The organism is Akkermansia muciniphila (assembly GCF_018709685.1).
GTDB lineage: Bacteria > Verrucomicrobiota > Verrucomicrobiia > Verrucomicrobiales > Akkermansiaceae > Akkermansia > Akkermansia muciniphila_E.
On record NZ_JABDHQ010000002.1, the window covers coordinates 230687 to 288357 of the forward strand.

Below are 57671 nucleotides of genomic sequence, written 5' to 3' on the forward strand. Positions count from 1 at the left end.
GCGAAGCCTGCGGCATCTTTGACATCTCCCACATGGGACAGTTCACCGTGGCCGGTCCCGCCGCGGCGGCATGGCTGAACTCCATGCTGACCAATGACATCAACAAGCTGGACATCGGCCAGGGGCAATACTCCATCATGCTCAATGAGCAGGCGGGCGTCATTGATGACCTCATCCTGTACCGGATGGAGCCGGAAACCTTCTTCGTGGTGGTGAACGCCTCCAAGATTGATGAAGACTTTGCGTGGCTCTCCGCCCACAAGCCCGCGGAGGTGATCCTGGAAAACCATTCCGACGAGTACGTGGGCCTGGCCGTCCAGGGTCCCAAATGCGGAGAAGTCTTCTCCCGCGTCATTCCCGGCGTGGAACTTCCCCCCCGCAACGGCATCTCCCGCATCACGGTGGACGGAACGGACCTTATCGTCTGCCGCACCGGCTATACCGGGGAAGACGGCTTTGAATTCTTCTGCCCGGCCGGAGAAGGCGTCCAATGGTTTGAAGCCTTTCTTGACGCAGGAGCCAAGCCCTGCGGCCTGGGTGCGCGCGACAGCCTGCGCCTGGAAATGTGCTACCCCCTGAACGGTTCCGACCTCGCCCCGGACAAGACGCCCCTGGAAGCCGGGCTCGGCTTCTTCTGCGCGCTGGATACGGACTTCATCGGCGCCGGCATTCTTCGTGAACAAAAAGCCAATGGCCTCAGCAAGCGCCTGGTGGCCATTGAATACACCGGCAAGGGAGCCCCCCCCCGCGCCCACTACGCTGTTCACGTTCCCGGAGGAGAAGCCATCGGAGAACTTACCAGCGGCGTGCTCTCTCCTTCACTGATGAAGGGCATTGCCCTGGCCTACCTGCCTGTCGCCCATGCCAAGGTCGGCACGGAGCTGGAAATTGACGTAAGGGGAAGAAAATTCCCCGCCGTGGTAGTAAAAAAACCCTTTTATAAGAAAGGCTGACACTACTGCGCAGAAATAAACTGACAAACACCGTATTTTACTACACTCTCATCTCAAACAATTACATCTTATGCACGACGTACCAGAAAACCTGCTGTATTCCAAAGACCATGAATGGGTTGAAATTGACGGAGACATCGGCACCATCGGTATTTCAGACCATGCTCAGGCCGAACTCTCCGATGTAGTCTTTGTAGACCTTCCCGAAGTAGGCGCCACCGTTGCCGCCGGCGACCCCGTCGCCGTTGTGGAATCCGTCAAGGCCGCCAGCGACGTATACACTCCCGTCTCCGGTGAGATTCTGGAAGTGAATGAAGAGCTCTCCAATGATCCTTCCCTCATCAACTCCGATCCCTACGGCGCAGGCTGGCTGTACAAAATCCGCCTGGACGTTCCCACGGAAACGGAAGACATGATGAACGCCACGGACTACGAGGAATACTGCTCCTGACCCATTCCTCCCTCCCCCGCCCCGGTGATTCCATCCCGGGGCATTTTTGATTTAACCCGGCCCTCCGCGGCCGGGTGCATACCTGCCAGACACCACATGAAAACCAACTCAGACTTTGCCAGCCGGCACATCGGTCCCCAGGGGGAAGAACGCCGCGAGATGCTCAACGCCCTCGGGTACCAGACGCTTGACGAACTCATTGCGGACATCGTTCCCGCAGACATCCGGATGCAGGCGCCCCTGGACCTGCCCGCAGCCAAATCGGAAACGGACGCCCTGGCGGAACTCCGTTCCATCCTCCGGAAAAACAAACTGCTGAAAACCTTCATCGGCCAGGGGTACTACGGCACCATCACGCCGTCCGTCATCCTGCGCAATGTTCTGGAAAATCCCGGCTGGTACACGGCCTACACCCCCTATCAGCCGGAAATTGCCCAGGGGCGCCTGGAAATGCTCATGAACTTCCAGACCATGGTTTCCTCCCTGACGGGGCTTCCGGTGGCAAACGCCTCCCTGCTGGATGAAGGCACCGCGGCGGCGGAAGCCGTCACCATGTGCCGGAATGCCCGGCCCAAGGCAAACACCTTCTTTGTGGCGGACACCTGCCATCCCCAAACCATCAGCGTCATCCGCACCCGCGCCGCCTTCCAGGGCGTCAACATCCTGGTGGGGGACTGGACCACCTTTGACCCCGCATCCGTCGGCGCGGACCTGGCCGGGGTGCTTGTCCAATATCCGGACACGCTCGGCCGCATCTGCGACTACACGGACTTTTTTTCCCGCGTGCACGCCGCAGGCGCGCTCTGCGTCGTAGCGGCGGATCTCATGGCCCTCACCGTCATCCGGGAACCCGGCGCCTTCGGCGCTGACATCTGCATCGGCAACACGCAGCGATTCGGCGTTCCGATGGGCTTCGGAGGCCCCCACGCCGCCTACATGTCCTGCACGGATGCCCTGAAGCGCCGCATGCCCGGCCGCCTCATCGGCATGTCCATAGACACCCAGGGACGCCCGGCCTACCGCCTGGCCCTGCAAACGCGGGAACAGCATATCCGCCGTGACAAGGCCACCTCCAACATCTGCACCGCCCAGGTGCTTCTGGCCGTGCTGGCTGCCTTCTACGCCGTATACCACGGGCAGGAAGGCCTCAAGCGCATCGGCACGGAAATCCACCGGAAAACGGAAAGCCTGTACAAAGCCCTGACAGACGCCGGAATCACCATTGAAAGCAGGGACTTCTTTGACACCCTGCTGCTGACGGTCCCCGGACAGGCGGACGCCATGGTCCGGAAGGCCCTGGAAGCGGGCTACAACATCCGCAAGGTGGACGCCGACCACGTGACCATCTCCCTAGATGAAACCGCCACCTGCGCAGACGTGGCGGCACTGGCCTCCGCCCTCACCGGAGCGGAAACCTCCGTCGCCTGCTGCTGCGAAGCCCCCGCATGGGCTCCCGTCCATACGCGTCAAACCCCCTTCTGCACGGAAACGGCTTTCAACTCCTACCACTCCGAGACGGAAATGATGCGCTACATCCACCGTCTGGAATCCCGTGACCTGGCCCTGAATGAGGCCATGATCCCGTTGGGCTCCTGCACGATGAAGCTGAACGCCGCCTCCGAGATGATCCCCATCACGTGGCCGGAAACCAGCTCCCTGCACCCCTTTGTTCCGGCAGACCAGTCGGAAGGCATCCGGGAAATGCTCACCGTCCTGGCTGACCGCCTGGCGAAAATCACATGCTTCGCCGCCGTTTCCCTCCAGCCCAATGCGGGCGCGGCAGGGGAATACGCGGGCCTGCTGGCCATCCGCCGTTACCAGAAACACGCCGGAGAAGGCCACCGGGACGTGTGCCTCATCCCCACCTCCGCCCACGGAACGAACCCCGCTTCCTCCGCCATGGCCGGACTCAAGGTGGTACCCGTCAAATGCGACGAAGGCGGCAATATTGACATGGAAGACCTGAAAACCCAGGCGGAAGCCCACCGGGACAACCTCTCCTGCATCATGGTCACTTACCCCTCCACACACGGGGTGTATGAACAGACCATCAGGGAACTCTGTGACATCATCCATGCCAACGGCGGCCAGGTATACATGGACGGCGCCAACATGAACGCCCAGGTGGGGCTGACCTGTCCCGGCCGCATCGGCGCCGACGTCTGCCACCTGAACCTGCACAAGACCTTTGCCATGCCTCACGGCGGCGGCGGTCCCGGCATCGGCCCCATCGGCGTAGCGGAACACCTCGTGCCCTTCCTGCCGGGCCACCTCACGCTGGGGCATGAAGAAGGAGCCGTAGCCTCCGCGCCATGGGGCAGCGCCTCCATCGCCGCCATCTGCTGGATGTACCTGTCCATGATGGGCCCGGAAGGCCTCAAGGAAGCGACGGAAATGGCCATCCTGAACGCCAACTACATCGCCAGAAAGCTCGGCCACCTCTTCCCGGTCCTCTACTCCGGCAACAAGGGACTCGTGGCGCATGAATGCATTCTGGACCCGCGCCAGCTCACCCATGACGCCGGCCTTACCGTGGATGACATCGCCAAGCGTCTCATGGACTACGGCTTCCACGGCCCCACCATGTCCTTCCCCGTCCCGGGAACCCTGATGGTGGAACCCACGGAATCCGAACCCAAGGAGGAGCTGGACCGCTTCATTGAAGCCATGGAGCGCATCCATGCGGAAATCATGGCCGTCATCAACGGCACGGCGGACAAGGAAGACAACGTCCTGAAAAATTCGCCCCATACCGCGGAAATGGTCTCTGCCGACGAATGGCGGCACCCCTACTCTCGCAGTGAAGCGGCCTACCCTGTATCCGGCCTGTGCATCCACAAATTCTGGCCGTACGTCGGTCGCGTGGACAATGTGTACGGAGACCGCAACCTGGTCTGCACCTGTGACACGGTGGAGGAATTTGCCAAAGCCGTGGAAGCTTAACCTTCCGCAACCTTAACCCGGAAAGGGCTGTTCCATATGAATGGAGCAGCCCTTTTCATTCCCGGAAGCCGGAACGTATGCGTCACAGGCGTACGATCAGTCATCCGTGAATTGCCGGATGACAGCAAGGAAACGCCGGTTAATCAACTCATGCAGTTTTCCCTTCTCACCTAATCCCACTATGGGTGGTCCCTCCGTCCTGACCGCCCCAATCTGGTTGCAAGTGGAAAACTCAGTCTGGGAAAATCCGGTGGTGATCCCTTGAGCAAGAATCCACACCAGTAAAAGTCTGTTTATCCTGATCATGGCGGTAACGGAGTGCAAATACTGTGAATCCCCGGCGGCAGCCCTGCGGATCCTTCAATTCCAGGGAGGATCACCATATTGATTCTCTCCCAGCTGGCTCTCCCCGTAGCGTAAATACCACAGCAGCCACCACCCCAGGACGGGTACTGCCAGCCACACCAGGCACAGGCCGCTCCTCCCCACATCATGCAGGCGCCGTACCATGGTGGCCGCCATGGGAAGAGACAGTACGATAAGAACCACGTAAAACACGGGAGACAACAGATCCACCCATGGAGAGAGGGAAGAGAAAAAGCCGCTTTTCACGAGAGAGGGAAACCCGGCGGCTGCCAGCCATGCGATACCCACGCTGGCATAAACCTCGTGCATCTCCCCCTTTCCGGCACGGCCTTTAAAACTGCACCACGCCTTGATGATGCGCATCCAGTACTTCTTCCTGGTCCAGACAGGCACGGCGCTCGTGAACTCCTCTCCGGGCCCCGGCATCTCAAACGCCTCTCCATCGTCATCCATGACGGTCATGGAGGGAATGAAGGAAGCCAGCGGCTGCCAGCCCCCGCCGGGAAGCTTCCTCACCAGGGTGCGGTTGGACAGGCGTCCATGGTTGCGGGCCTGAATCAGAAGCACCAGGGGAACGGGGCCCTTGGAGGAACCGTCAATCGCCTGGTACTCGTAAAGATCACTCATCGGAGGCTCTTACTTGGCCGCTCCGTCATGGCTGAACGCGGACGCGGGAATCTCCTGCTTGGGCAGGCCGGGGCCTTCCCACTTCAAGACCAGCCTGGAGGCGGGACCGGCATTACCCACGTAGCTGATGCGGATGGGATGCAGCCCGGCCTTCAAATAAACGGGATTCTTCCGGTCGCCCAAATCGGAAGAAATTTCGGTGCCCGGCTCGTAAGTCTTGTCCGCGTCAATCAGTTCCATTCCGTGCAGGCGGACAAACGCCTTGCTCCCCTTGTTCGCGTCCGTGGACAGGTAAAAAGTATACTCTCCGTCAGCCGGAATTTTTACATACCCGGTCAGTTCCACCCCACGCTTCCGGGGACCATTCATCTTGACGGACGGTGACGGAACCACGCCGTGCGCGGCAGGCTGCTTCTTCAGCTGGCGGAAATCCGGAACCCACGGGAACTCACCTTCATAAACGGACCACTTCAAGCCGGGGGAGGCAGCCCCCGTCACCTCCACTGCCGGGACCAGTTCCGTATCAAACACCGTCTTGGCAGGAAGGAAGGCACGGCGGTTGGACAGGGCGGCGGCCTTCATGCGGGCCTGGAGCTCCGGCTTGGAGGAAGCAAGGTCCTTGCTCTCCTGCGGGTCATTCAGGGTATCAAAAATCATGAAATCCTTGTCCGCATCCTTCACGCCCATGCGCAAGCCTTTCAGACCGTCCACAAAGACAATCTGCTGCTGGCCCCGCTCCGCGCCCTTGTGTTCTCCCAGGAAATCCTTGTAGCCAGGCGTCTTGCCGGCAACATTGTATTCTGAGTAAATAACTCCCGGCTTCTGCTGGTCCGCATGGCCTGTCAGCGTCGGCAGCAGGGAAACGCCGTCGCTGCGGGCGGGAACCGGCACTCCGGCGGCATCCGCCAGCGTAGCCAGCCAGTCATGGAACTGGCCGGGGTGCAGGCTGATCTGCCCCTTGGGAATGCGGGCGGGCCAGCGTACCAGCGTGGGAACGCGCATGCCGCCTTCCCAGCAGTCGCGCTTGATGCCGTCCATCATGCCGTAACTCTTGAAAAACTGCGGATTCTGCGCTCCATGCCTGTGCTTGGGATCGGCGCCTCCTTCATTGTGGGGGCCATTGTCGGATGTAAAGACAATCATCGTATCATTGTCGATCTTTAAATCCTTCAGCAAATGAATCAAATCCGCCACAGCGTCATCCACGCGGCGGATCATCGTGGAATGCCGCTTGGCCACGTCATTGGGGAAACGGGCATTGTCCGGATGAATGTAGGTATCTTTGTCTTTTTCAGCCTTGGCGTCAAAAGCAGTATTTACGGACTCCGTTCCGTTCTTCTTCACCCATTGCAGGCCTCCCTTCAAACCGCCTCCGGCAGGATAGGGCGTTCCCGGAACCACCAGGTTGCCATGAGGGGCCGGAAAAGCCAGGTACAGGAAAAACGGCTTGCCGGTCTTGCGGGCGGACTTGCGCTGGTCCACAATCCACTGCTTGGCGCGGGCGGCAAACAAATCCGTGGAATAGGCCGTCTGCGGAACCTGGTCCTTGATATTCTTCCATTCGGGATTGGGGGCGTAACCGTTGTATTCGAAAATATTGCGGGATTCGGAAGGGTAATGGAAATGCCCGGCCAGATGGTCCAGGATTCCGTAAAAGTAATTGAAGCCGCGCTGGTGGGGGCCGCCCGTCACCGGGCCATGGCTTTCCCCGCCGCCGCCCACGCCCCACTTGCCGATGGCGGCGGTATCATAACCGGCATCCCGCATTATGGTGCCCAGCGTATGGGAATCTTCAATGGGATAGTCAAAGCGGTTGTTCCTCACCACGCGGGAATGCCCCTGGTGCACCCCCAGCAGCAGGGAGGCGCGCGCCGGAGCGCAGACCGGAGCGGCGGAATAATGCCGGCGCAGCTGAATCCCCTCCCGGGCCATGGCGGACAGGGCCGGAGTCTTGAACTCATTCTTCCTGTCCACCGTCCGTCCGTTCAGCTTCTGCTGGCTCCAGTTGGCATCCAGGTCCCCCCAGCCCATGTCGTCCACCAGAATGAAAATAACATTGGGCTTTGAATTCTTGACGGCACTGGCAGCGGGCTTCGCAGCCTGCCCGGAAGCGCTCATGCACGGAACCAGGACAGTCAGAAGAACGGATAGGAAAGATACCAATTTCATGATTCAGGTGAAAATAAACTTTAAAGAGAACGTTAAAACAGAGCGTGATCTTACATGAATTTTCCCATCTCTCAAGAGAATTAAACGGAACGGAAATTGACGACTGATTCGTCAGACCTATAGTGAAGAAACTATAGAACTGCCCCATATTCTATTGATTGCATGTGCCCTGCTCCTCCCGTCAGGCACGCTTTACGGGCTGGACGTCCAGATGACAGACCTGAAAAAAGCCGCCGCATAAGCTGAAAAGAGAACAAAAATCTGTTCATCATTTACAAGGAGAGCGCATGGAATCCTGACGCATACGGCGTGCCGGAACGCCTGCTCGCCTCTGATTTATTTAAAAAGGCGGCACAATCCTGCTTTATCCTGGCGGGGGCAGGAATACTCGGCAGACTGTCTCCCGCCGACGTATTTTCCCCCTTTAATATCACAGCCCACGGAACCGCCAAACCGGAAGAACTCCCTGTCAAGTAGTCCGGCGAACTGCCGGAAAAAGCTACTTTATGCGTGCTGGCAACGCCCTCCGGCGTCATTTACCAAGCCTTCGGAACCACACACGCCACAAAAATGCCACGCTGCTCCCTTACGCACTCCAGCCCAGACAACCGGGATACATTGCGGAAACAGTACAAAAATGGCGGCGAGGAAGCGGGAGCCGCCTACCGGAAAGGCATCATCCTGAATCTGAAGCCCATTTCCATGGAGCTAAAACTTCAATAAAGCAGTTGCTCCCATGGCAAGAGCCGTTTCCGGGGCAACGCAAACAACGTGTCCCGAACCGCAGAAACGTCAGAACCGCTTCTTCCTGTCGTCCCTGCGGGGACGGTCGCCCCAGCGCTCACCGCGGTCACTGCGGAATCCCCCGCGGCTGCCTCTGAATCCTCCGCGATCGCCGCGGTCCCGGTCTCCACGGTAACCGCCGCGGAATCCTCCGCTGCGACGGGGCGGACGCGGTCCGTCGGAATATTCCGGCGTGCCCTTGTCCTCGCGCACATTGACCTCATACCCGCAGACAGTGGCGTTAGCCAGGGCTTCCAGAAGCTGGGGGGCCACGGAAGCGTCCACTTCAATGAGAGAATGCTTGGGGAAAATCCTGATGTCCCCTACGGCGCCCTTCTCCATTTCCACCGTATTGTAGAATAGTCCGGCGATGTCCTTGGGCCTCAGGCCGATCATCCGGCCACCGTTCATGAACAGCGTGACCGTATCACCGTTATGCTGCCAGGAATCCCCCTTCTGCGGGCTTTCCGTTTCTTCTCCGGGCTGGGCCACATGGCGGGATTTGCGGGCCGGCTTGTCTTCCGGAATGGGCTGCACTTCCCGGTGGGTGCGCTCCCGGAGCAAATCAAACAGGGCGGCAGCCAGAGATTCCGGGGCAGCCTCCACGTCCTTCAGTTCTTCCGGCAGCACGGCATCCGGCTTGAGGCGTTCCAGAATGTCATCCACCAGGGATTCCGTCCGGAGCTGATCCACCTGCACGGCGGTCAGCACGGGTTCCGGAGTCAGCTTGACGCCGATGAAGCGTTCAATGCGGCTCATCAGGGAAAAATCACGGCGGCCTACAAAGGTGATGGCCTTCCCCTTGCGCCCGGCGCGCGCCGTGCGTCCGATGCGGTGCACGTAATCCTCCGGATCACGGGGCAGTTCAAAGTTAACCACGGCATCCACATCATCCACGTCCAGGCCGCGGGCGGCAATATCCGTGGCTACCAGCAGGCGCAGGCTTCCCTTGCGGAAGGAATCCATCACGCGTTCCCGCATGATTTGCGGCATATCCCCGTGAAGGCGGTCCACGGGATAGCCCCGGGCCGTCAGGCCGTCCACAACGTCATCCACCACTTTCTTGGTGTTGGCGAATACCAGGCCCATCTTGATTTTTCCGGTGTCCAGCAGCCGGCTGAGCACCTCAATCCGGGAAGAGAACAACACCTCGTAATAAGACTGTTCAATGGTGGGCACCGTCAGCGTAGGCCGCTCAATGGTGATCTGGACGGGATCCTTCATGAACCGGCTCACCAGGCGGTTGATTTCCGGGGACATGGTGGCGGAGAAAAACAGGGTCTGCTTCGTTTCAGGCATGGACTCCGCAATGCGCTCAATATCCTCCAGGAACCCCATATCCAGCATCTCGTCCGCTTCATCCAGAATCAGCATGCGGAGATTGTCCAGCTTCAGTGCTCCGGATTCCATCAGGTCCATGACGCGTCCGGGCGTCCCCACCACGAACTGCACGCCGCGGCGCAGGGCGTCAAGCTGGGGGCGGAAGGAGGAGCCTCCGTAAATGGGTACCGCGGAAACGCCGTCCATGAACAGGGCCAGCTTGTCCACCTCCCGGCAAATCTGGACGGCCAGTTCCCGCGTGGGGCACAGGGCCAGCACCTGGACGCTGCGTTCATCCGGATCAATGCATTCCAGGGCCGGGATGGCAAAGGCAAGGGTCTTGCCGGAACCCGTATGGGACAGACCAACGATATCCGACCCTCCGATGGCGGCGGGAATCGCCTGTTCCTGAATGGCGGAAGGAGTATCGAAGCCGAGCACTTCAACGGCTTCCAGAATCTCCGGCGAAATGCCAAGGGTCGAAAAAGAAGATGTTTGAGTCATGGGGGAAAAATGATCTGTCAAAGTCACGGGAGAAGCTGAACATTATTCACACCTGTGTCCAGCCAAAAGAACGGAAGATACCGTGGGATGCCACGATTTCCACAGGGCTTGCCGGCGGAGAAAAAAACGCCTCTCTCCTGCTTCTGGTCTTTACATTCACACACGGGGTTGCAACTTGCGGTGGCATATCCGCGTATGATACAAGTACCTGCCTCCAAATTCATGGACAAGAAGCCAAACACCTCACGTTCCTCATTCCTGGGAATTTTCATCAACATCCTCCTGCCGGTATTGATTCTGGACTATTGCAGCGCGGGTCCGGCCAATCCCCTGGAACGCCCGGAAGGGGAAAGCTTCTGGCACCTCGGGCCCGTATGGGCGCTCGTCATCGCTCTTTCCCTGCCTCTTGTCTACGGAGTCCGCACCCTGATCGTCACCCGGAAATTCGACCTGATGTCCGGCGTGGGCATGGCCGGCGTGCTGCTTACCGGCGTCATCAGCATCTTCGTCATCGGACCGGAAGGCCGCATCCACAGCGCCACGCCCTGGCTGTTCGCCGGAAAGGAAGCCCTCATCCCCCTCATCCTGGCCGCCGCGGTCATCGTCTCCCGTTCCACGGGCTCCCCCCTGCTCAACATGTTCATTTACACGCCGGAGCTGTTTGACGTATCCAGAATAGAGCAGAAGGTGGCTGCCAATGACGCGGAGCAGGCCTACCAGCAGCTGCTGGCCAGCTCGTCCTGGGTGCTGGCGGGCACGCTCGTGGCCTCTTCCATCGGCAACTTTTTCCTGAGCCTCTCCTTCATGTCTTCCGTCATGCGCCAGCCGGAGGCGGAACAGCAGGTGGCTTACAACGTAGCCATCGGCAGCATCACCTGGTGGGGCTTCCTGATCATCGGTGTCCCCATCCTGGCAGCCCTGGTCTTCATCATGCTGCGCCTGATCAAACGCCTCGGCCAGCTCACCGGACTCACCCGGGATGAACTCCTTCTCAGATAATCCGCTCAAACCATGCAACTCCATACTCCATTCATCCTGATTGCCGCAGTCGCCCTGAACGCAGCCTGGGCGGCGGCTCCCCAATTCGACCGAATTTACGGTTCCCACATGGTCCTTCCCCACGGGAAAAACGTGCCCGTCTCCGGAACGGCGGACCCCAACAAGGAGGTATCCGTCACCTTCGGAAGCTCTACCCTGAACACCAGGGCAGACGCCAGGGGCAAGTGGCGCGTCATGCTCCCCCCCATGCAGCCCAACGGCACGGGACAGACGCTGACGGCTACCCAGAATGGAGATTCCTCCAAGCTGGAAGATGTTCTGGTGGGTGAGGTGTGGCTGGCCTCCGGACAATCCAACATGCTGTTCCGCCTGAACCAGACCAATACCGCGAGGGAGGACATAGCGGCCTCCGGGGATGAACAGCTGCGCCTGCTCAACAACGTTCCCCAGGCCCACACCAACAACGCCCCCTATTCGGACAAGGACTTCACCTCCGTCACTACGGATAATTTCTACAAGGGGCAGTGGCAGGTCAGCACCCCTTCCACCTCCGGCCCTATGACGGCGGTAGGCTACTACTTCGGCAAGAAGCTCCGGGAAGGCCTGGACATGCCCGTGGGCATCATCCACTCCTCGCTCGGCGGTTCGGAAATAGCGGCGTGGATACCCCAGCAGGTCATCAACACCAACAAGAGCTTCAGCTCCCTGCGCGGCAACCGCTGGCTGGATTCCCCCCTCATTTCCGACTGGGTGAGGGGCCGCGCCAAAAAGAATATCTCCCCTCGGCTGAACCAGGGTTCCCCCGACCACCCCTACAAACCGGCGTTCCTGTATGAATCCGGCATCGCGTGGATGACGGACCTCCCCATCACGGGCGTCCTCTGGTACCAGGGGGAATCCGACGCGGAGATTATTAACAATGAACAGAACGGAATGCAGCTGAAAACCATGATCGCCTCCTGGAGGAAAGTCTTCCGGAATCCGGACATGCCGTTCGTAATGATTCAGCTCCCCCGCATCAACGATCCTTCCAAAATCCGGGAAGGCTGGCCCGAATTCCGTGAAATGCAGGACATGACGGCAAAAACCGTCCCCCATGCCTACAGCGTCAATACGATTGACCTGGGCTCCACGAACTCCAACGTGCACCCGCCGTTCAAGCGTCCCGTGGGGGAACGGGCGGGCAATACCGCCCTGAACAAGGTCTATGGCAAGAAGGTTCCCTGTGAAGGCCCCGCCTTCAAGGCCTTCAAGCCCTCCGGCTCCGGCCTCCTGGTCCAGATGGAGCATGCCGCCGGACTGGCCACGACGGACGGCAAGGAACCGGCCCAGTTTGAAATTGCCGGAGCGGACGGGGTTTACCATCCCGCCACAGCGGAAATCGTGAACAAAAAAGGGAGCACCGCCGTCATCCGCCTCTCCTCCCCGGAGGTCAAATCCCCCAAGAACGCGCGGTACTGCTGGAACCGCTTCGTGATCCCCAACCTGGTCAACGGAGACCAGCTCCCGGCCCGGCCCTTCCGGACGGATGCGCCCGCTCCTAAAAAATAACTCTCACCACTCCACCATTCCATGAACCTTCGTCTTCTCTTCGCTTCCCTGGCCGCAACCCTATCCCTGGGCATGGCGGCCCAGGCCGCCCCCGCTAAAATAGCCTGCGTGGGGGACAGCATCACCTTCGGCTCCGGGCTCAAACCCGGGGATGCCCGCTATCCCCAGGTGCTTGCCACGCTGATGGGTCCGGACTTTGACGTCAGGGGCTTCGGCAATCCCGGAAAAACGGCCGGAGACTATCCGGGCCAGGTAGGCCGCTGGTACGGCAGCACCAAGGAATTCAAGCAATCCCTGGACTTCAAGGCAGACGTTTACATCTGCAACCTGGGCATCAATGATACGGGCCGCTGGTGGGACCCCAAGCTGTTCTTAAAGGGTTATGACGACCTGTTCACCGCCTGGAAATCCGCCAGCCCCAAGGCCCGGTTCTTCGCCTGGGGCCTGCTGGGCCCCGACTACCGCGGCCCGCTGAACAAAAAGGCATTCCCCGGCAACTGCTACCCGGACGTGCGCAAGTACTCGGGCTCCGACAACGGCTCCGCGGCCAACCGCCCGGAAGCGGAAAAGCTGATCGCCACCGTGGCGCGCAAGCACAAGGCAGGCCTTTTTGACGCGCTTCATCCCCTCTCCGATCATCCGGAATGGTATGTGGACGGCCTGCATCCCACGGAACCGGGAGCCCGCCGTATTGCGGAAATTACCTTCGCCAAGCTGGCAAAAAGCATGAAGCTCAAGCAGCCTGCTCCCAAGCTGGAACCGGGCACCGGAAACGTGATTATCAACAACACGGGAGAATCCGGCATCCTGCTGGACGGCTGGAAGCTGACGGACGGGTCCAGCACGCTCGTCTTTGAAAACGCCACCGTCATTCATCCCGGGGACCGGCTTATCATCACCATCGGCGCGGAAACCCAAAAGGACCCGACCAAGCCCCTGGAGATCAAATCCGCCAAATCCCCCGCCGCCTTCCGCCTGATTCCCCCAAGGAACCGTTAGCGCGGTTTTTGGATTTTCCAATTGAAGATATTAGCTTTCAACATCTTCCATTGGAAATTTCCTCTCCTTTTCCCACCCTGGACGGCGGCGGCAGACAGCCGGCTACGGGACTCCGGAAAGCCTGCCGCTTCCCTTCAGACGGCGTATTCGCCGGACCGTCCAGCCCCCTTCATCCCGGATATTCCAGTTCATCCCATTTTATTTGAGCAATTCCGACGCATGAACGGTCTACAGTGCATGGAACAGAATAAATGCAAATCACCCGCATGCTGCCTGCTTGGCTCTTTCGCCACCAATACCAGCATGGACTTCGGCGTCCTGCTGCTGCGCCTGGGCGTAGGCGCAATGATGCTTGTGCACGGCATTCCCAAGCTGAGCATGCTCATCAGCGGAAACTGGGCAGCTTTCCAGGACCCCCTCGGAATAGGTAACTTCCTGTCCCTGCTCCTGTGCGTGGGCGCGGAATTCGGATGCTCCATCCTGATCTTCCTGGGCCTCTTCACCCGCCTGGCCGCCCTCATCCTGATCATTAACATGTGCGTGGCGCTCTTCCTCGTCCTGGGCCTCTCCGGCTGGGGCGCCCAGGAACTCGCGTCCATCTACCTGCTGATTTACCTGACCCTCTTCTATACGGGCCCGGGCAAATTCTCCCTGGATGCCTGGTGGCTCTGGCGCGACTGCAAAATAGAAGTGGAATAAAAAGGCCTCCTCCCGCCCGGCCTATGGCAAAAATACTTCTTTTTTCACTCGCCGCGGCAGGAGCCTTCCTCTAGGATGCTGGCACACCCAGTCCATCCGTTCAATGTCCGGCAAATTAACCTACAAGCAATCGGGGGTCGATACCAAAGAAGCAGCCGCTTTCGTATCCGACATCAGCTCTCACGTTAAAAGAACGCAAAAGCAGCGCTCCCTGCACCAGGCCTTCGGTCTTTTTGCCGCCGCCTATGATCTCAGCTCCTACAAGGAACCGGTTATCGTCACCGGATGCGACGGCGTAGGCACCAAGACGGAAATCCTGTTTGAACTGGACATGGTGGAAACCGCCGGCAAGGACCTGGTGGCCATGAACGTCAACGACATCCTTACCACGGGCGGGGATCCCCTCCTCTTCCTGGACTACCTGGGCATCTCCAATCTGGAACAGGAACGCACCCGCATCACCCGCCTGGTGGCCGGCATGTGCGACTATCTGGAATCCTGCAACTGCATTCTGGCAGGCGGGGAAACGGCTGAAATGCCCGGCGTGGTTCCGGAATCCATCGTGGAGCTTTCCGGTTTCTGCATCGGCTGCTGTGAAAAAAGCAAGCTGATTGATCCCAAGACCGTCCGGCCCGGGGACGTATTCATCGGCTACAAATCCGACAGCTTCCATGCCAACGGCTGGAGCCTCATCCGCCGCATTCTGGAGGAAAACCCGGACGTGGTGGATGAAGAAGAACTCCGTTCCCTGTTGCAGCCCACCCGCCTGTACCATGACGTGGTGGCGGACATGCGCAGCTCCAACGTCATCCCCAAGGCCTACGCCCACATCACCGGGGGCGGCCTTCCGGAAAACCTGGAACGTTTCCTGGGCGACTACGGCGCGGACCTCACCATCCCCTTCTGGGATAACCCCGCAGCCCAGAAAATCCTGAAGCACGCGGACCCCCAGGACCGCTTCAACACTTTCAACATGGGCATCGGCTGGGTAGCCATCGTGAAGCCGGAGGACGTGGAAGCCGCGTTGAAGGCAGGCCCCGGCGGCACGGTCATCGGCACGCTGAGAGAAGGCCGCGGCATTCATGTCAAGGTACAGGGCGAATAGAGACGAAGCCATTTCCTTGCAGCGGATACACCACACTTCACAGGACAATCTTTTCATCACAATCCCATGAGCGATTTTCTTAAACACGAGTGCGGCGTAGCCGCCATTCGTCTGCTTAAGCCTCTCTCTTATTTTCAGGATAAATACGGCTCCACCCTCTGGGCGTTCAACAAGCTGCTCATCCTGATGGAAAAGCAGTACAACCGCGGGCAGGACGGCGCGGGCATCGGCTGCGTTAAACTGAACATGCCCCTGGGGCAGCCCTACCTGTTCCGCACCAGGGACGCCAGCAAGGACGCCCTGACTACCATCTTCAACGGGCAAATCAAGAAGCTCAACAAAAAAGTCCGCCGTGGCCAGGTCAACCTGAAAGACGCGGAAGACATCAAGAACAACTTTGACTACGGCGGGGAAATCCTGATGGGCCACCTCCGCTACGGCACCTCCGGCCTCTTTGACGAAGGCTCCTGCCATCCCTACCTGCGCCGCACCAACTGGCCGACGCGCACCCTCATGGTGCTGGGGAACTTCAACATGACCAACACGCCGGAGCTGAACCAGCGCATGATTGAGCGCGGGCAGCACCCCGTCTTCGGCACGGACACGCAGACCGTCCTTGAAGAAATAGGCTACCATCTGGATGAAGCCCACACGGACCTTTACCGCGCCCTGCGTGACGGCGGCATGCCCGGACCGGAAATCCCCCACGCCATCTCCTCCCGGCTCAATGTCCAGGAAATCATTCATAACTCCGCCAAACAGTGGGATGGCGGCTACGCCATCATGGGCGCCATCGGCAACGGAGACTACTTCTGCCTGCGGGACCCCCACGGCATCCGCCCCTGCCACTACCTCATCACGGATGAATACATTGCCGTGGCCTCCGAACGCGTTCCGCTGATGACCGTCTTTGAAGCGGAAAGCGAACAGGTGCAGGAACTGCCTCCGGCCCACATGCTCTCCATCAAGGCGGACGGCACGCATAACATCACGGAATTCACCACTCCGCTGAAGCCCACGCCGTGCTCCTTTGAAAAAATCTACTTCTCCCGCGGGAACGATCCCATCGTGTACCGGGAGCGCAAGGCCCTGGGCGCAGCGCTGACCCCGCAAATCGTGGATTCCCTGGAAGACCGCTTTGACAAATCCGCCATCACCTACATCCCCAACACGGCGGAAACCGCCTACTACGGCCTGCTGGAAGGCCTGCGCGTCTATCGCCGCAAGCGCGTGCACGCCCAGCTTCTGGACGCCCTGAGAAACGGGACCCTTGATGAAAAGATGCTGGACAGCGCCATCCTGAAACGGTGGCCGCGCGGTGAAAAAATCGCCCACAAGGACATCAAGATGCGCACCTTCATCACGCAGGAGAAGAGCCGCGCCCAACTGGTCTCCCACGTGTACGACCTCACCTACGGAGCCGTGGGTCCGGAAGACGTGCTCGTCGCCATAGATGACTCCATCGTCCGCGGCACCACGCTGAGAAGGTCCATCCTCCGCATCCTGGGACGCACCAACCCCCGGAAAATCGTCGTCGCCTCCACCGCTCCACAAATCCGGTACCCGGACTGCTACGGCATTGACATGTCCGAGCTGGGGAACTTCATTGCCTTCCAGGCGGCGGTTTCCCTGCTCAAGCAGCACGGACAGGCCCGGCTGCTGGAAGATGTGTACAAAGCATGCAAGGAAGAACTGACCAAGCCCAGGGAAGAACGCCGCAACTGCGTCAAGGCCATTTACGAGGGCCTCACGGAGGCGGAAATCTCCCGTGAAATCACGCGCCTGGTCACTCCGCACGACGCTCCGTGCCCCGTGGAAGTCATTTTCCAGACCATTGAAAACCTGCACGCCTCCATAGAAGGCCCGTGCGGTGACTGGTATTTCACCGGGGACTACCCGACTCCGGGCGGATATACCACAGTTAATGTGGCATACATGCGCTGGTTTGAGGGTAAAGGGGGCCGTGCATACGATTTGCCCTTGTAGCGGGTACCTATTTTTGGGTATTCTGCTGCTAATATGTCGGGACCCATTGCATATACGACCCTGGAGGACACTGAACTGGTCGCCAGGGCGCGGGAAGGAGATTCGCGTGCTTTTGACGAACTAGTCATTCGTCACAGCCGCAAACTCCACGCCACCTTATACCAGATGACGGACAACTATGACGATGCTTACGACATCGCTCAGGAAGCGTTTTCCAAAGCCTACCGGGCCTTGCGCTATTTCAACGGGCAAAGCGCCTTTTACACCTGGCTGCATTCCATCGCCGTCAACCATGCCAGGAACTTCCTGAAAAAGAGAAACCGCAGGATGACCTACAGCCTGGACGACGACGAGTACGGCGACCATACGGAAAAGGACATGAACATGGCTGATGAAACGGATGGGGCGGACCCGGAACGCCGCACCCATTTGAACGAACTTCAGCTCAAGATCAATGAAGCTCTGAAGAAACTTTCCACCAAGCACAGGGAAGTCGTTGTCCTTCATGATGTGAAGGGCCTCAACCATACGGAAATATCCGCCCTGCTGGGTATCTCCGAAGGAACGCTCAGATCACGTCTGCATTATGCCCACAAAGAACTGCAGGGACTGCTGGCAGAATATCTGAGTTAACGGTGAAAAAATATTGAACACCGGTTCCCCGGTCCCTGTCAAAATGCATAGTCCTAGGTTTAGGACTAAAGCCCCAAACCTTTATTACACTTAAAATCAACGACGATGGATAAAAAATCCACAGAACATAATGAGGAAACTCTGGTCGCCATGCTGGCATCTTTTCGCAAGGAAGCCTGTTACCATGACAACTTTGAGGAAGATTTCCTCCGTAATTTTCATTTAAGAAAGGAGACCGATCCGGCTACCCATTCTGCTTGGAAATTGCTACTCGAACGCCTGGACAACTATCTGCAGAACTTTCGTGGTTGGCAGTGGGTCTACGCTTCCATGTCCATCGTGACATTGGCGGCGGTGGGCGTTATCATCGCATCCGGGAATATGGACGAACCTGCTGATTCTTATGCTTCCTCCATCAAGGAGAAGGAAGAGATTCTCTTGAAGGAAAAAGCCGTTCCCGTAAGTAACGAAATTATTGAACAACCTTCAACCGAAGCCGTCTCCGCCGGACAACCTGAGTTCACCACCGGAGCGTCTTCACATGAAACATCGGCCAACGACAATCAGCTGAAACCTGATTCCAATACCGATAAAAAACCGGTATCCCGCGTTCTCATTGAGATGTAACAATCCATGATGAACCTGGCTCCGATATTGGCGGGCATAGCCGTTGCAGGCTTGATTTATCAAGCGGCGGCCGTGCCTGCCCCTTTTAAGGTAGAAGCCATTCCGCAGCAGGCGGAAGGAGTGCCGTACACTGCCATGGCGGCGCAGGTCGGAAAAGACCTGATCGCCTCCCTGATTCCGTACAGGGTTTTTAAAAACGGAGGGGTGACCTACTATCTTGGCGACAAGGACACCCCGCCCCTGCAGGTATGGGCCCAGGAAAAACTCACGGGCCTGACCATCTTCAAGGTGGACGCCGCCCGGATCAGCGGAGATCCCGCCATCCTGGTGCCCGCCGGCACTCTCAGGCGCGGCGCGCGGCTGGCCTTTACCAGCAACCGTAATGAACCCACGCTGGGAATTTATGTGGGCATGGAGCACTCCATAGGAGATACCAGCTTCCCGCTGCGCCTTGTCCGCGCCCAATTCCCCAAGCTGGCGGCTCCGCCCATCGGCCAGCCCTGCTATGACGCTGAAAACCGCCTGGTCGGCATCGTGCTGGGAGTTTCCCGCAGGGGAACGTGCCACCTGCTGCCCGCCCAGGCCATCTCCTTCCTGGCGGACCATCCGAAAGCCAAAAGGGTGCGGCTGGGATGCCTTCTGGACATCAATGCCTCCACCCCCGTCATTGAAGGCCTCATTAGCGGAGGCCCTCTGGCACGGGGAGGCATCCAGACCGGAGACATCCTCATCAGCATCAACGGCTCCCCCATCCGCAACTACGGCGACATGCTGGACGCCACCTATTACCTTACGGGAGACAAGCCCCTGACTGTTGAAGTCATCCGCGGCACCCAGGTGGTAAAAAGCAAGGGCATCATCCCCACACAGGATGCCCGGTGATGCGGAAACCCGCCTCCCGGAGAAATGCCGCGGAACCCGCTCGGCCCGGTTCAAAATCGGTCCGTGGCTTGTTTCAGGCTTGAACTCGGACGCCGGCGCACTTAAAAAAGGGCGTGCTTCAAATCGTCTTCAATAAAATCAGCGCTGCGGAAGTATCCAGCATCCCCACTCTGGAACAACTGGACCTGCTCGGAGACTTCCAGGTTTCTGAATCCACCCTGCAAACCCTGGATGACGCCCGCTTCGGCAAGATGGAAAAGGACGGCAAAATTCTTTACCGTTACGTAGCCAGGGACTACCGTATTTATTTTGAAGTCATTGAGGGCAAGGTAGTCGTCCACCGTGTCCTGCACGCCAACAGCCTGAATGATTTCCTGTTCCGCACCAACATTTCCCCTTCTGCGGGGGAAGACGAAATCCTGAGCCAGTCCAAACACTTCTGGAAACTCATTGACGAAGGCAAAAACGCCTCCAAATCCTGACCATTCCGACCCCATGGCCTGCATCATCCTGGGCATCACCGGCTCCATTGCCGCGTACAAGGCGGCGGACATCGCTTCCGCCCTGGTTAAAGCCGGGCATGAGGTACACTGCGTCTGTACGGCCAAGGCCCTGGAATTCGTCACGGCCCTCACGCTGCACACCATCTCCCGCAACCCTGTTTTCTCCTCCTTTGAGGATGAAAAGGGAGACTGGATTCCTCCCCACATCCGGCTCGCCCAGCGGGCGGACCTCCTGGTGGTGGCTCCCGCCACGGCAAACACCATGGCCAACTTCGCCCGCGGCTTCGCGCCGGACATGCTCAGTTCCCTTTACCTGGCCTGCCAGGCTCCCGTGCTCATCTGCCCGGCCATGAACGTCCACATGTGGGAACACACGGCCACGCAGCAGAATGCGGCCATCCTGAAGCAGCGGAAAGGCCACCATATCCTGGGCCCCTGTGAGTCCGGCATTCTGGCCTGCGGCGCGGAAGGAGCGGGAAAACTGATGTCGGTGGACCGGATTGTTCAAGAAACGCTCTCCCTCCTGCCGTAACGGCTGCGCAAAAATTACCTCCATGCCTGTTTATTGGTTTGCCCCGGGAGAAGTAAATCTTCTATCATGGACATTATGAAAATGCTCCTCTACTTCCTTGGGACTCTCATGCTCTGTTCCTGCGGGCCGGACAGATACCCCGTCAGCTTCCACATGGAGACGGGATCAACGGACAGCAAAAAATTCGCCTTCATGCATGACGGGCATTACTACAGCAAGGCCCCTTTCATCTCCCAGAAAGACATTGAATCCTATTATTCCTTCCCAGCGCAGGACAATACCTACGGCATTGTGGTCAACGTCAAGAAGGGCCTTGAAAGCCGGGTGGAGGGAATGACGGCCCAGAACCTGGGCAGGCAAATTCTTCCCGTAGTCAACGGGCACACCATGCAGCCCCTGCGCCTTTACAACAAGCCCGTTACCTCCGGCAAGCTGGCCGTCATGGGCGGCTTCTCCCCGGCGGACCTGGCCGCCATGGCGGAATTCATCCCCCCGGCAGACCCCAAGAGGGAGGAACCCATCAACAAGCTGGCCCCCGTCACCAAGCCCCTTCTTCCCGCCAAGGACCCCACGCAGGAAAAGAAGGAAGTCAAGGAGCCTGAAGAACATAAGGACCGCACCGTGGTCAGCACCCGCCGGGGACGGATCTGATCCAGCACTCCCTGTATGAGCATGCACGGCAAGTTCTTCCCTTTCCTGATCGGCATTCTCCTGCTCTCCTGGAGCATGCCATTCCTGATGGCGGATACCGTCGTGCGCTTCCCCACGGAAAACACGGCCCTGCTGGACAACCGCCCGCAGGACTTTTACATGTACGTGGACCGGAACTTTGAAGGGGTAAAATCACAGCCCTGGCAGGCGGGAGCCTACGGCTTCACCCGGACCCTCGTCAGAACCCAGGCCGGGCCCGTGGCGGTCAAATTCCATGAAGGCATTGACATCAAGCCTCTCAAACGGGATGCCTCCGGCACACCGCTGGACGATGTGCACCCCGTGGCCGGGGGAACCGTGGTCCACGCCTCCTCCAACCCCACGCACAGCAATTACGGCCGCTACGTGGTCATTGAACACCGTCCGGCGGACGGCCCGTTTTACAGCCTGTACGCCCATCTGGCGTCCGTCTCCTGCAAGGAAGGGGACCAGGTAGGAACGGGAAACGTCATCGGCAGGCTGGGATACTCCGGGGTGGGCCTGAACAAAACACGTGCCCATGTGCATCTGGAACTCTGCCTCAAGCTCCAGGACGATTTTGAAACCTGGTATTCCAGCCTGAAACTGGGCACTCCCAACCGCCACGGCGCCTACAATGGCCTCAACCTGGCCGGGTTTGATCCGGCCCCCGTTCTCATCCAGTGCAAGGACGGTGCGGAATTCTCCCTCTCCCGCCACATCTCCAGCCTGCCCGTCCAGTACATCGTGCGCGTACCATCCACGGGAAGCCCGCCCAACCTTGTCACACGCTACCCCTTCATGTTGAAACCGGGCCCGGCCAACCCCCAATCCTGGGAAATCAGCTTTACGGGAACGGGAGTTCCCGTTTCCGTGACGCCTTCCAGCCAGCCATGCACGGAACCCACCGTCATCCGGGCCGTCCCGCACCCGTTCTCCCAACTGTACAGGACATGCAACCGCGTTTCCGGTTCCAGCAAGGAGCCGAAGCTGACCGCCTCCGGCAAACGCTACATCCGGCTCATCTTCATGGGGCCCGAACCGTAATCCTAACATGATGCCAACCTTTTCCAGCGCCTCCCGTTTTCTTCACGCCGTCCTCGCCTCCTGCACGGTCTTCCTGCTGTCCCCGGGCGCCGGAGCTGCGGCAACTCCCCCCCCTGCGCCTGCCCTTTCACCGGAACGCCAGGCCCTCCTGAAAAATAAAAAATACCAGCAGGGGCTGAAGGCCCTGGAAGACCGCCTCCCCCTGGAGGCCAGCAAGCATTTTCAGGAATGCCTGAATTCCAAAAGCCTCCCGGAAGCCCAGAAAGCCATCATCCGCCCCTTCCTGGCGGAAGCGCTCATCCGCGCCAATAAAACGGAAGAAGGGCTGAAAGCCTGGGAGGAACTGCCGGATTCTCCCATGAAAGCCTACTGGATGGCAACGGGCCTCTTCAACAAGGGCTCCTTCACGAAGGCCCTGGAAAAGCTCTCCGCCATTCCGGAAGACGATCCTCTTTTCATCTACAGTTTCCAGTTGAAAGCCCAGCTGGCGCGCCAGCTTCAGGACCGGCAGCTCCTGGTGGAAGCCCTCTCCCGGCTGGGACAGGCGGATTCGGCCGCCATTTCCCGGACAGCGCAGGTTCTGCTGGCGGATACTCTGGTGAACACGGAACGCTACCCGGAAGCCTCCGCCATTCTGGAAAAGCTAAAGGCGGGAATGGAAGGCAGCGCGGCTAAAGACCTGCCCATGCGTTCGTACGCAGAGCTGGTGGAAGGCAAGCTGGCGGACAAACAGGGAAATCCGGAACAAGCCATGAAGATCTTTGCCTCCGTGATGGATAACAAGGCGTATCCGGAAAAAATCCGGGACCTTGGGCGCCTGGCCCTTGCCAGGGCGGAAATCACCCGGGAGAAAAACAACCCGGAGCAGGCGGAAGAGGAAACGCGCGCCCAGCCCCAGGCAGAGGAAGCGCCGCACACGGCCGGAACGGCGGAGGAGCGCCTGCTGGCGTTCATTGGCGGCAAATCGGAATCCTCCCTGCTGATGGACGCCTTCAATATACTGCTGGAGGAGGGCACCTTCCGCACCAATCCCCAGGCGCTGGAAAAACTCACCGGCTGGGTAAATGCGCGGGACGCCGCGCGCCAGCCGGCCGCCATGTACGCCATGGGCAGCCTGCTTCTGGCAAAGGATGACCTGTCCGGAGCCGTGAAGATTGCGGAGGATGGCCTTTCCAAATACCCACAGAGCCTTCCCGTCCAGACTCTTTGCCTGAATACCATCACGGCCCTGCTGGGCAATAACCGCGTGGAGGATGCGGAACGCCTCATTTCCAAATATCCGGGCACCGCCCCGGACCTTGTCTTCCAGCAGGGCACCCTGGCCTTCCGCAAGGGGGACTACCAGCTCGCGCAGAGCCTGTTCCATGAAGCGGCCCGCCGCGCCCCGGAAAAGACGGCGGAGAACGCCCTGTTTAATGAAAACCTGGCGGCGCTGAATGCCAATGACGCCGCGGGGGCCGCCGCGCTGGCCAAGGAAGCCGCCGGCTCCGCACGGCTCCGGGAGCACATCCTCTTTGAACAGGCCCATTACGCCGCCAAAAGAATGGCTCCCCAGGCGCCCGAACTGCTGGCCCGCTTCGTGGCCCTGGCGGAAGATCCGGCCCTGAAAACCCAGGCCCGGCTGGACCAGGCGGAGGTGGCCCTGAACCTCAATCCTCCGGACCTGGAAACCGTGCAGGCCCTTCTTCCCTTACTGGAAAAGGAACAGCTCACGCCGGACCAGACCATGCAGCTTGCACGGCTGAAAATCCTGGAAGCGGAAAACCGGCAGGAATGGGCCAGCGCCATCCAGGCCTGCCGCCAGGCCATTTCCCTGGATGCGGAAGGCAAACAGGCAGACCTGCTTTATCTCAAGCTGGGGGAACTCCTGTATAAAAACGGGGACTTCCATGAAGCCCAGCTTGTCCTCCAGCCCTTCCCCTCCAAGTACCCGGACAGCCCTCTGCAAGCCGCCGCCCTTTTCCTGGCCGGGAAAGCCGCCCAGCAGAGCAATACCGGGAACACGCTTCAAGCGGCCCTGAATATTTTCAAAACCCTGGGGGAAGGGGACACCCCGTTCGCCCAGCCGGCCAGAATAGAAGAAGCCTCCGTCCTGCTGCGCATGGGAAAGGCGGACCAGAGCATCGCCACCCTGGAAAACCTGCTTTCCACTCCGCTCCCGCGGTACATGCGCCTGCTGGCCCTCTCCATCCAGGCGGACGCATGGGTGACGAAGGAGGACACCAACTCGGACACCCTCCGCAAGGCCATCAACCTGTGCACGGAAATCCTGGACACCCCCAATCTGGGCCTGGCCTGGAAATTCAAGGCCCTTACCCAGCGCGCCCAGTTCCATGAACGGATGAACGAGCAGAAAAAGGCGCTGGATGACTACGCCTCCATCCTGGCCCACACGCCCAGCGGCAGCTCCGCCAACAAACGCCGGGACTGGCACTGGTTCTACAATGCCGGCTTCGCCTCCATCCGCCTGATGGGCCAGCTCCAGGACTGGGACGGCGCGCTGGCGCTGGCTAAAAAACTGGCGCAGACGTCCGGCCCCCGGGCCAGGGAGGCGGCGGCTTATGCGCGCCGCATCCAGTTGGAACACTTCATCTGGCAGGATGATCCGGAAAAAGACGCCCCGGAAGCCGTCAAGCCGGAAACGCCGGAGCAAACAGGCAGGTAAGCCGCTTTCCCTCCCGCCATGGACACTCCCCCCACAGACAAAACCTGGAGAATCAACGCCGCCGCCATCATCATGGACACGGACGGCTACGTACTGCTGGGCAAGGACAGCGGCCGCAACCCATACTGGCATTTCCCGCAGGGGGGCGTCATTAAAAATGAAAGTATTGAACACGCCCTGGCCAGGGAGGTATGGGAGGAAGTGGGCCTGCGCCCCTCTGACTACACCATCGTGAGCAGCCTCTCCGGACTGCGTTACAAATACCCGTCCAGCAACCGGAAAGTCACGCGCTGGGTCGGCCAGGAACAAACCTACTTCCTCGTGCGCTGCAAGACCCGCCGCCCCAAGACGGACCTGCACCGCAGCCCTGAATTTTCCAAAACGAAATGGATTCCGCTCCAGAATATCAAGCTGGAGATGTTCCCCAAATTCAAAAGGAAAGTCATCAAGGGCGCCCTTGAACAATTCTTCGGCCTGGATCCGTCAGCCAAACCCTCCGCCGTGAAAACATCTTCCCCAGCCTCTACCGCCTCTCCAACATTAACTTCGCATACAATGAACCGTTACCTGGTGCCTCCGGGCAAAAAACTGCGTTTAAAGGATTACTCCCCGGATGACAAATCTCTCTTCTCCGGAACCAAGGAGGAATCCCTGATCGAATTCGACAAGCTGAGGGAGGAATTGCAGGAATTGCAGAAAAAACTCTTTGCCCAGCACAAGCACAGGGTCCTGCTTATCCTCCAGGCCATGGACGCGGGCGGCAAGGACGGCTGCGTCAAGCACGTCTTTTCCCGTGTGGACCCGCAGGGGCTGCACGTAGTCCCGTTCAAAAAACCCACCATGGAAGAACTGGACCATGACTTCCTGTGGCGCGTGCACAAGGAGGTGCCGTCCAAGGGGCAGATCGCCGTCTTCAACCGCTCCCATTACGAAGACATCATCGCCGTGCGCGTGAAAAAGATCTTTCCGGACCCCGTCTGGAAGCGCCGCTACAAGCACGTTCTGGATTTTGAATCCATGCTCGCGGAAGAAGGCACCGTCATCATTAAACTGTTCCTGAATATCTCCAAGGCGGAACAGAAAAGAAGACTGGAATCCAGGCTCCAGGACCCGGATAAACTTTGGAAGTTCTGCATGGACGACCTGGATGACCGGAACCGCTGGGAAGAATTCCAGACGGCCTACCAGGATCTCATTGAAAAAACGTCCACTCCGGACGCTCCCTGGTACATCATCCCGGCAGACCGGAAATGGTACCGGAACCTCGTCGTCGCCCGCCTGATGGTGGAAAAACTCCGCCATCTCCAGCTCACGTTCCCTACTCCCAACTTCGATCCGGCCTCCATCACCATTCCCGATTGATAAACTCTGTCATACCGATAACTAGTTTGTGCATCATAAAATTATTTTTGTACATTTCTCGGTATTCAATTGTCCCATCATTACAAAATCGGCATTATTCACAATAACAATCAAAACTTAGAATTTCTAACGCTTGACTGATATAGTGAAAAATTGTTAGAAAACGACTTAACACATAGAATGTGTAAATATTCTACATAGAAAAACAGAACGCAATGTATTTAGCATCCCAACGTAAAGAGTTCATTCTGAAAACCCTGGCCGAGCATGGAGCCGCAAGAACTATCGCCTTGGCCAAACAGATGAAGGTCACGGACGAAACCGTCCGCAATGATTTAATCAACCTTGAAAAACGCGGCTTTCTCAAGCGTGTCCACGGCGGCGCCCTGGCGCTTACCCATAAGTCCCTCCATGAAGACATAGTCACTCAGGACGATGTTTCCATAAGAATTGCAAAAAAAGCGGTACAGAACATCCCCGCTTCCGTGGTCATGTTCATTGACAGCAGCACCATGGGCTACCAGATCTGCAACCATATCAATTCCCGGGATACGCATGTGGTTTCCAACAACCCCACGCTGCTGACCCGGCTTGAAGGCATTCCGAACCTGAGCTTCTACTGCACAGGCGGACGGTTTGACCGCGAAGCCCTGGTCTATGTGGGACAGGAAGCCGCCAAGGCCGCCGGTTCCCTGAGCATTGACATGGTCGTGCTGACGCCGGACTGCTACTCCCCCAAGCATGGAGCCGGATACAAGAACATGCTGCAATCCGAATTCATCAAGAGCGTCATCCCTCCGGATGCCAAGGTGATCATCGCTACGCCTTCCACCAGCGTGGCGAACAACCCGGCATTCTATACCGTTGCGCCCTCCCAGATTTCCATGCTCATCACTGATGAAGCCCTTTCTCCTGAAATGGCTGACCAGATTGAGAAGAGCGGCGTCAAGGTGGAACTTGCCTGACGCTTATCTGCTTCACCGGGGCGGAGGTTCACTGGAACCTCCGCCTTTTTTGTTTCTATTGATTACTTTCTCTTTTCCATTCCATCCGGTACTCCCGGCTTCCTGTCAGCTCATCATCCCTGGAGCCGATCTCCACAAAGCCGCTGCGTTCATAGAACGCGCGGGCACGGGGATTTTCCTCATATACTCCCACCGTCAGCATTCCCTTGCTGTGCTCTTTCACCCAGTCCAGCAGCGCCGTGCCTATTCCCTCACACTGGCGCTCCGGAGCCACAAACAGGGCGGCCAGCTCCCCTTCCCCCACCAGGCAGGCAAATCCGGCCACGCCTCCTCCGTCCCGGCATACCCACGTGCGCGCCCTGGGCAGGTACACCTGTTTCATCTCCTCCACCAGGCCGCACCAGAACCCCACCCCTGCAAAAGCATGGGCTTGCTCGGACGCTTTCATCCAAATATTCAGGACCTCCGTTTCATCCTTGCTCTGGTAATGTTCTATCTTCATACATTTTAAACAGGTGCGCTGCACATTCCTTCGCAGTTTGTACAGGCTAACAAAAGAACCCTACAGATTCAAGAAGGAAAATACTGTCTCCGGACAGAAAAAGAGCCCATGCGGAGCCCCCCGTTCCAGCCGAACGCCCCTTCCGGAGACAGGTACGCATTACGGCTTGTAAACAAGCACCGGGCCCGTCCGGGAAGACTGCACGCCGCGCACCTTCCGGACGGCGGAGGCCACCAGAGCCGCCGCCTGCGCCACTTCCTCCTCCGTGGTCATGAAGGACAGGGAAAAACGCAGGGAGGAGCGTACCGCCGCGTCAGAAAGCCCCATGGCCGTCAGGACGTGGGACGGCATGGGCTGGAGGGTGTGACAGGCGGACCCCGCGGAACAGAGCAGCCCGGCAGGCTCCAGCAAGAGCATCAGCGCTTCCGCCGTACAGCCGTCAAATGCCAGATTGGAGGTATTCGGGATGCGCTCCATCCCGCCGGAGTGCACGGTCACGCCGGGAATCTCCGCCTTCAGGCGGGATTCAAAGGAATCCCGCATCCGGGCCAGACGCCCGGCGTCCGCCTCCAAATGCCGCAACGCCACGCGCGCCGCCGCGCCAAAGCCGATGATCCCCGGAACATTCTCCGTCCCCGACCTTACGCCGTGCTCCTGTCCCCCGCCAAACAGGGAGGGAGCCAGCGGAGAGCCGGAACGCCTGTACAGGCAGCCCGCCCCCTTGGGGCCATGAAACTTGTGAGCGGAGACGGAGGCGTAATCCACCTCCATCCCGTGCAGGTTCACGGGAATTTTCCCCACGCACTGCACCATGTCCAGATGCACGGGAACAGCATGCCGCCGTGCTGCGGAGCACAGGGCCGCCGCATCCTGCAATGCGCCCGTTTCGTTATTGGCCCAGGCAAAGGAGACCCCGGCCGCACCATCCGCGCAAACGGCCTCCCACTCCTCCGGAACGGCGCGGCCTTCCCGGTCTACGGGGCAAACACGGCCATGGCCCAGCGCCAGAGCCGTTTTCAGGGAAGCGTCATGGTCCGTAGAAAGCACGCCTATGCCCCGGCCCCGCTCCCCGGCCATCTGGCGGAAGGCCGCATTGGTGGCCTCCGTGCCGCCGGAGGTGAACACGATTTCCGAGGGAAACGCCCCCAGGAGGGCGGCCACGTCCGCACGGGCCTCTTCCACCGCCTCACGCACCAGCCTGGCGCAGCCGTAACCGGCGGAAGGGTTAAAAAACCGTTCCTTTAAAAACGGCTCCATGGCCGCGTAAACCTCCGGGTCCAGCGGAGTGGTGGCGTTGTTGTCCCAGTAAATCACGCCTTCATAACTCCCCCAATCGCGGGAAGGAGTCAAGCCGGAACATTATGCCCGGCTGCACAACATCACTCTTCACTTTTACCCGTGATTTCGCATAATGCCGCCCATGCGTTTTCTCATCACGGCAGGCCCCACCAGGGAAGCGATTGACCCCGTCAGATACCTCACCAACCGTTCCTCCGGGAAAATGGGGTATTGCCTGGCGGAAGCGGCAGTGCATGAAGGCCACAGCGTCCTGCTGGTTTCCGGCCCCACCTCCCTGGATATTCCGCACGGCGTGGACTTCCTGCCGGTGGAGAGCGCGCAGGAAATGTATGACGCCGTGAAGAACCAGGCGCCCTATGCGGACGCCGCCATTCTCAGCGCCGCCGTGGCGGACTACCGCCCCGTCTTCGTTCCGGACCGCAAGATCAAGAAAACGGGGGAACGCATGGTTCTGGAGCTGGAACGCACCGGAGACATCCTGGGCTCCATGCGCACGGAATTCGGCTTCAGCGGCGTCCTGATAGGCTTTGCGGCGGAAACCCACGACGTGGAGGATTACGCCCGCGGCAAGCTGGAACGCAAACGGTGCGACATGGTTGTAGCTAACGACGTTTCCCGCAGCGACATCGGCTTTGATTCCTCGGAAAATGAAGTCATGCTCGTCTATCCGGACCGGACGGAACTGCTGGAAAAAGCTCCTAAAACACAGATCGCCCTCCGGATCATTGAACGCGCCTCCCGTCTTGCGCAGGAAAAAGGGGCGTCATGCTGACCGGCATACCCGTTCCGTGCTTGAACCGTGCCGGAGTTTTTTCCATGATAAAGCACTAATCGTCTCAGGACGCCCTCACCCCCCTCCCCAGAACCGCAGCTTTACCTTTCATGCCCGTCACTCTTCAGGATTTAGGCTGGAACGACCACTTTCAACGCGCTTTCAACGCTGTCGCCAAGCCCGGCTGGATTCCGGGACGCCTCATCCGGGAAACGAAAATCAATTTTACCGCCCTGCTGGACGGGGGGGAAGACGTGGATGCCGTCGTCAGCGGAAAACTCTGGCATGACGCGGCCACGGATGCGGAACTGCCCGCCGTGGGAGACTGGGTGGCGATTGATCCGGGAGAAGCCGGAGATGAAGCCGTCATACGCGCCATTCTTCCCCGCCAGACCTGTTTTTCCCGTAAAGCGCCGGGAAAAAGCAGCGCAGAACAGGTACTGGGAACAAACGTGGACATTGTGGCCGTGGTGACGGAACCCGGCACGGATTTCAACCCCAGGCGCATGGAGCGCTATTTTACCCTCATCCGGCGCAGCGGCGCCACCCCCCTCATCCTGCTTAACAAGGCGGACCTTTTTTCCAAGGAGGAAGTGAAGGAAGCCATGCAGACCCTCCGGGAGCTGTCCCCGGAATGCACCATCATCAGCATCAGCGCCCTGCACAACAAGGGAATCAAGGAATTCCGCAAATGCCTCTCCAAGGGGCAGACCATCTCCATCGTCGGTTCCTCCGGTGTGGGGAAATCCACGCTGGTCAATACCCTGCTGGGGGATGAATGGCTCTGGACGGGGGAAGTGAACGAGGTAACCGGCAAGGGACGCCACACCACCGTGGCGCGGGAACTGGTGCTGCTCAAGCACGGCGGCCTGCTGATTGACAATCCCGGCATCCGGGAAATCCAGATGTGGACGGATGAACACACCCTCCGGGAAAGCTTTGCGGATCTGACGGAGCTGGCCCATGAGTGCAAATTCGCGGATTGCAGCCATGGCACGGATTCCGGCTGCGCCATCCGGAAAGCCGTGGATGAAGGGCGGCTGGACAAGGAGCGGTATCTCAATTTCCTGAATCTGGAAGATGAAATAGCCCGGCTGGCCAAACGCCAGAAAAAGAGGCAGATGAACGTGGAACGGGCCGGAAAGAGGGACCGGAAGGTGCAGGCCCGCAATTACGAGGACCGCGTGGACCTGGAACGCCGCCACAAGCCCAACCAACGCAGCCATGACTGATTCCAAGTCAAATTGACTTGTCAAACCACAGGGGTTCGCCTACCTGTAAGGGATGCCTCTGCCGCTCCGCATTTTCCGTATTTCCGCCGCCGTCCTGGTGCTTGGCGCGCTCCCTCTTTCCGCAGCGGAACCAGCCGACCCCGCCCAGGCCAAACCCGTGGTTTCCATCACCAGCCTGGCCCCTGTCCGGCTGGCGCGGGACGCCCACAGCAATCTTCTGGTGGCCCAGTGCACCGTGAACGGCGTTCCATGCAGCCTCATTGTAGATACGGCGGCGTCACACACCACCTTTGACGTTAAATTCATCAAGAAGAATTTTCCCGGCCTGCCTCTTCAGAACGCTCAAATCGCCCCCGGCTCCAACGTCAATACCGTCCCCCAGCTGTTTCCCGTGCAGTCTTTCTCCATCGGAGGGCTTCAGATTAAAAACTTCTTCGGCTTCGCCCTGGACCTGACTCCCCTTCAAAAAGACATGCAGGTACAGGTGGACGGCATTCTGGGAATCAATTACCTGGGCTTTTCCCCGTTCCTGCTGTCCGTAAAGGATGCCTCCCTGCAATTCCTGGAACGCTCCAGTTTTCCGGTTCAGCGCATGAAGCCCCTGGACGTGGAACGCCACGCCTCCGGAATTTTCTATGTCCGCTGCTCCCGCGGCGGAGATTCCTTCCTGCTGGCCCTGGACTCCGGCTCCTCCCTTTCCCTGGCCCCGCTGGAACAGTGGCCCGCCAACCCGGACGGAAGCCAGCTTACGGCGAAGGCGTCCGACATCAACGGGCACAGCGGAGACCGCAACGTTATGAAACTTGGCGTTCCCTCCACGCTCCGCATGGGGCCGGACTTCCAGTTGGAAGGCCTCTCCTTTGCTGTGACCGGAACAGGCGGCAGATGCCAGATCGGCGTGGATACCCTCAAGCACTTTGACATCATCATTGACGCTCCGCAGGGGGAAGTCTTCGCCCTGCCTCCCCACTCCAAACCGGAGCCCCGCGGGAAAAAGGCTCCCGCCGTCAAACGGGAATCTTGAGCATGATGCAGATCATGCGGATGGTGCGCGCCGTAGCGCCGAAATGGGCCTTCAGCGCCACCTGGGCGCGCGAGGACTGGGCATGGGCCAGAAGCGGATTGTCCAGCATCTCCTTAAGCACGTCCGCCAGGCGGTCTTCCTCACACCGTGTGATGCCGTCCACGCCTTCAAGCAACTGGACCAGCGCGTCAAAATTCTCCATGTGCGGCCCCGTCAGCACGGGCACGCCGCAGGCCACGGCCTCCGCCGGGTTCTGGCCGCCGTCCGCCAGAAAGCTCTTGCCGATCACGGCCACGTCCGCCAGGGCGGTCCAGTCCCTCAGCTCCCCGGTGGTATCCGCAATGTAGCAAACCTGCTCCTTCAGGGTTTCCGGAAGCTCGCCGTCCGTCCGCAGCACGCACTGCCAGCCATGGGCCTCCAGGTCACGCACCACCGCATGGCGGCGTTCCGCATGCCGGGGGACGATCAGGGGAAAGCCTCCCGCCTTGCGCACCGCCTCCGCAATCAGGATTTCCTCTCCCTCATGGGTACTGGCGGCCAGCACTACGGGCTTGCCGCGCTTCAACTTTTCCAGAATGGCGGAAAACTCCGGGTTGGGTTCCCTCCGGTCCGCCATCTGCTGGTCAAACTTGATGCTGCCCGTCACATGAATGATGGAAGGGGGCACCCCCACGGATTCAAAGCGACGCACATCCCCCTTGTCCTGCACGCCCATGGCGTCCAGCGCGGAGAAGTAATACCGTGATATCCATTTGAAGGCGCGGTAGCGGCTTTCAGACCGCGCGGACATGCGAGCATTAATCATCGCCATGGGAATGCCGCGCACCTTGGCCGCACGGGCAAAGTTGGGCCATAGTTCCGCTTCCACCAGCACGATGGCCTCCGGTTCAAAACGGTCAAAGCACCGCCCCGGCAGCCCCAGCAGGTCAAAGGGCGCATAAATCACGCGCACACCGGGCACCTGAGCGTTCACCGCCGTGTCATGCCCCGTAGCCGTGCTCGTGGCCAGCACGGCGGAACCGCCGCGCTCCCGGAGCCACGCCCGGAGAAACTTGAGGGCCAGCACCACTTCACCCACGCTCACGGCATGGACGTACAGCACTCCCTTGGGCTCCCGGTTGTAGGAGACCCGGTACAGGCCGAAGCGTTCCAGCAGCCCCGTGCCGAATCCGCCGCGCCTTTTCTGCTTGAGCAGGTAGGAGGGGAGCGTCACCAGCCACCCGACGGTGTACAGGACGTTGTAACAGAGAGAGAACAGGAAGGCTTTCATTTTACTTCTTCAGGCAATCGATAGAACAGCAGCATATTTTTCCCGTACCGGCGCGTATCCACCAGTTCCAGGCCGTCAAACTCCGCGGCGCCTTCCCTGCCGGTTCCCCAGCCTTCCTGCACTTCCGCGATAAACAGGCCGCCCTCCTTCAGCAGTCCGGAAATTCCGGCCTGCGCCAGCTCCACAATAAAATCACGGTCCGCCGGGCCCTTGCAGTAGGGGGGGTCCGCAAAAATGACGTCGTACTTCCTGCCAGCCAGCAGTTCCCTTTTCACAAACTGGACGGCGTCCCCCTGGATGACGGTTCCGCCTTCCAGCCCGGTTTTGGCAAGGTTGGCTTTAGCCGTGGCGCAGGAGAGACGGGAAAAGTCCACCATGCGGGAGCTTCTGGCCCCGCGGCTCAGGGCCTCCAGGCCGAACGCCCCGGAACCGGTGAATAAATCCAGCACCTCGGCATGCTCAATCAACGGGTGCAGGATGGAAAAAAGGGCTTCCCTGACCCGGTCGGTCGTGGGCCGTACTTCCCCCTTGGGGACAGACAGGGCTATGCCGCCGGCCTTTCCGCTGATGATACGCATGTTGTTACCGGAAATGAAAGGAACGTCATGCCCTACTGGCGGGCCTTGGCCTTGGCCTTTTCCAGCAGGGGGTCTCCCGTGACGCGGGTGATGGGAACGCGCAGCACGATGGACTGGTTGGCAATGGCAATATTGTCCGGATTCTTCTCGGACATGTTGTAGACGAAATAGGCGTACTTGCCGTCCTTGGTCTTGCCCGCAATGATGGTTTCCGTAAGGGTGGAAAGGATGGTCTTCTTTTCCATGGTCCATTCCTTGCCGCTCCAAGCGCCGTATACATTCAGGTCATCGTAAGACACATCCCCCTTCAGGGTCAGGACGCCGTTGGGGGAAATCCAGGTCTTGTTATTGGAGTCATACTTCAGCGTGCTCATGGGCAGCGGCCCCTGCTGGGCCAGGGCGGCCAGATTCCAGATGCCGCGTTCCCCGGAGGGGAAAACGCCCAGAGCCACCGGGGCGACTTCCTGCACCTGCTTGAGCTTCCAGCATTCCAGGTACTTGGCATATTCATCCTTGGTCCAGCCCAGGCGTTCGTCATAAGGGACGGGCTGTCCGGGAATGATTTGGCTGACCAGTTCTTTTTTGTCCTTGTCTGGCAAAGCGGCAAAAACGCCGTCAATTTTCTCCATGAACGGCTGGAGGCTTTCATCAAGCACAACGCTGACAGCGGAGGCCTCCACCATTTTGCCTACCGGAAGATATTCATCAATAATTTCCGGCTTTTCTGCTGCGTACAGGGAAGAAACCAGAGCGGGGACCATCAGTATTAAAGCCAGATTGCGGAGCGCTTTCATAACGTATATGTGCATTTTACTCAACAAAAGACCCTTGGCAAGAGTCAAAGTGAGTGTTATCCGTATGTACATCATGAATTGGAAGTTACTTTTCACTACCCTGGCCGCCGCTCTGAGCCTTGCTTCCTGCGTGTCCACACCCGCATCCCGCATCCAGAAAAACCCGGTTCTTTTCAATTCCCTGCCATCCTCCCAGAAGACGCTGGTGGAAGCCGGGCAAATTGCTGAAGGCATGTCTCCGCCCGCCGTTTTCCTGGCCTGGGGAGACCCCTCCGCCGTAGCTGAAGGCAACCTTGACGGGAAGCCCGCCACCCGCTGGATTTATTCTTCCCTCCAGCCGGTTTACTCCCCGCCGCCCGCTTTCTGGGCCGGCCCGTACTGGGGCGGCCCCTATTGGGGACCGGGGTTCTACAGCCCCTATTACCCGTATTACAATGACGTCACCTATGTTCCGGTGAATACCGGATACGTGCTGTTCATCAACGGCAAGGTGAAATCCTGGGAACGCAGGCGCTGACCCCGGAAGGGAAATCGGCAAAGCCCTTGCCGGGCACGGAACGGCGGCGCAGCGCACGGGACCGGTCCCGCATGATGCGCCGCTTTTCCCGTTCCATGACACGCTTCCCTCCGCTCCTCCGTTCAGGAAGACCGCCGCCTAATCCCTGCCCTTGGACAGAGGGCGTTCCAGTTCCTTCCGGAACGTGGGGAAGAACTCCTTCAATTCCCCGGGCACCTTCGGATATTCCAGCTTCATTTCCGCCAGGGCTTCCACCATGGCGCACATGCAGACAAGCCGGGAAAACCATTTGTTGTCCGCCGGCACCACATACCACGGGGCTTCCGGGGAGGACGTGTGCCGTATCATTTCCTGGTAAGCCTTCTGGTACTCGTCCCAGAACTCGCGTTCATGGATGTCCCCCTCTGAAAATTTCCAGTTCTTGTCCGGGGTATCCAGCCGCGCCAGCAGGCGCTTTCTCTGCTCCTCCGAGGAAATATGAAGAAATATTTTCACGATCCGCGTCTTGTTGGCAAGCAGGTGGCGCTCCAGGTTGTTGATGGACTTGAATCTCTCCTTCCAGAACGACCGCTTGGCATGGGCGGGATCAAACCCCTCCCCGGCCAGAAATTCCGGATGCACGCGCACGCTCAGCACCTCCTCATAGTAGGAGCGGTTGAAAATGCCGATCATCCCGCGCCGGGGAAGACGGCACACGCACCGCCACAGAAAGTCATGGCCCCGTTCCAGGGTGGTGGGCTGCTTGAAGCTGCTGACTACGCAGCCCTGGGGATTAATACCCCCCATCACATGCTTCACGATGCCGTCCTTGCCCGCGCTGTCCATGGCCTGAAGAACCACCAGCAGCGCATAGGATTCACTGGCATATAACACCTCCTGAAGCTGTTCCAGCAGTTGGATTCCCTTCTCCAGCTTGTCAACGGCCTCTTTCTTGCTGTCCTTGTCCAGCTTGCCGAGGTCGCCCGGATCGTAATGGGACAGCTTGAAGCCCTCCCCGTCCGTCACCCGGTACGGCTCAATGAATTTTTTGCAGCGTTTGACCAGATCAGCGGGAATATTCATCATTCCCGTAATGACACCGTTCTGCGTCAATACGTTGAAACAACCGCAAAAAACTCCGGGCCTTCCTCCCTCCGGGGAAGGCTGTTTCACGCCGTATTACCCGGTCTTTGCGGAACGGAACTTCCACAAAGGCCGGACTTTCCGGTAAAACCGCGGGGCGGACAAACCTTAATTCTCCACGCGCACCTGGTCTGCCGGAGTATTTTCCAGCTTGCAGTCCGCGATGGTCCACGTGCGGGGAGGCTCTACCTTGTTATTCTTTATCAGGATGTTGGCGCACCTCCTGAACTGGAAGGGCTTCTGTCCCCAGCCCTTGAAATCATCATTGTAAATGACTTTGTTATTAATGAATTTCAGATTATCCGTGGAAATGGCGAACAGCAGCGGCACATCGAACGTCTTGAACACGTTGTTTTCTATCAGCACATTACGGTGATAATAATCTTTCTGCCTGTTCAATTGCTTGACTTCCGGGTAAATGGAAATGATGGCGTTCGTGAACTGGTAGCGGGAGGTCAGGTTATTGATGAACGTATTCTTGCGGATCACCACTTCATGGCAGGCACCGCTCTCATACCACCCCTGGGCGTCCCCGGCCAGCAGAATGGCGGCGCCGGAGGAATGGTCAAACAGATTGCCTTCCACCAGCACTCTTTCGGGCGTGGTGAAGAGCGTCCCGCGGGCGCGGTTGTTGCGGACGATGTTGTTGCGGAACACCACGGAGGGATAAAAATCCGCATTCTCAATGGCATCTCCGGCCTTCACGGAATCGGGCAGCGGTTCTTCCAGCGTGATTACCAGTTCCGTCGTGCTCTTTTTCACGGCGTTTTTCACCTTGCCTGTGCTCCCCGGCTCCAGCGTAGGCCCGTTGATGAAGCGCACCGTCTCTCCGGGAAGGAACACTTCAAATCCCACAGCCTGGGGATGCATGTACCTGCATTTGATCGTATGGCTGTCCACCACTTCCGTGATGCCCAGGCAGGTGGAATGCACGTTGATGGCGTCATCCATCATCCCTTCAAACAGGGCCTTTTCCACGATGATTTCACCCCGTGTATTGGAAAAATGGGTGGCATCCGCCCCGGCGGTATGCACCCTCCCCGTGCCTTTCCTGATGAACACGCCGCCGCCCTTCATGAGAAAATCCTCAGACCGCTGAACCAACAGGGCCATGCCGCTGCTCTGGTGCACGGCCACGTCTTCCAGGCGCGTTTTCTGCGCCCGGTACACCACGCACCCCGGATGGGGACGGTGGTAGTTCCGGAGCACCAGCGTATCCCCCGGCTTGATTCCCTTGTTTTTGAGCGCCCATTCCAGGCGCAGTTTATTGCCGCCCATAGGCTGCACGCGGCCGTTCCAGCCTATGTCCGCCGTATTGGCAATGATACGTCCGGTACCCTTTTCAAAAGCCATGCAGCAGGCCATGCCTTCCTCCCAGCCTTCACCCAGGAAAACGAACTTGCCATTCCTGAGTTCATAGGGATAGGATTTCTTGTCGATCTCCACGTCCGTGAACTTGTCGTCCACGCCTGTCACGCGGGCTTCCGTACAGATGGACCGCTCGTAGTCAACCGCCAGCCGGTTGATGGAAACATTCTCGCTGTCCATAATCAGCAGGGGAATCGTCCTTCCGTGGAACAGGAACAGGGAACCGTTCCCTTCAAGGCGGACATTCCGCAAATCGGTCAAGGGCACGCACACCGGATGAATCAGGGGCTGGTCATGGTTGGAAATATTGAAGCTCATGTTCAGGGCGCCCTCCGCATAAAAATGGTATACCCCCCTGGGGATGTTCAAAACGCCCCCTCCCTGCTTCCGCAGCGCGGAGATAGCGGACCGCAGCGCCGGGCCCTGATCTTTCCTGACGCCGGGAACCATGCCGAATTTGGCTGCATTCACCACGGCGCCCTTCGTGCCCGGCTGCTCCGCGCCCGTCTTCCAGGCCAGGTCCACCCAGTCCGCGTGGTCATAGGAATTGTTTTCCACCCGGTCAGCCATCAGGTAAAGATGCCGTATGCCGTTTTCCGCCACCGGAACGGAAAACTTCTTCGCCGGCATGCCCCGCTTCATCACGCCGGAGCTCCACAGGACTCCGGAGCCGCTCATGACGCGGAACTCCACGCTTCCGTCCCCGTCCGTACCGTCGTCAATGCCGCACGCCCCCTCCAGGCTCACCACTCTTGCGCCCTTCCGCTCCGGCACGGGGAGGGGAATCATGGAGGTGGCGTGGGTGCCGATGCCCGTGGCGTATTTTTTACCGCCCACACTCAAATCCTTATTCTTGAAAGACCGGTTCAGCCGGGTTTCACCCGTCTCCTGGCGGGCCATCAGCAGACTGGAGGCAGACACCTCCACGGGCACGGCTCCGGGCTTTCCCGCGCTTTCCTGCCCCCGGGATTGCGCCGGGAATGACCCCGCAACGCATGCTGCGGCCACAAAACTCCATGAAAACATCCGGTTGAACATATCCTCTATTATACCTTTTCTACGTTTTTCTTCTATCAGAAAATTACCAACGCTCCCGAAAGCCTCACGCCAGGGAAAAGAGAGATTGCCTTCTTCCCCGAATTCAGGGAAACTGTTTTCATGCGACCAGCTTTCCTCCTCCTGCCCGGCATCCTGCTGACGCTTTCCGCCTGCGGGCGCGGGGGCGCTACGCTTGAAACGGATAACGTCCAGGCGGAATGGTTCCCCAACGGCAGCCGCACCTCCATCGTCCTGGAGGGCGAAACGGAACCTGCCCCCGCACGGGAAATCCAGCGCGGGGCTTCCGGCATGGCTCTCTTATACCATTCCCTGGGGGACGGCAGGGGAACCCTGTCAGTCAACGGAGCGTTCCCTGAAACGGCAGCCGTGACCAGCCAAAAGGGAAGCTCCGCCGCCGCGCTGCATTTTAAAACTTCCACGCGTGAAATCATCCTCAACGGCGTGCGCCATCTGGACACGGAGGGCAAAACAGCCTCCCTGGACAGCTGGCGCTGCCAGGAACGGAAAACGCCCGTGCCCCGCACCGGGACAGCCGGAACCATGACCACGGAAACTCCCGACCAATGAACTTCATGCAGATGCTGAAACCGGGAAAATGGAAAATAAGGGCAGCCCTCCTGCTGGCCGGAGCGCTGGCCCTGGCATGTGCCCAATGTTCCGTCCGTTCCCTGGTTTACCTGCCTCCGCAGCCCAAGGACAAAACCGCCTATCTGGAAAAACGCGCCGCCTGGGAACCGCACCGGCGCACCTTCCACCATAACGGAGCCAAACTCAGCGGCTGGCTCATTGAAAAGAAGGGGCAGCCCCTGCTGGTATACTACGGGGGGAACGCCATGGACATCTCCATGATGCTGCCGTATCTGGACCGCTTCCCCCACGCCAAGCTCCTGGTCAACTACCGCGGCTACGGGCTCAGCACAGGCTCCCCCACGGAACAGGACATCATGGGGGACTCCCTGGCGATTCTGGATTCCGTGCTGAAGGAAACCGGAAGAACGCCGGATGACGTCATCCTGGTGGGGCAAAGCCTCGGCTCCGGCGTGGCCACCCAGATCGCTTCCGTCCGGAACGTAAAAAAACTGGTCCTGCTGGTTCCCTTTGACAGCCTGCTGGAAGCCGCCCGCGGGCTCTTCCCCTACCTTCCCGTGAAACTTCTTCTGCCGGACCACTTCCGGTCTGACCTGGCGGCGCCCAAGGTCTCCTGTCCCGTGAGCATCCTGGCGGCGGGAGCGGACGAAGTCATTCCCCCGGACCACGCCAAACGGCTCCGGGACTGCTTCTCCACGCCGGTCAACTACCGGGAATTCCCCGGCGCCATGCATAATACCATCTGGCTCAGCCCGGGCTTTGACCAGGCGTTTTCCAAAAGCATCAGCTACTGATCCATTCCATGCGCGGGAGCCAGGGACACCCGGCGCAGGCATTCCCCCTCATGCTCCAGCAGCAGCCAGGAGGTTTCCTCCGGCAGGGCGTCCGGAAACAGGTTGGCCCATTCCACAATGAGCACCGCATCACCGTCCAGGTACTCGTCCCAGCCGATGCCGAGGAGCTCGGACTCATCCCTCAGCCGGTAGAAATCAAAATGGCACGCCCTCAGGCGCCCGTCCGCATGCTCGTGCACCAGGGAAAACGTCGGGCTGGCCGCCGCATCGGAACTTCCCAGCCCCTCCATGACGCCCTGGGTCAGGTGCGTCTTTCCTGCGCCCAGCTCTCCCACCACGCCCAGCACTTCCCCCGGAATTAAAATTTTACCTATCCGGCGCCCCAGTTCCCGCATTTCCTCCGGAGAATGAGTTAAAACGGGGCCATTTTTAAAAATTTTATGCCATTCGCTCATTTTTTCATGAAATTTTGCTTGTCTAAAAGGAGGTGATATGGTTTATTGCGGCTCCCGCATCCGCGGGTGAACCTTAACAGTGATAGCAATGGCATACGCAATTTTCAAAACAGGTGGCAAGCAGTACCGCGTTCAGGCGGGCGACGTGATCGACGTTGAATGCATCAATACCCTCGAAGAGGGTGCTGAAGCAAGCTTTGATCAGGTGCTTATGGTGGAAAATGACGGAAACGTGACCCTCGGCACCCCCACGGTGGCAGGCGCTACGGTTTCCGCCAAGGTCGTCAGCCAATTCCGCGACAAGAAGATCATCGCTTTCAAATTCAAGCGCCGCAAGGGCTTCCACAAGAAGAAAGGTTCCCGCCGCTCCCTGACGAAGCTGGAAATCACCGCTATCAACGCCTAATTTCAACCCTTAATTTTATCTCCATCTTATGGCTCACAAGAAAGGTCAAGGTTCTGTCAAGAACGGTCGCGACTCCCGCAGCAAGCGCCTCGGCGTTAAAAAATTCGGCGGGCAGGAAGTGATCGCGGGCAACATCATCATCCGCCAGCGCGGCACCAAGTGGCACCCCGGCAAGGGCGTGGGCATGGGCCGTGACTACACCATCTTCTCCCTCGTGGACGGCCGCGTATTCTTTGACCGCGAAGGCCGCCGCGTTAACGTGGCTCCGGAAGCTTCCGACGCCGCCAACTAAATTACGGATAAACTCCATCTCCCTGCAGGGGCGGCCATCCACAGGGATGACCGCCCTTCTTTTACCCCTCCCCAGCTACCCAAATAAATAACCGGAATTGTTCTTGCAAAACAATTACCCCTCCCCCACTATCCACGCAGAGCATGAAAAATAAGATATGAATCCCAAAACAGATTCCAAGCAAGCCGTTAGAAGCACCTCCACCCTCCCGGTGATTTCCGGCCTGAGGCTCACCAAGCAAAGGCAGGAAGTATACCAGGTGCTTCTGGAACAGAGGGATCACCCCACGGCAAATGAAGTGTACCACCGGGTGCGCAAAAAGCTGCCCAGCATCTCTCTGGCCACCGTTTACAACTGCCTGGAGGCACTGGTGGAACACGGCCTGGTCAATCAGGTCAACTTTGAACGCAGTTCTTCCCGCTTCTGTCCCAACCTCGTTGATCACGGACACTTTCAGGATACCCGGACCGGCCGCATTTATGACATCACCATCAAGGAGGGCGTGGATCTGAAGGAATTCATCAACCTGCCTGACGACGTATGCGTGGAGGAAGCCCAAATCACCCTGAGAGGCTCCATCATCACGCCGCAGGGCTAATCCCCTTTTTATCATCATGAGCCTGGTCATTAAAAATTTGCACGCCAAGGTGCAAGGCACGGAAATACTTAAAGGCATCAACCTTGAAATCCCCAAGGGGGAGGTGCATGCGATCATGGGGCCCAACGGCTCCGGAAAAAGTACCCTCTCCAAAGTCCTCTGCGGCCATCCGGACTATGAGGTGACGGAAGGGGAAGTCTGGCTGGACGGACAGAACCTGCTGGACATGAGCATTGACGAGCGCAGCCGCGCAGGCCTGTTCCTGGCGTTCCAGTACCCCATGGAGGTTCCCGGCGTGTCCAACGCCAACTTCCTGCGCGCGGCCATGCAGGCCCGCATGCCCCAGGGGGAGGAACTGGATGCGGTCACGTTCTACAAGATGCTGTATGCAAAAATGGACCAGCTCGGCATGTCCCGCAAATTCACCTCCCGCGCGGTGAACGAGGGCTTTTCCGGCGGCGAGAAAAAGCGTAATGAAGTATTGCAAATGCTTCTTTTGGACCCGCTTTACGCCATTCTGGATGAAACGGACTCCGGCCTGGACATAGACGCCCTCCGCATCGTCTCGGAAGGGGTCAACTCCATGCGTTCCCCATTCCGCAGCTTCCTGGTCATCACCCACTACAAGCGCCTGCTGGACTACATCAAGCCGGACGTGGTCCACGTGCTGGCGGACGGCAAAATCGTCCGTACCGGCGGAGGGGAGCTGGTGGATGAACTGGAAAGCAGGGGATACGAATTCCTGAAGGAGACGGAAGAAAAGCAAGAGGCCTAACGCCGCCAGTCCGGCAGTCATCTCATGAGCGATAAACCTGACACGTCAGAAGACGGGAACACACAGAACCTGTTTGACTTTGACCGGAGCAAGGGGGACTTCTCCTTCCCGGAACGCCATAAATTCGACGCCGGCTACGGCCTGACGGAGGCCACCATTGACTATATTTGCGACGTCAAGGACGATCCGGAATGGGTGCGCCGGTTCCGCAAGAACGCCCTTGCCGTTTTTGAAAGCAAGCCCATGCCTACGCACTGGGCTTCTCCGGAAATTGAAAAAATAGACTTTTCCAAGATACGCTACTACCTTTCCGACGGGGAACGGCCCAAGAGAAGCTGGGATGACGTGCCGGAAGACGTAAAGCGCACCTTTGAACGCCTGGGCGTTCCGGAACAGGAACGCCAGTTCCTGGCAGGCGTGGAAGCCCAGTATGATTCCGAGTCCGCCTACTCCAACATGAAGGAGGAACTCCGCAGCCAGGGCGTCATCTTCGTGAACTCCGCGGAAGGCCTGAAGTACCATGAAGACGTCTTCCGCCCGTGGTTCGGAAAGGTCATCCCCACGGGAGACAACAAATTCTCCGCCCTGAACAGCGCCGTGTTTTCCGGCGGTTCCTTTATTTACGTGCCCAAGGGCGTGAAGCTCAAGCACCCGCTCCAGGCGTACTTCCGCATCAACTCGGAAAACTTCGGCCAGTTTGAACGCACCCTCATCATTGCGGATGAAGGGGCTGAACTCATGTACATGGAAGGGTGCACCGCGCCCCAGTTTGAAACGTCCACCCTCCACTCCGCCGTGGTGGAGCTCGTAGCCCTGAAAGGCGCCAAAATCCAGTACGTCACCGTTCAGAACTGGTCCTCCAACGTCTTCAACATGGTCACCAAGCGCGGCCTTGCCATGGAAGATGCGGAAATCCGCTGGATAGACTGCAACATCGGCTCCGGCCTCACCATGAAATACCCGGCGGTGGTGCTCAAGGGCAGGCGCGCCAGGGGAGAGGTCATCTCCATCGCCCTGGCGAACACGGGCCAGCACCAGGATACCGGGGCCAAAATGATTCACGCGGCGGACGACACCACGTCCAACATCGTCTCCAAATCCATCAGCATCGGAGAAGGGCGCGCCAGCTACCGGGGCCAGGTGGTCATGGGGAAAGGCCTCAAGGGCTGCAAGAACAATACGGAATGCGACGCCCTCCTGCTGGCGGCCAACAGCCGCACGGACACCTACCCCGCCATCACGGTAAAGGGGGACAAAAACACGGTGCAGCATGAAGCGTCCGTCTCCCAGGTCTCTGAAGAAATGCTCTTTTACATGCAGCAGCGCGGCATCCCGAAGGCGGCCGCCATGTCCCTGGCCGTCAATGGATTCATTAATGATCTCGTCCAGGAATTCCCCATGGAATATTCCGTGGAGCTGCGCAGGCTCATTGACCTGGAAATGGAAGATAGCATCGGATAAGGAAGGAAATGATGAACCACTTGCTCAACGAAGAACAATTCCCCGCAGGCTTCCTTCCCGCATGGTTTGAAGCCAGGCACCGCCGCGCCCTGGAACAGGCGGACCAGCTCCCGGAACCCTCCCGCCGCATGGAAGCCTGGCGTTTCGGCGCCCCCGGCAACGAATCCCTGGAAGATTTTGAAGCGGCACACCCCGTCGCCCCGGAGGCCCTGGCCTCCATCATCACGGAGCACGCCTCCATGCCGGACGCCATCCGCATCATTTACGCCAACGGACTTCCCGTCTCCATTCCGGAGGAACTGCCGGAAGGGCTCTCCGTGATGGACCTGGAAGACTTCGTGCTGCAATACCCGGACGCCGCCCGCAAACATCTGGAAACAACGCCGGAAACGCTTGGGTCTGAAAAGCTGGCCGCGCTGAATACCGCCCTCCAGCACAACGGGCTGGTCATTATGGCGGAAAAGGAAATCTCCCGGCCGCTGGAAATTTTCCACTTCATCTCCGGGGACAAGGTGGCCGTCTTCCCCGCCACGCTGGTCATTGCGGAAACCGGAAGCCGCCTGCATATTCTGGAACGCCACATCAGCGCGGACCACGGCAGCCAATTCTGCGGGGCGCTGCAACAGCACCATCTTTCCTCCTCTTCCTCCGTCAAATACGCCCTGGTCCAGGAGCTCAACAGCCGTTCCCGCGCGGTGGAACTCTGCCACATCATGGCGGACGATTCCGCGGAAATGGAACACCTGGCCAGCCACCCCGGCGCGGCGTGGGCCAGACAGGAAACGGTCTGCCTCCTGAACGGGGACGGCGCGAACGTACGCCTGCTTTCCGCCAACCACCTGAAAGAAAACAAGGAACTGGACCAGAGAACCTACCAGAAGCACCTCTACCGCGGAGCCTCCAGCAACCTGCTTTACGCCAATGTGCTGGATGACGAATCCACCAGCATTTTCAGCGGCATGATCCTGGTGGCGGAAGGAGCGCACGATACCAGCGCCTACCAGAGCAACCGCAATCTGATCCTCAGTCCCCGCGCGGAAGCCAACTCCATTCCCGGCCTGGAAATCCTGGCGGACAGGGTGCAGTGCTCCCACGGGTCCGCCACCTCCTCCATCTCTCCGGAAGAAATCTTCTACCTGCTTTCACGCGGCATTCCGGAACAGACGGCGCGCAGAATGATTGCGCAGGGCTTCCTGAAGCATGCCCTGGAGCAATTCAGCGACGAGCCCCTCCGCAACGCCGTGGAAGGAATCATCCTGTCCTGACCGGCACCCCATCCGAAAGGTAACGCAGTTTCCCCCCGTTCCATCCGGTTATGAATGGAAAAACGAGGGGAAAACAGGCTTTTTCCACCACCTGTAAAAAAGAATCCTCCCTGCATTTTCCAGCCCGGCGGAAGGTACGGTTCCGGTTGATGAACGGCCTCCGTTCATGATAAAAAACAGCGGATTGCGAATCCGGACGAACGGGTAACGCTTCATGCAGGTCTTGAATCTTGTGTGGAACAGTAATTTACCGGAAAACCTCACTTCCGGATTAAAGATAGCCTCCCTTCCGGGGATAAGTGCGCTTTTCTGCTAACCCATTTGGTTTCAGAAAAACATGTTGACTTCGAATTCGCAATCCGTAATCTTTGGTAAGGTATTCATTTTCCAAAAGGTCTTTCATGATTTCCATTGCCATCATTATCCCCGCCTATAATGAAGAATTAACCATCCGGGAAGTGATGCAGGATTTTCATAACCACTGTCCGGAAGCCGCCATTTATGTCATTGATAATAATTCTTCCGATAAAACTGCGGAAATAGCTAGGAAAACTTATGAAGATTTAGGCTGTTCCGGCGCGCTGCTTCAAGAAAAGCGGAAGGGAAAGGCCATGGCCGTTAAAAAGGCGTTCCGGGAAGTGGATGCGGACGTGTATGTGATGGTGGACGCGGACCTGACCTATCCGGCCGCCGACCTCCACCGCCTGCTGGAACCGGTCCTCCGCGGAGACGCGGACATGGTGTGCGGAGACCGCCATGACGCCGGCATTTACAGCCGTGAAAACAAGCGGCCCATGCACAATACGGGGAACAAGGCCGTCCGCATGCTCATCAACAAGCTGTTCCAGGGCAACCTGCATGACATCCTGACGGGGTACCGCGTCTTCTCCAAACGGTTCGTCAAAAACTTCCCGATTCTTTCCACGGGCTTTGAACTGGAAACGGAAATCAGCATCCACGCCCTGGACAACGGCTATTCCATCGTGGAAGTGCCCACGAACTACATGGACCGTCCGGAAGGGTCCGTTTCCAAGCTTTCCACGGTGTCGGACGGGGTGAAAGTCATCAAGACCATCTTTTCCGTCCTGATGAACCACCGTCCCCTGTTCTTCTTCTCCATCATCAGCGCCATCCTGCTCATCCTCGCCATCCTGGCGGGCCTTCCGGCGGTTCTGGACTATTTCCGGTATGAGTACGTCTTCCATCTTCCCCTTGCCGTCCTGTCCATGGGGCTGTTCACCGTGTCCGCGCTTGCCCTGACCATCGCCTTCATCCTCCACGGCCTGCGCACTTCCCAGCGGTACGACCATGTCCTTTCCCTCATGCACTGGGACGAACGCCACCTTAAGCATGAAAAACACTGACTCCCTCTCCAGGCGCTCTTTCTGGCTCTGCTGCCTTCTCTGGACCGCCATGGTGGCCGCGTTCTTTGCCCCAGCCATCTTCGGGGGGAAGGTGCTGGCCCCCATGGACATCATGGACTGCCTCATCTCCCCGTATGCCACGCAGCCCATGGAAAACGTCCACAACCACTTCACGGTGGACGCCATTTCCCAGTACCTGCCCTACAACTATTCCGTAGCGGAAAGCGTCCGGCAGGACGGCTACATGGGCTGGAATCCATACGCCCATAACGGCACCCCCATTGCGGAGAACACCATGCTGTGCCCCGGAGACTGGCACCACGCCCTTTACTTTTTCCTGCCCTTCTGGACGGCATGGGACACGGGCATCATCCTGCAATTCCTTATCGCGGGCCTGGGCATGATCGTCTTCCTGCGGAACAGGAAGGTTCCGGCCCCCTACTGCCTGCTGGGAGCGGCGGGCTATGGTTTTTACTCCCAATTCGTCATGTGGATCTACCACCGCTGGGTGCTGGGAACCATGTGCTGGGCCCCCTGGATACTCTGGGCGCTGATGCGCAACAGGGAGAAGAGAATCATCGACCTTCCCTCCATCCTCTTCATTGCCCTGGGATTCCGGGGCGGCCACCTCCAGGCGTGCCTGTTCATCGTTCTGCTTACGGGCTGCGTATGGCTGGCGGACTGGTGGTCTTCCCCTTCACGCTGGAGCCTTAAAACCCTCTGGCGCGTTTCCCTGCCCTACCTGGTATCCGGCATCGGAGGGGCCCTGCTCTCCATAGACGTGCTGGCCCAGACCATTCCGCCGCTGATGGCAGGGGTCAAAGAGCTTCCCTTCCTGACGGGCGTCACCCACCTGCCCTCCCTGGTCACCGTCCTGTTCCCCACCCTTCTGGGCGTTCCAGAAACCATTGACCTGTTCAAGCTCATGGGGCAGGACCTCTTTGACCTGAAATTCACCGGCGGTGTCATTTTTGTCCTTTCCGTGCTGGGGCTCTTCAACAGGAAAGCCCCGCTGACGGCCAAATTCCTGATGGTCATCAGCCTGGTTCTGGTCTTCACCCCTCTCATCACCTACTTTTACTCCCGGTCCACCGCGGTTTATGCCCTGGGCGCTTCCTGGCTGGCGGCGTGGCAGCTCCACGCCCTCACGCAGGAACCTGCAAGAACCGTCTGGAAGAAAATCTTCATGGCCCTGGGCGTCCTGACGCTGGGCTGGCTTCTCTGCTCCGTCCTGATTCAAATCTTCCATCAGGACATCCTCTCCATCCTCCAGAGGAACCTGGTTTCCCGCCTTTCCGCCGCTGAAACAGGGAGGGAAAGCTGGTACCTGATCCGGACGGAACGGCTGCTGGAACAAAGCTGCATCTGGTACCCGCGCACGCTTGCCCTGCTGGCGCTGCTGTGGGGCGGACTCTGGGCCGCTTCCCGCATCCATGTCCGCGCACGGCATAAGATGCTGCTGGCCTCACTGGTCATTCTCTGCTCCCTGGGGGAACTGCTTCTGGTGCAGGCCACCTGGGTGCAATATGCGGACAAGCCTGAATCCGCCGGACTTTACAAGGAACCTGAATGGATGCCGCGCCTGAAACAGCAGGTGGGTGACGGTTCCGTCTCCTTTTACTCCGCCCAGGGGGACAAGGATTACCTCCACGCCAACCACCTTTCCACCTTCGGAATCAAGCTGGCTGAGGGTTATGAAACCGTCGCTCCCAGACGGCTTCATTCCCTCCAGGACAACCTGGCCCACCCGGAAGCCGCCGCCAGGGCCGGCATTTCCCATATCATCGTCAATCCGCGCCAAAGCCCGCCGCAGGTTAAGGGCTGGAACCTGGTGGAGAATACCCCCCAGTACATCCTTCTGGCCAATCCCCATTACAAGGGAAGGTACTTTGCCGCGAACCAGGCCACGGGTGAACGCGTCCCCGTGCAGCCCAACCGGATTACGTACAATCAAATGGATTTCACCGTTCCGCCGGGAGCCACGTCCCTGGATGTTCTGGAAAGCTACTCGGACGGCTGGACGGCACGCATCAACGGAGGAAAGCCCGTTCCCGTGGAATGCTCGGAAAACTACGGCATCACCGTTCCGCTGGCCGCCACGGACGCACCCGCTCATGTCTTCCTCCAGTACAGGGACCACCGCCAGAATACCTACTACGGCATCATCCTCGCCACGCTGCTTCTGATCTGCGGCGCGTACCTGTGGCGCCGCATGAAAAAGGAGCCTTCCGCCCCTCATTGAAAACGCGGCGGCACAGGGCGGCGCCCCCCCGCGTTCCGCCGGAATCACGGAATCCGCAGCCTTCATATTCCGTTCCATCTCAGGAAACTTTTCATGAAATGGACGGAAAGCCGTATTCCCTGAAATATTGAAGGAGCGTACCTCGTTTTTATATAGGATGAGATTCTTTAAAAGCGTTTTTTACTGTGTTCTTTACGCGGCCTCCCTGCATGCGGCACAGGCTGCGCCGCCCAATGTGGTTCTGATTAATGCGGATGACCTGGGCTGGGCGGAAGTAGGCTGCTACGGGCAGAAGAAGATCAAAACCCCCAATATCGACAAGCTGGCCTCCGAAGGGCAGCGGTGGATTTATTTCTATTCCGGCGCCCCGGTCTGCTCCCCCTCCCGCAACGTGCTGATGACCGGCAAGCATACAGGCAACTGCGACGTGCAGGACCTGAAGCGCGTGGACGCCGGCGAGAACTGGCGCAACCTCAAGGGAGACTGGCCCATCCGGGAGAAAACCTACACCCTGCCGGAAGCCATGAAAAAGGCCGGTTACGCCACGGCGGTTTTCGGCAAATGGGGCATTGGCGATTTCGGCTCCACCGGAGCGCCCGACAAGCACGGAGTGGACAGGTTCTACGGCTACACGGACCAGAAAGCCTGCCACACCTATTATCCGCCCTGCCTCTGGAACGACGGGAAGAAGGAAATCCTGAACACCTCGCTCACTCCCGCCACCATCGGGCACGGCTCCCAGCCAGAAGGGGAAGTGCTGGCGGATACCTACCGGGCTGAGCAGCACAGTTCCGATCTTATTGCAGATAAAATGCTGGAATTCGTGAAGGAAAAGGCCCGCGGGAAGAAGCCGTTTTTCCTGTATTACGCGCCCCTGGAACCCCACGTGGCCATGCAGCCCCTCCAGGAATGGATTGACCGCTATCCCCGTGAATGGGACAAGCGTCCCTACCGCGGCAACCAGGGTTACCTGCCCCATCCGCGCCCCCGTGCTGCGTATGCCGGCATGATCTCCCAGATGGACTACAACATCGGCCGCCTGCTGGACACGCTGAAAGCCTGCGGCCTGGAAAAGAACACCATCGTCATCTTTACCAGCGACAACGGCACCACGCACGACGCAGGCGGGGTGGACCACAACTTTTTCAATTCCGTAGCCAACCTGAAAGGGCTGAAAGGCCAGCTTTATGAAGGGGGCATCCGCGTGCCCGGCATCATCCGCTGGCCCGGAAAAATCGTTCCGGGGAAAACCATCTCACAGCCGGCCTTTCATGCGGACGTGATGCCCACGCTGTGCGCGCTGACAGGAGCGGACGCCGGATCACCGCTGGGGATTGACCTCTCTCCCGTCCTGCTGGGTAAAAAATCCGCCCTGAAAGATCGGAAACCGCTGGTCTGGGCCGGAGGCGGCTACGGCGGCCAGGTAGCCGTGCGCTTTGACACGAAGAAAGCCATCCGCCGCAACCTGTTCCCCGGCAAAAAGCCGGACAACTGGGAGGTGTACGACATCGTGAAGGACCCTGCGGAGAAAAACGACATCGCCGCCGGAAACCGCGACCTCATTGACAGGGCCATAGCCATCCTGGACACGGAATACAGGCCCGCGCCCGGCTTCCCGGCCCTGCGCTACAAGGCTCCCGAACAGACGGCCAAATAAGGAAAAGCGGATGGAGCCCCCGCGATCCGCGCACCCCGTCATTCTGCCCTTGACGTGAAGCGCGCCGGGGGTAGTCTTTCACGCATGAGTCTGACCTCTTCCCTCCTTTCCAGGGTGCTCCATGGAGCGTCCTGCACCAGAGAAGAACTGATAGCCCTCAGCCGGGAGCCGCTGGAGGAGCTGTGCCAGGCGGCCAACGCCATCCGGGAGCACTTCTGCGGAAATGTCTTCGACCTCTGCACCATCATCAACGGGCGCAGCGGCAAATGTTCGGAAAACTGCAAGTACTGCGCCCAGTCCGCCCACTACTCCACTGCCGTGGAGGAGTACCCCCTTTTAAGCGGCGAAGCCCTGCTGGCGGGAGCCAGGTACAATGATGAACGGGGCATCCTGCGCTATTCCATCGTCACCTCCGGCAAGAGGCTGACGGATGCGGACGTGGACCAGCTTTGCGCCAGCTACAGGCACATTGCGGAACGGTGCGGCATTTCCCTCTGCGCCTCCCACGGGCTTATCTCCAAAAAGCACTGCGAACAGTTGAAGGCCGCGGGCGTCTCCCGCTACCACAACAACCTGGAAACCTCCCGCCGCAACTTCCCGAACGTGTGCACCACCCACACGTACGACGACAAGATACAGACCATCAAGTGGGCCATGGAAGCCGGGCTGGAAGTGTGCAGCGGCGGCATCATGGGACTGGGGGAAACCCTGGAGGACCGGATAGACATGTATATGGACATCGCCGCGCTGGGCATCAAGTCCGCCCCCATCAATTTCCTGACGCCTATCCCCGGCACGCCGTATGCGGACATGGTCCCGCTGGGGGAGGAAGACCAGCTGCGCATCGTGGCCCTGGTGCGGTTCATCATGCCGGACGGCTTCGTCCGCATCGCCGCAGGGCGCAACACCATGAAGGACCACGGCAGGAAAATCTTCATGTCCGGGGCCAATGCGGCCATCTCCGGGGACATGCTCACCACCTCCGGAGTCACCATCCGGGAAGACCTGGCCATGCTTGCGGAGCTGGGCTATGAAGTCCGCATGAAGTAAGGGCCGTCCCGCTTCCGCCGCCTTTCACCATGAATCACTCAGACTGGTCAAAAAAAGATCTGGAATATATCTGGCACCCCTGTTCCCAGATGAAGGATTACGAAACGCTGCCCCCCATCGTGATTGAGCGCGGGCAGGGAATCAACCTGTACGACGTGGACGGGAAACGCTACCTGGACGTGGTCAGCTCCTGGTGGTGCAACCTGCTGGGGCATTCCCACCCCGGAATCAACCAGGCCATCAAGAACCAGCTTGATTCCCTGGAGCACGTCATCTTCGCCAACTTCTCCCACAAGCCTGCCATCACCCTGTGCGAGGAGCTAATGAAGAAGATGCCGCAGGGGCTCTGCAAGTTCAATTTTTCCGACAACGGCTCGGGGGCCATCGAATCCTCCATGAAGATGAGCTTCCAGTACCATTACCAGACCGGAAACCGCCAGAAAGTGCGCTTCATGTCCCTGAGCGACGGCTACCACGGGGAAACCCTGGGCGCCCTTTCCGTGGGAGGGCTGGACCTTTACTCGGAACTTTACAAGCCCCTGCTGCTGGACATCGTGCGCATTCCCGCTCCGGACTGCTACCGCTGCCCCAGGGGGAAAAAACGCGGCTGCTGCCAGGCGGAATGCATTGACGCGGCCCAGGAGGCCTTTGCGCGCCATGGGGACGAATGCGCCGCCCTGCTGGTGGAGCCCCTGCTCCAGGGTTCCGCGGGCATGCGGATGTACCCCCCCGCCTATCTGGCGAAACTCCGCTCCCTGTGCGACGCCTATAACGTGCATCTCATTGCGGATGAAATCGCCACCGGCTTCGGCCGCACGGGCACCATGTTCGCCTGTGACCAGGCCGGCATCTCCCCGGACATCATGTGTCTTTCCAAGGGGCTGACGGGCGGTTACATGCCCATGTCCATCGCCGTCACCACGCAGAAGATTTACGACGCCTTTTATGCGGACTACCGGGAGGGAAAGGCCTTCATGCACAGCCATACCTATTCCGGCAATCCCCTGGGATGCTCCGCCGCCCTGGCCGTGCTGAAGGTGCTGGACGAGGAACAAATTATTCCCCGGGCGCAGGAAAAGGCACCCGTGTTTCACCGGATGATCGCGGACGCCCTGGGGGACCATCCCCACGTGGGGGAAATCCGCAGCCTGGGCCTGGTGAACGCCATTGAACTGGTGGAGGACAGGGAGACCAAAAAGAGTTTCCCGCCCGGACGGCGGCTGGGCTACCAGATTTACAAGGAAGCGCTTAAACAGGGTCTTCTGCTGCGTCCGCTGGGGGACGTCCTGTACTTTAATCCGCCTCTCGTCATCTCCCTGGAGGAAATGCAGGAGGCCGTGGACATCTGCGCGGCCTGCATCCGCAAGGTGCTGGGGTAAACATTTATACCCCCGCAACAATATGTCCGTTCCTTTTTTTGAAGAAAAGCTGCAACTTTTCTTCACGGGAGGGGTTTGTAAAAATACCCTGTAACCTCATACCGTCATGATACATTTAACCCCGTTCCGCAAACGTCCGGCGCTTTCCGCGCTGATGCTCCTCATTCTGGGCTCCGGCTTCTGCCAGGCCCAGGAAATGCTTACCGATTCCGCAAGGAAGGAAGCCTCCGAGTGGCTTAAGGAAGTCAAAGCAGGCTACCTGAACACCAGCTCCGCCCGTATCCAGAAGGCCGTGTCCGCCCTCACCACGGCCATCAGCACGGAAAACGCCGCCATGAAACTTTACGTGGACGCCATGAAGGACCGCTTCCTGAACCCCACCAGCATGATGTCCCACATGCTGAACCGGGGCAGCGGCGGGGGCTTCCGGATGATGCGCATGCCGGGCTCCGGCGGGAGGGGAGGCAGCAACGGCAGCAGCAAGCCTGACAGCCCCAGCACCGCCTTTTCCAACTGGCGCAAGCAGAATACGGGGAACAACGTGGCCCCCGGCTTTAAAAAGGCCCTTCAGATGCAGTGCAAATGGATGCTCCTGTGCCTGAAAAAGGCGGATGCGGAGAAGAACGAACGTGAATTCAACGTTTCCTCCAGCGTCCTGTCCATGCTGGATGAGATGGCCGCCAACGCCAAGGACGTGGGCGAACAGCTCCCCATGGTGGGCGGAGCCAGCGAGGTGATCCGTTCCTATCTGAACATCAGCGACTACCGCTCGGAAACGCTCCCGGACAACATGATGGACCTCAACACCATTTTTGACCGTGTGCTACTGGCTCCCTACAAGGAGAAGAAGGATGTGGAAAACTTCCGGAAGCTCTGGAACAAGCGCATTGGCCTGGAAGCCACCCTGCTGCAGAACAATTCCGCCAGCGACAAGAAAACGGCGGAAGTGGAAAAAAACAATTTCCTGATCAAGAGGCAGTGGGAACGGGAGAAAGCCTGCTTTGAACTTGGCGACCAGGTGGCGGCTCTTGAAAAGATGAAGAGCCTGATTTCCGGCATCAAGGACCCCGCGGAAAAGCAGCGCGCCATCCGTGACCTGGAATTCCTGCTCCTTACCCCGGCGGAACAGGCAAAACTCCGGGAAGAACGCACGAACAACAGGCGCGGCCCGCGTTTTTAACGGAACCTGAATAGCGATGTTCCCTTCCATCCCCGGTGTGCCGTGCGCACCGGGGATGCTGTTTTACGGAACGGCGTGATTGCCGGGAAAAAGGCGGCTCCTACCTGCCGGGCTGGAACCACGTCTTGCGCAGGCGGTAAACCCGCAGTCCATGGATGTTTTCATCCAGATGCCACGCCGTACGTATGCCGTGCTGCTCCCAGATATGGCGGCTGAGCATCCTCATGAACTTGCTGTCCATGTCGGAATCGTCTCCCTGCGGAGTCAGGCAGACGATGTAAACGTTATCCCTGCACAGGTTCAGGGAAGACTGGCCCTCCCAGCCCATTTCCTTCAGCTTCTGCTGCACGGGCTTCAAGGGGAAATTCCAGCCGCCCAGCGTCACGACGTTCTTCCGGGAACAGCTCCATGCCTTGCGGAAGACGGACTGCCCCGGAGCCAGGTCATCAATGGTGCCTCCGGACATCTGGACGCAGAACAGGGAGTCCGGTTCACGGTCCACCCGCTCGCACAGCAAACGCCCTGCATCCGGGGAAAAGGATTCCAGGTTGGCCTCCCATACGGCGGCGCACGCCTGTGACAGGGAGACGGCAAACGCGCAAAACATGGGAACGCCGCCCGCCAGAGCCCCGCGCCCCGTCCACTTGACGCGGATGGGGCGGTACTTCTCAGACCACAGCAGGCACAGCCCCGCAATCAGGAAGGTGGGATACACCACGCGGAAGTACAGGCGGTCTATGCTGGACATGTACATCAGGATCAGCACCAGCAGGCCGCCCACGCACCACCGCAGCGCAGGAGCATCCCCGCGCCGGAAAGAAACGCGGCAGGCCAGGCCGAACAAAATCCAGCACGGAAGGAGGTCCATGATGGAATTCCAGGAAAACAGATGAAGGGCCTTTTCCGCACGGACCCACACCCTGGGCCAGAATTCAGCGCCGTCCCGCGCCAGCAGGAGCCTTTCCAGATAATCCGTATTGAACACCCCCATATCGCAGTTGGTGAACATCCGCACCATTTTAATATCATTGGCAAACACGCCGTACTTCTCGCACTGGTACTCGCTCTCCTGCCTGATGGGGCATGTATCCGAGAGCTGCGCGCGGGCCTGGTTCCATGCCGCCACGTCACACCCCTCCAGCACATTCCGGTGGGCGTACTTGTTATACTCATTCAGCCCGAAGGAGACGGCCAGCACGCAGGCCAGCGCAAGCCAGAGACGCCCGCGGGCAAGCAGCTTCTCCCGGGACGGTTTAAACCCGTCCAGGCTTCCCGCCAGCAGGATGGCCCCCCAGAAGGCGTCGCACACCAGGGCGGCATCCAGCCGGATCATGCTGCCCAGCACGCACAGGAAGCCCCCCAGGCATAGCTTCCTCCATGAGGAGACACCGTATTTCAGGCACATCAGCACCCCGGTGAACCCTACCAAGAAAGCGGCATGGCTGAATTGAAGGGCGGCGTAAAACCCGGGCATGATCAGCAGCCACACCAGCAGCAGGACCAACGTATTGAAATCATACTTGCGCGCCTTGCGGGCATGCGCCGTCAGCATCGTGAAAATGCCCGCGCCGCTGGACAGCGTGGCAAACGCCAAAAACACGGGCCAAACGGACAGGCCGCCCAGCACGGGGGCCGCTTTCAGCAGCAGCCCGGTCAGCAGGGGATTGACGAAAATGACGTGGGCATCCGCGTAGGAAGGATCGCCCCAGCCGTCAAGCACGGACGCAATCACCAGATCATCATTGGATTGGTACGCCACGCCCACAATGCTCCAGGCCAGCACCAGCAGCAGGAGGTTGAACCATACGGGATGGAGCAGCGGAAAAAGCGATGTCCATCTCCAAACCTGTTTCAACATAAGCAAATTCCCTGACTTTGGGGGCTATTCTCCCTGTCCGGGCCCGCATACTAGAAACGGGGAAAATGAAAGTCAAGAGCCGATCCCGGCGCACACGGCGGGAAAGTCAAAAGGCCATTACGCCCGCCTCAGCGGTTCAGACAGATAATGATGCCCGCAATAATCATCAGGTTCCCCCCTATCTTGCGCCAGGTAATCGGTTTGCCGAAAAAAATCCGGTCAAAGAAAAGGATGTACACGTACGCGGAACACTCCAGCACGTTCACCGTAATCATCGGCAGGTGGGACAGGCAGTAAAACGTCAGCAGGCAGCAGCCCAGGAAAATGGAATAGGCCGTCACGGTAGCCGGATTCACGAAGTAGGAAATGCCCGTCAGCCGTTCGTTCATGGCGGATTTTTTCAGAATCACCTGCGTGCACGACGCCAGGAAAACGGAAAACAGGTTCAGGCCTATGTAGAATTCCTCATTCATGCGCATCTTCCTCCGTGGAAACCAGAATAATGCCGCCGATGATGAGCACCGCCCCTGCCGCCAGCGTCCAGGAGAGGGCTTCCCCCAGGCAGAGCCACGCCAGCAGGATGCCCCAGAGAACGACGGCGGAACGGTTGGCGTAAGCCACGCCCAGATTGAATTTTTTCAGCATCACCTGCCACCCCGCCGCATAAATGCCCAGCAGGAAAAGCACGCCGGCCAGAAAAGCGTACTTGCGCCAGTCCGTCCAGCCATAGGGGGCCGCCATGCGCCCCAGGACGGTATTCAGGGCGTAAACGACGAACAGAAGGTGAAGGACAAGGTAGTTGATCATAGGGGAAAAGAGCCGGGAGAAACTCACTCATAACGGCGCGCCACTACCACGGCGGGCCTGTGCTTGGTTTCATTGTAAATCTTGGAGATATAAATGCCGATGACCCCCAGGCACATCAGGATCAACCCGCCCACCAGCCAGATGGAGGCCACGGAGGAGGCCCACCCCGGGGGGGCCACATTATAAAGGAGCTGACGGACAAGCACCCACGCGACGTACAGCATGGCCACCAGCGTCACCCCCATGCCGAAGTACGAAATGTACACCAGCGGCCTGGCGCTGTAGGAGACCACGGAATTCACCGCCAGCGCCATCTTCTTGCGGAACGTATACGTGGTGGGGGAGGTGGAGGCCTTCTTCACCATGCACGGCACCTGCCGGAAGCCGGCGGAAACGCACAGGCCGAAAAAGAAAGGTTCCCGGTCCTGGAACTTCAGCATTTCCCGCAGGAAACGCGCGCTCATCAGCCGCGCCGTAACCATGTTCTTTGTAATCTGCTGGTCGGAAAGCAGGTTGAACACCGTATAAAACAACTCTCCGGAGACGGCTTCAAACAAACCGCCCTTCCTCTTCTCCTGCACGCCGTACACCACGTCCGCCCCGGAGCCGTCCATCTGCCGGGA

52 protein-coding genes (2 of these 52 running past the window's edge) are annotated in these 57671 nt (G+C 59.0%); 37 read left to right on the top strand and 15 right to left on the bottom strand.

The window, feature by feature from the left end; all coding sequences use genetic code 11:
* From gcvT to gcvP, 3 genes are all read left to right on the top strand, one after another.
* A protein-coding gene (gcvT, locus tag HHJ06_RS02435; protein WP_215427247.1) for a glycine cleavage system aminomethyltransferase GcvT crosses the window boundary here: on the top strand, window positions 1-953 show its 3' portion. The gene continues 133 nt to the left of window position 1, outside the view; 953 of the gene's 1086 nt are visible here — the last part of the coding sequence; its start codon lies off the left edge, out of view; its stop codon occupies window positions 951-953.
* Between the two features lie 70 nt (window positions 954-1023).
* The gene (gene gcvH, locus HHJ06_RS02440; protein ID WP_102711966.1) at window positions 1024-1404 is read left to right on the top strand and encodes a glycine cleavage system protein GcvH; all 381 of its coding nucleotides are present in this window, start codon (window positions 1024-1026) and stop codon (window positions 1402-1404) included.
* Between the two features lie 96 nt (window positions 1405-1500).
* Window positions 1501-4347: an aminomethyl-transferring glycine dehydrogenase gene (gene gcvP, locus HHJ06_RS02445; protein WP_215427249.1), complete on the top strand. Its 2847-nt coding sequence runs from the start codon at window positions 1501-1503 to the stop codon at window positions 4345-4347.
* Window positions 4348-4707: 360 nt separating this feature from the next.
* On the opposite strand, the gene HHJ06_RS02450 is transcribed toward gcvP, so the two are convergent.
* The 3 genes from HHJ06_RS02450 to HHJ06_RS02460 all read right to left on the bottom strand — a co-directional run bounded on the left by HHJ06_RS02450 (window position 4708) and on the right by HHJ06_RS02460 (window position 10116).
* Entirely contained in the window at window positions 4708-5340 is a 633-nt protein-coding gene (locus HHJ06_RS02450; protein ID WP_215427252.1) for a DUF805 domain-containing protein, read from the bottom strand.
* A 9-nt stretch (window positions 5341-5349) separates the two neighbouring features.
* A complete protein-coding gene (locus HHJ06_RS02455) occupies window positions 5350-7509 on the bottom strand; it encodes a sulfatase-like hydrolase/transferase (RefSeq protein ID WP_215427254.1) in 2160 nt (719 codons plus the stop codon).
* A gap of 792 nt (window positions 7510-8301) precedes the next feature.
* Window positions 8302-10116, bottom strand: a complete 1815-nt coding sequence (locus tag HHJ06_RS02460; protein WP_215427256.1) for a DEAD/DEAH box helicase — start codon at window positions 10114-10116, stop codon at window positions 8302-8304.
* A gap of 195 nt (window positions 10117-10311) precedes the next feature.
* Between HHJ06_RS02460 and HHJ06_RS02465 the strand changes: the two genes are divergently transcribed.
* From HHJ06_RS02465 to HHJ06_RS02540, 16 genes are all read left to right on the top strand, one after another.
* Window positions 10312-11115: a VC0807 family protein gene (locus tag HHJ06_RS02465; protein WP_215427258.1), complete on the top strand. Its 804-nt coding sequence runs from the start codon at window positions 10312-10314 to the stop codon at window positions 11113-11115.
* Between the two features lie 12 nt (window positions 11116-11127).
* Complete coding sequence (locus HHJ06_RS02470; RefSeq protein WP_215427260.1) at window positions 11128-12666, top strand: sialate O-acetylesterase; 1539 nt, start codon at window positions 11128-11130, stop codon at window positions 12664-12666.
* A 21-nt stretch (window positions 12667-12687) separates the two neighbouring features.
* A complete protein-coding gene (locus HHJ06_RS02475; RefSeq protein ID WP_215427262.1) occupies window positions 12688-13665 on the top strand; it encodes a GDSL-type esterase/lipase family protein in 978 nt (325 codons plus the stop codon).
* A 237-nt stretch (window positions 13666-13902) separates the two neighbouring features.
* Window positions 13903-14364, top strand: coding sequence for a DoxX family protein (locus HHJ06_RS02480; protein WP_215427264.1), 462 nt, complete (start codon window positions 13903-13905; stop codon window positions 14362-14364).
* Between the two features lie 103 nt (window positions 14365-14467).
* A complete protein-coding gene (purM, locus tag HHJ06_RS02485; protein WP_215427266.1) occupies window positions 14468-15469 on the top strand; it encodes a phosphoribosylformylglycinamidine cyclo-ligase in 1002 nt (333 codons plus the stop codon).
* A 66-nt stretch (window positions 15470-15535) separates the two neighbouring features.
* Window positions 15536-17455, top strand: coding sequence for an amidophosphoribosyltransferase (locus tag HHJ06_RS02490; protein WP_215427268.1), 1920 nt, complete (start codon window positions 15536-15538; stop codon window positions 17453-17455).
* Window positions 17456-17488: 33 nt separating this feature from the next.
* Window positions 17489-18088, top strand: a complete 600-nt coding sequence (locus HHJ06_RS02495) for an RNA polymerase sigma factor (protein WP_022396486.1) — start codon at window positions 17489-17491, stop codon at window positions 18086-18088.
* Between the two features lie 105 nt (window positions 18089-18193).
* A complete protein-coding gene (locus HHJ06_RS02500) occupies window positions 18194-18715 on the top strand; it encodes a hypothetical protein (protein ID WP_215427270.1) in 522 nt (173 codons plus the stop codon).
* Window positions 18716-18787: 72 nt separating this feature from the next.
* Window positions 18788-19597: a PDZ domain-containing protein gene (locus tag HHJ06_RS11895; protein WP_215427272.1), complete on the top strand. Its 810-nt coding sequence runs from the start codon at window positions 18788-18790 to the stop codon at window positions 19595-19597.
* Window positions 19598-19710: 113 nt separating this feature from the next.
* Window positions 19711-20079 carry a hypothetical protein gene (locus HHJ06_RS02510; protein ID WP_102711992.1) on the top strand — a complete coding sequence of 123 codons (369 nt, stop codon included), beginning with the start codon at window positions 19711-19713 and terminating at the stop codon, window positions 20077-20079.
* Window positions 20080-20092: 13 nt separating this feature from the next.
* Window positions 20093-20632 (top strand): flavoprotein, encoded by a 540-nt coding sequence (locus HHJ06_RS02515; protein ID WP_215427273.1) that lies wholly within the window; start codon window positions 20093-20095, stop codon window positions 20630-20632.
* A gap of 66 nt (window positions 20633-20698) precedes the next feature.
* Window positions 20699-21283, top strand: a complete 585-nt coding sequence (locus HHJ06_RS02520; protein WP_215427275.1) for a hypothetical protein — start codon at window positions 20699-20701, stop codon at window positions 21281-21283.
* Window positions 21284-21304: 21 nt separating this feature from the next.
* The gene (locus HHJ06_RS02525) at window positions 21305-22348 is read left to right on the top strand and encodes a M23 family metallopeptidase (RefSeq protein WP_215427277.1); all 1044 of its coding nucleotides are present in this window, start codon (window positions 21305-21307) and stop codon (window positions 22346-22348) included.
* Between the two features lie 7 nt (window positions 22349-22355).
* Window positions 22356-25013, top strand: a complete 2658-nt coding sequence (locus HHJ06_RS02530; RefSeq protein ID WP_215427279.1) for a tetratricopeptide repeat protein — start codon at window positions 22356-22358, stop codon at window positions 25011-25013.
* 18 nt (window positions 25014-25031) lie between these two features.
* The gene (locus tag HHJ06_RS02535) at window positions 25032-26375 is read left to right on the top strand and encodes a PPK2 family polyphosphate kinase (protein WP_215427281.1); all 1344 of its coding nucleotides are present in this window, start codon (window positions 25032-25034) and stop codon (window positions 26373-26375) included.
* Between the two features lie 215 nt (window positions 26376-26590).
* A complete protein-coding gene (locus tag HHJ06_RS02540; RefSeq protein ID WP_102712004.1) occupies window positions 26591-27340 on the top strand; it encodes a DeoR/GlpR family DNA-binding transcription regulator in 750 nt (249 codons plus the stop codon).
* A gap of 55 nt (window positions 27341-27395) precedes the next feature.
* On the opposite strand, the gene HHJ06_RS02545 is transcribed toward HHJ06_RS02540, so the two are convergent.
* Complete coding sequence (locus HHJ06_RS02545) at window positions 27396-27842, bottom strand: GNAT family N-acetyltransferase (RefSeq protein WP_215427283.1); 447 nt, start codon at window positions 27840-27842, stop codon at window positions 27396-27398.
* A 159-nt stretch (window positions 27843-28001) separates the two neighbouring features.
* On the bottom strand, window positions 28002-29192 hold the full coding sequence (locus HHJ06_RS02550; protein WP_215427285.1) for a cysteine desulfurase family protein: 1191 nt from the start codon (window positions 29190-29192) through the stop codon (window positions 28002-28004).
* 70 nt (window positions 29193-29262) lie between these two features.
* Here HHJ06_RS02550 and HHJ06_RS02555 point away from each other — a divergent pair, with 70 nt between their 5' ends.
* From HHJ06_RS02555 to HHJ06_RS02565, 3 genes are all read left to right on the top strand, one after another.
* The gene (locus HHJ06_RS02555; protein WP_251841384.1) at window positions 29263-29913 is read left to right on the top strand and encodes a phosphopantothenoylcysteine decarboxylase; all 651 of its coding nucleotides are present in this window, start codon (window positions 29263-29265) and stop codon (window positions 29911-29913) included.
* Window positions 29914-30023: 110 nt separating this feature from the next.
* The gene (rsgA, locus tag HHJ06_RS02560; RefSeq protein WP_215427288.1) at window positions 30024-31145 is read left to right on the top strand and encodes a ribosome small subunit-dependent GTPase A; all 1122 of its coding nucleotides are present in this window, start codon (window positions 30024-30026) and stop codon (window positions 31143-31145) included.
* A 52-nt stretch (window positions 31146-31197) separates the two neighbouring features.
* On the top strand, window positions 31198-32169 hold the full coding sequence (locus HHJ06_RS02565) for a retropepsin-like aspartic protease (RefSeq protein WP_215427290.1): 972 nt from the start codon (window positions 31198-31200) through the stop codon (window positions 32167-32169).
* Here HHJ06_RS02565 and HHJ06_RS02570 read toward each other — a convergent pair.
* The 3 genes from HHJ06_RS02570 to HHJ06_RS02580 are packed head-to-tail and all read right to left on the bottom strand — an operon-like array spanning window position 32153 to window position 34811.
* Entirely contained in the window at window positions 32153-33439 is a 1287-nt protein-coding gene (locus HHJ06_RS02570; RefSeq protein WP_215427292.1) for a 3-deoxy-D-manno-octulosonic acid transferase, read from the bottom strand. The two genes, HHJ06_RS02565 and HHJ06_RS02570, sit on opposite strands and share 17 nt — an antisense overlap.
* Entirely contained in the window at window positions 33436-34017 is a 582-nt protein-coding gene (gene rsmD / locus HHJ06_RS02575; RefSeq protein WP_215427294.1) for a 16S rRNA (guanine(966)-N(2))-methyltransferase RsmD, read from the bottom strand. The genes HHJ06_RS02570 and rsmD overlap by 4 nt, the downstream gene beginning before the upstream one ends.
* 32 nt (window positions 34018-34049) lie before the next feature.
* The gene (locus HHJ06_RS02580) at window positions 34050-34811 is read right to left on the bottom strand and encodes a hypothetical protein (RefSeq protein WP_215427296.1); all 762 of its coding nucleotides are present in this window, start codon (window positions 34809-34811) and stop codon (window positions 34050-34052) included.
* 73 nt (window positions 34812-34884) lie between these two features.
* Here HHJ06_RS02580 and HHJ06_RS02585 point away from each other — a divergent pair, with 73 nt between their 5' ends.
* Window positions 34885-35328, top strand: a complete 444-nt coding sequence (locus tag HHJ06_RS02585) for a hypothetical protein (RefSeq protein WP_146016559.1) — start codon at window positions 34885-34887, stop codon at window positions 35326-35328.
* 138 nt (window positions 35329-35466) lie between these two features.
* Here the strand turns inward: HHJ06_RS02585 and HHJ06_RS02590 are convergent, their stop codons facing one another.
* Together HHJ06_RS02590 and HHJ06_RS02595 are read right to left on the bottom strand one after the other, a co-directional pair.
* Complete coding sequence (locus tag HHJ06_RS02590) at window positions 35467-36393, bottom strand: polyphosphate kinase 2 family protein (RefSeq protein WP_215427297.1); 927 nt, start codon at window positions 36391-36393, stop codon at window positions 35467-35469.
* Between the two features lie 165 nt (window positions 36394-36558).
* Window positions 36559-38739: an NPCBM/NEW2 domain-containing protein gene (locus tag HHJ06_RS02595; RefSeq protein WP_215427299.1), complete on the bottom strand. Its 2181-nt coding sequence runs from the start codon at window positions 38737-38739 to the stop codon at window positions 36559-36561.
* A 237-nt stretch (window positions 38740-38976) separates the two neighbouring features.
* Between HHJ06_RS02595 and HHJ06_RS02600 the strand changes: the two genes are divergently transcribed.
* Both HHJ06_RS02600 and HHJ06_RS02605 read left to right on the top strand, forming a co-directional pair.
* Entirely contained in the window at window positions 38977-39444 is a 468-nt protein-coding gene (locus HHJ06_RS02600) for a hypothetical protein (RefSeq protein WP_215427301.1), read from the top strand.
* A 5-nt stretch (window positions 39445-39449) separates the two neighbouring features.
* Window positions 39450-40259, top strand: a complete 810-nt coding sequence (locus HHJ06_RS02605) for an alpha/beta hydrolase (protein ID WP_215427303.1) — start codon at window positions 39450-39452, stop codon at window positions 40257-40259.
* Here the strand turns inward: HHJ06_RS02605 and tsaE are convergent.
* On the bottom strand, window positions 40253-40714 hold the full coding sequence (gene tsaE, locus HHJ06_RS02610) for a tRNA (adenosine(37)-N6)-threonylcarbamoyltransferase complex ATPase subunit type 1 TsaE (RefSeq protein WP_215427305.1): 462 nt from the start codon (window positions 40712-40714) through the stop codon (window positions 40253-40255). The two genes, HHJ06_RS02605 and tsaE, sit on opposite strands and share 7 nt — an antisense overlap.
* A gap of 88 nt (window positions 40715-40802) precedes the next feature.
* Between tsaE and rplU the strand changes: the two genes are divergently transcribed.
* The 12 genes from rplU (at window position 40803) to HHJ06_RS02670 (ending at window position 54383) form a co-directional block, all read left to right on the top strand.
* Window positions 40803-41120 (top strand): 50S ribosomal protein L21, encoded by a 318-nt coding sequence (rplU, locus tag HHJ06_RS02615; protein ID WP_102712031.1) that lies wholly within the window; start codon window positions 40803-40805, stop codon window positions 41118-41120.
* Window positions 41121-41148: 28 nt separating this feature from the next.
* A complete protein-coding gene (gene rpmA, locus HHJ06_RS02620; protein WP_102712033.1) occupies window positions 41149-41412 on the top strand; it encodes a 50S ribosomal protein L27 in 264 nt (87 codons plus the stop codon).
* 157 nt (window positions 41413-41569) lie between these two features.
* Window positions 41570-42010: a Fur family transcriptional regulator gene (locus tag HHJ06_RS02625; RefSeq protein ID WP_215427307.1), complete on the top strand. Its 441-nt coding sequence runs from the start codon at window positions 41570-41572 to the stop codon at window positions 42008-42010.
* Between the two features lie 16 nt (window positions 42011-42026).
* Window positions 42027-42785, top strand: coding sequence for a Fe-S cluster assembly ATPase SufC (sufC, locus tag HHJ06_RS02630; protein ID WP_251841385.1), 759 nt, complete (start codon window positions 42027-42029; stop codon window positions 42783-42785).
* A 24-nt stretch (window positions 42786-42809) separates the two neighbouring features.
* Window positions 42810-44246: a Fe-S cluster assembly protein SufB gene (gene sufB / locus HHJ06_RS02635; protein ID WP_251841386.1), complete on the top strand. Its 1437-nt coding sequence runs from the start codon at window positions 42810-42812 to the stop codon at window positions 44244-44246.
* Window positions 44247-44254: 8 nt separating this feature from the next.
* Complete coding sequence (locus HHJ06_RS02640; protein ID WP_215427309.1) at window positions 44255-45511, top strand: SufB/SufD family protein; 1257 nt, start codon at window positions 44255-44257, stop codon at window positions 45509-45511.
* Window positions 45512-45912: 401 nt separating this feature from the next.
* The gene (locus tag HHJ06_RS02645; RefSeq protein ID WP_215427311.1) at window positions 45913-46875 is read left to right on the top strand and encodes a glycosyltransferase family 2 protein; all 963 of its coding nucleotides are present in this window, start codon (window positions 45913-45915) and stop codon (window positions 46873-46875) included.
* Window positions 46862-49117, top strand: a complete 2256-nt coding sequence (locus tag HHJ06_RS02650) for a YfhO family protein (RefSeq protein ID WP_215427312.1) — start codon at window positions 46862-46864, stop codon at window positions 49115-49117. The genes HHJ06_RS02645 and HHJ06_RS02650 overlap by 14 nt, the downstream gene beginning before the upstream one ends.
* Window positions 49118-49274: 157 nt before the next feature.
* Entirely contained in the window at window positions 49275-50774 is a 1500-nt protein-coding gene (locus tag HHJ06_RS02655) for an arylsulfatase (protein WP_215427314.1), read from the top strand.
* A gap of 84 nt (window positions 50775-50858) precedes the next feature.
* Window positions 50859-51824, top strand: a complete 966-nt coding sequence (gene bioB, locus HHJ06_RS02660) for a biotin synthase BioB (protein ID WP_215427316.1) — start codon at window positions 50859-50861, stop codon at window positions 51822-51824.
* A 29-nt stretch (window positions 51825-51853) separates the two neighbouring features.
* The gene (bioA, locus tag HHJ06_RS02665; RefSeq protein ID WP_215427318.1) at window positions 51854-53203 is read left to right on the top strand and encodes an adenosylmethionine--8-amino-7-oxononanoate transaminase; all 1350 of its coding nucleotides are present in this window, start codon (window positions 51854-51856) and stop codon (window positions 53201-53203) included.
* 106 nt (window positions 53204-53309) lie between these two features.
* Complete coding sequence (locus tag HHJ06_RS02670; protein ID WP_215427320.1) at window positions 53310-54383, top strand: hypothetical protein; 1074 nt, start codon at window positions 53310-53312, stop codon at window positions 54381-54383.
* 100 nt (window positions 54384-54483) lie between these two features.
* On the opposite strand, the gene HHJ06_RS02675 is transcribed toward HHJ06_RS02670, so the two are convergent.
* The 4 genes from HHJ06_RS02675 to HHJ06_RS02690 form a co-directional block, all read right to left on the bottom strand.
* Window positions 54484-56241: a hypothetical protein gene (locus HHJ06_RS02675; protein WP_215427322.1), complete on the bottom strand. Its 1758-nt coding sequence runs from the start codon at window positions 56239-56241 to the stop codon at window positions 54484-54486.
* A 128-nt stretch (window positions 56242-56369) separates the two neighbouring features.
* Complete coding sequence (locus tag HHJ06_RS02680; RefSeq protein ID WP_215427324.1) at window positions 56370-56714, bottom strand: EamA family transporter; 345 nt, start codon at window positions 56712-56714, stop codon at window positions 56370-56372.
* Entirely contained in the window at window positions 56707-57048 is a 342-nt protein-coding gene (locus tag HHJ06_RS02685) for an EamA family transporter (protein ID WP_215427326.1), read from the bottom strand. The genes HHJ06_RS02680 and HHJ06_RS02685 overlap by 8 nt, the downstream gene beginning before the upstream one ends.
* Window positions 57049-57071: 23 nt before the next feature.
* Window positions 57072-57671, bottom strand: the 3' portion of a protein-coding gene (locus HHJ06_RS02690) for a glycosyltransferase family 2 protein (RefSeq protein WP_215427327.1). Its footprint extends 339 nt past the window's final position; only the last 600 of its 939 coding nucleotides appear in the window; its start codon lies off the right edge, out of view; its stop codon occupies window positions 57072-57074.

What these genes read in the sequence shown, in the direction of transcription:
- HHJ06_RS02500 (WP_215427270.1), top strand. Translation starts at nt 18,194, where the DNA reads ATGGATAAAAAATCCACAGAACATAATGAGGAAACTCTGGTCGCCATG.
- HHJ06_RS02530 (WP_215427279.1), top strand. Translation starts at nt 22,356, where the DNA reads ATGATGCCAACCTTTTCCAGCGCCTCCCGTTTTCTTCACGCCGTCCTC.
- HHJ06_RS02490 (WP_215427268.1), top strand. Translation starts at nt 15,536, where the DNA reads ATGAGCGATTTTCTTAAACACGAGTGCGGCGTAGCCGCCATTCGTCTG.
- HHJ06_RS02465 (WP_215427258.1), top strand. Translation starts at nt 10,312, where the DNA reads ATGATACAAGTACCTGCCTCCAAATTCATGGACAAGAAGCCAAACACC.
- bioA (WP_215427318.1), top strand. Translation starts at nt 51,854, where the DNA reads ATGAATCACTCAGACTGGTCAAAAAAAGATCTGGAATATATCTGGCAC.
- gcvP (WP_215427249.1), top strand. Translation starts at nt 1,501, where the DNA reads ATGAAAACCAACTCAGACTTTGCCAGCCGGCACATCGGTCCCCAGGGG.
- HHJ06_RS02535 (WP_215427281.1), top strand. Translation starts at nt 25,032, where the DNA reads ATGGACACTCCCCCCACAGACAAAACCTGGAGAATCAACGCCGCCGCC.
- HHJ06_RS02570 (WP_215427292.1), bottom strand. Translation starts at nt 33,439, where the DNA reads ATGAAAGCCTTCCTGTTCTCTCTCTGTTACAACGTCCTGTACACCGTC.
- HHJ06_RS02680 (WP_215427324.1), bottom strand. Translation starts at nt 56,714, where the DNA reads ATGAATGAGGAATTCTACATAGGCCTGAACCTGTTTTCCGTTTTCCTG.
- HHJ06_RS02605 (WP_215427303.1), top strand. Translation starts at nt 39,450, where the DNA reads ATGCAGATGCTGAAACCGGGAAAATGGAAAATAAGGGCAGCCCTCCTG.
- tsaE (WP_215427305.1), bottom strand. Translation starts at nt 40,714, where the DNA reads ATGAGCGAATGGCATAAAATTTTTAAAAATGGCCCCGTTTTAACTCAT.
- HHJ06_RS02685 (WP_215427326.1), bottom strand. Translation starts at nt 57,048, where the DNA reads ATGATCAACTACCTTGTCCTTCACCTTCTGTTCGTCGTTTACGCCCTG.
- HHJ06_RS02645 (WP_215427311.1), top strand. Translation starts at nt 45,913, where the DNA reads ATGATTTCCATTGCCATCATTATCCCCGCCTATAATGAAGAATTAACC.
- HHJ06_RS02565 (WP_215427290.1), top strand. Translation starts at nt 31,198, where the DNA reads ATGCCTCTGCCGCTCCGCATTTTCCGTATTTCCGCCGCCGTCCTGGTG.
- HHJ06_RS02450 (WP_215427252.1), bottom strand. Translation starts at nt 5,340, where the DNA reads ATGAGTGATCTTTACGAGTACCAGGCGATTGACGGTTCCTCCAAGGGC.
- HHJ06_RS02495 (WP_022396486.1), top strand. Translation starts at nt 17,489, where the DNA reads ATGTCGGGACCCATTGCATATACGACCCTGGAGGACACTGAACTGGTC.
- HHJ06_RS02650 (WP_215427312.1), top strand. Translation starts at nt 46,862, where the DNA reads ATGAAAAACACTGACTCCCTCTCCAGGCGCTCTTTCTGGCTCTGCTGC.
- HHJ06_RS02525 (WP_215427277.1), top strand. Translation starts at nt 21,305, where the DNA reads ATGCACGGCAAGTTCTTCCCTTTCCTGATCGGCATTCTCCTGCTCTCC.
- rsmD (WP_215427294.1), bottom strand. Translation starts at nt 34,017, where the DNA reads ATGCGTATCATCAGCGGAAAGGCCGGCGGCATAGCCCTGTCTGTCCCC.
- sufC (WP_251841385.1), top strand. Translation starts at nt 42,027, where the DNA reads ATGAGCCTGGTCATTAAAAATTTGCACGCCAAGGTGCAAGGCACGGAA.
- HHJ06_RS02600 (WP_215427301.1), top strand. Translation starts at nt 38,977, where the DNA reads ATGCGACCAGCTTTCCTCCTCCTGCCCGGCATCCTGCTGACGCTTTCC.
- HHJ06_RS02625 (WP_215427307.1), top strand. Translation starts at nt 41,570, where the DNA reads ATGAATCCCAAAACAGATTCCAAGCAAGCCGTTAGAAGCACCTCCACC.
- sufB (WP_251841386.1), top strand. Translation starts at nt 42,810, where the DNA reads ATGAGCGATAAACCTGACACGTCAGAAGACGGGAACACACAGAACCTG.
- HHJ06_RS02515 (WP_215427273.1), top strand. Translation starts at nt 20,093, where the DNA reads ATGGCCTGCATCATCCTGGGCATCACCGGCTCCATTGCCGCGTACAAG.
- HHJ06_RS02455 (WP_215427254.1), bottom strand. Translation starts at nt 7,509, where the DNA reads ATGAAATTGGTATCTTTCCTATCCGTTCTTCTGACTGTCCTGGTTCCG.
- HHJ06_RS02640 (WP_215427309.1), top strand. Translation starts at nt 44,255, where the DNA reads ATGATGAACCACTTGCTCAACGAAGAACAATTCCCCGCAGGCTTCCTT.
- HHJ06_RS02585 (WP_146016559.1), top strand. Translation starts at nt 34,885, where the DNA reads ATGAATTGGAAGTTACTTTTCACTACCCTGGCCGCCGCTCTGAGCCTT.
- purM (WP_215427266.1), top strand. Translation starts at nt 14,468, where the DNA reads ATGTCCGGCAAATTAACCTACAAGCAATCGGGGGTCGATACCAAAGAA.
- HHJ06_RS02675 (WP_215427322.1), bottom strand. Translation starts at nt 56,241, where the DNA reads ATGTTGAAACAGGTTTGGAGATGGACATCGCTTTTTCCGCTGCTCCAT.
- HHJ06_RS02520 (WP_215427275.1), top strand. Translation starts at nt 20,699, where the DNA reads ATGGACATTATGAAAATGCTCCTCTACTTCCTTGGGACTCTCATGCTC.
- bioB (WP_215427316.1), top strand. Translation starts at nt 50,859, where the DNA reads ATGAGTCTGACCTCTTCCCTCCTTTCCAGGGTGCTCCATGGAGCGTCC.
- HHJ06_RS02670 (WP_215427320.1), top strand. Translation starts at nt 53,310, where the DNA reads ATGATACATTTAACCCCGTTCCGCAAACGTCCGGCGCTTTCCGCGCTG.
- rpmA (WP_102712033.1), top strand. Translation starts at nt 41,149, where the DNA reads ATGGCTCACAAGAAAGGTCAAGGTTCTGTCAAGAACGGTCGCGACTCC.
- rsgA (WP_215427288.1), top strand. Translation starts at nt 30,024, where the DNA reads ATGCCCGTCACTCTTCAGGATTTAGGCTGGAACGACCACTTTCAACGC.
- HHJ06_RS02540 (WP_102712004.1), top strand. Translation starts at nt 26,591, where the DNA reads ATGTATTTAGCATCCCAACGTAAAGAGTTCATTCTGAAAACCCTGGCC.
- HHJ06_RS02480 (WP_215427264.1), top strand. Translation starts at nt 13,903, where the DNA reads ATGGAACAGAATAAATGCAAATCACCCGCATGCTGCCTGCTTGGCTCT.
- HHJ06_RS02460 (WP_215427256.1), bottom strand. Translation starts at nt 10,116, where the DNA reads ATGACTCAAACATCTTCTTTTTCGACCCTTGGCATTTCGCCGGAGATT.
- HHJ06_RS02590 (WP_215427297.1), bottom strand. Translation starts at nt 36,393, where the DNA reads ATGATGAATATTCCCGCTGATCTGGTCAAACGCTGCAAAAAATTCATT.
- gcvH (WP_102711966.1), top strand. Translation starts at nt 1,024, where the DNA reads ATGCACGACGTACCAGAAAACCTGCTGTATTCCAAAGACCATGAATGG.
- HHJ06_RS02470 (WP_215427260.1), top strand. Translation starts at nt 11,128, where the DNA reads ATGCAACTCCATACTCCATTCATCCTGATTGCCGCAGTCGCCCTGAAC.
- HHJ06_RS02475 (WP_215427262.1), top strand. Translation starts at nt 12,688, where the DNA reads ATGAACCTTCGTCTTCTCTTCGCTTCCCTGGCCGCAACCCTATCCCTG.
- HHJ06_RS02580 (WP_215427296.1), bottom strand. Translation starts at nt 34,811, where the DNA reads ATGAAAGCGCTCCGCAATCTGGCTTTAATACTGATGGTCCCCGCTCTG.
- rplU (WP_102712031.1), top strand. Translation starts at nt 40,803, where the DNA reads ATGGCATACGCAATTTTCAAAACAGGTGGCAAGCAGTACCGCGTTCAG.
- HHJ06_RS02545 (WP_215427283.1), bottom strand. Translation starts at nt 27,842, where the DNA reads ATGAAGATAGAACATTACCAGAGCAAGGATGAAACGGAGGTCCTGAAT.
- HHJ06_RS02555 (WP_251841384.1), top strand. Translation starts at nt 29,263, where the DNA reads ATGCGTTTTCTCATCACGGCAGGCCCCACCAGGGAAGCGATTGACCCC.
- HHJ06_RS02655 (WP_215427314.1), top strand. Translation starts at nt 49,275, where the DNA reads ATGAGATTCTTTAAAAGCGTTTTTTACTGTGTTCTTTACGCGGCCTCC.